The sequence below is a fragment of the Rhizobium sp. BR 249 genome, assembly GCF_047445895.1.
Lineage (GTDB): Bacteria > Pseudomonadota > Alphaproteobacteria > Rhizobiales > Rhizobiaceae > Rhizobium.
In genome coordinates this window covers 169,295-225,399 of the sequence record NZ_JARWKX010000003.1, presented here as the reverse complement: position 1 = coordinate 225,399, position 56,105 = coordinate 169,295, and the positions used below count along the sequence as shown (strand labels likewise).

The following is a 56,105-nucleotide window of genomic DNA, read 5'->3' as shown; positions in this document are numbered from 1 at the left end:
AGCGATTCCGCGCGTGTCAGGGCGAATGTGGTGCTCTACTTCTCGATCTCGACCGTCTTCAGCGTCATCAGCTATTATGTCGGCGGTCTGTTCGTGCCCGCCGTCTTCGCGCTCACGGTCGTCACCCTGCCGAGCTATGCGGTCGGGCTCTACGGCGGCTCGAAACTCTTCGGGCTTGCGGAAGAACGGACTTTCCGCATCGCCTGCTACGTCCTGATCGGCGCCGCCGCGATCGTCGGCATGCCGTTGCTCGACGGCCTGCTACGCTGAAGCGGCTAGCTCAATCGTGTTCCGCGATCACCGTCTCGCGCGGATATTCGCCGTAAAAGCCCCGCCAGTTGGCAACAGCGAAGCCGAAAACGACAAGTGCGCCGGCCTGGTGCAGCAGGCCCCAGTGAAGCGGCACCTGCATCAGCAGCGTGGCGATGCCGATCGCCGCCTGTAGCGTCACCAGCGCGAAGAGCAGGACAGCGCGGCGAGCATGGGTGGTCCATGATGCCGCGCGCAGTGCAATCACCATATTGATGAGCGTCAGTGCGAAGAGTGTGTAGGCGCCGACGCGATGGATGAACTGCACCGTTTTCGGGTTCTCGAAGGCATTGATCCAGAAGGGTTGCTGTATCAGCAGATCGGAGGGGATGACGGCGCCGTCCATCAGCGGCCAGGTGTTGTAGGAAAAGCCGGCGTCGAGCCCAGCCACAAGAGCGCCGAGATAGATCTGGAACAGCGAGAAAATGGCGATCGTGGCGGCAAAGCCGCGCGAGCTTCGCGCCGGCATCGGATCGTTGGAATGTCTGGAGAGGCCGCGCATGATCCACATGCAGGAGGCGAAGATCAGGCAAGCCATGACGAGATGGGTCGCCAGCCGATATTGACTGACGTCGGTGCGGACGGAAAGCCCTGACGATACCATCCACCAGCCAATGAAGCCCTGCAGGCCGCCGAGCGCCAGGATGCCCAGGAGCGGCCAGCGCAGGCGCTTCTCGATCCGCCCTGTCAGCCAGAAATAGATCAGCGGCAGGGCGAAGATCACGCCGATGCCGCGGGCGATCAGCCGGTGCGCCCATTCCCACCAGAAGATGCCCTTGAATTCCTCGACGGTCATCGAGCTGTTCAACTGCTGAAATTCGGGAATGCGCTGGTAGAGGCGGAACTCCTCCTCCCATTCGGCAACCGACAGCGGCGGGATGACGCCGTGGATCGGCTTCCATTCGGTGATCGACAGGCCGGAATTGGTGAGCCGCGTGGCGCCTCCGACGAGCACGAGACAGAAAAGCGCCAAGAGCACGAAGCCGAGCCAGAGGCGCACGGCGCGGCGGTCGCGGTCCTGCTTTCGCATTTCGCTGCGGATCGCCTGTTCCGTGATGAGGTTCGCGACGGCCATGATGTCTCCTTCTATCCGGGTGTTGATTTGCCCCACCGGCTCATGCAAAACAAGCCCCGAACCTTTGCGGCATGCCGTCGCGCCGGTCGATGCGTCCAATCCAAGAGATAACCGATGCCCATCCGCCTCCGCAAATTCATCGGCACGATCCTCATCATCGTGCTCGTGCTCGGCTATGCGCTGCTGGCCAATACGATCGCGGTGGCAACGCTCGGCAACGCGCCCTGGTGGGGACACCTCCTCTATTTCTTCCTGACCGGTCTGCTTTGGGTCTTGCCTGCGATGGTGATCATCAAATGGATGGCCGGCCCCCGCCAGCGGTAAGATCACCCAGCGCGTCGCACCAAACTTGATCATGCGCAGCACTTTGACCCCCTGTTTTATGCATGTCGTTATCTCGGAACCGCTGCACAGTTCCGAGCGACATGCATTAACGGCGGAATAACCGTGATCAGCGGAAAACCTCGCCCACCACCTCCAGTTAAACCAAATATACGTCAGGCACCCCTACCTTCCGCTCAGCATTCTTGACCGGAGACCACCCGTGCAGACGCAAAAGCTCGATGTCGATGAACAGGCGTCAGACGACGCAGCGCTGGCCGAGACAGCCCTTTCGAACCTGCGCCAGCTGAGCATGAAACTCGCCATGGCCGAAATCGACATCAGCGTTTTCGAGGCAATGCAGCCGCTGGAGGACGACTGGCGAACTCTGGAGCGCGATAATCTCCAGTCGCTGCATCAGAGCTACGACTGGTGCGCCGCCTGGACAAGCGCCTTTCAGAGGCCGCTGGCGATCCTCAAAGGCACCCATGCCGGCCAGGCCGCTTTCATTCTGCCAGTCGAGATCGTCAAGTCCCGCGGGCTTTCCGTCGCGAAGTTCATCGCCGCCGATCACAGCAACATCAATACCGGTCTGTTTTCCGAAAGCTTTGCAGACAGCGGCGGCAGCATCGACGCCGACAAGTTCGCCGGCCAGCTCCAGCAGGCGCTGAAGGGCCGGGCCGATCTGCTGCTGCTGCAGAACATTCCGCTGGAATGGCGCGGGCGGCAGACGCCGCTGACGGGACTGCCGATGGTGCAGAACCAGAACCACGCCTACCAGCTGCCGCTGCTTTCCACCTTCGAGGAAACGCTGAAACAGCTCAACGCCAAGAGCCGGCGCAAGAAATTCCGCGTTCAGTCGAAACGTCTCGAGGCTGCGGGCGGCTTCGAATACGTCATTCCCGAAACGTCGGAAGAGCAGCATCGCCTGCTCAATACGTTCTTCCGCCTGAAGAGCGCCCGCTTTGCCAGCCTCGGCCTGCCCGACGTCTTCGCCGACAAGGAGACGCAGGCCTTTCTGCACGGCCTCATCGACAAGCGAGATGACGCCAGCCAGTATTTCGGACTGCAGATGCATGCGCTGCGGCTCAAAGGCGAAAACGAAGGCCGTATCGCCGCGATTTCGGGTATCTCGCGCAAGGGCGATCACATCATCTGCCAGTTCGGCGCGATCGACGAAGAGCTTGTGCCGGATACGAGCCCCGGCGAATTCCTCTATTGGCAGACCATCTCGGGACTGCATGGCAAGGGCGTGGCGCTGTTCGATTTCGGCCTCGGCGATCAGACCTACAAACGTTCCTGGGCGCCGGTCGAGACAGCGCATTACGACGTAGTGCTGCCGGTCTCGCCGCTCGGCGTCGCCGCCGGCGCCGCGCATCGGCTCGTCACCCGCGGCAAGGCGCATATCAAGGCGCGGCCCAAGCTCTATAAGTTCGCCCAGGGCATAAGGGCGCGGATCAGCTGACGCTCAGGCGGCCCGGCCGAATGCCTGCTCCGACCCATCCCCGCCCGACATCAGCACGACACGCTCATAGCCTGCCGCCTGGAATTCCGTCATCAGCGTCACGAAGATGGTCTCCTCGACCTCCGGCAGAGAGAGGATGATCTCGACGTCGCGGCTGCGCGTCAGCCGTGAAACGCCGGCGACATCGGCCGCACCGCACTCGACGACGACAAGGTCATAGGCGGCAGCGAGCGCATCGAGGAGCAGCGAAAGCCGGTCGACGCCACACATGGCGCGGCGCACATCGCTCTGGCCCTGCGGGATCAGATGCGCGTCGGAAAAACGGTCGCCATGAATCGTGTCGCCAAAGGCGGCCTCGCCGCAAAGCAGATCCGTGACGCCAAGGGCCACCCGGTCCTCTGCCATCAGTTCTGTGGGATAACCGGAACCGGTCATGTCGATCAGAATGACGCGGCGTCCGGCATCGGCAAGCATGCGGGTCAGCGAAACCGTCGCCACCGAACCATTGTCGCCGGTCGGAGATATCGCAATCGCCAGCGGCGCGCGGCTGTCCGTAAGATAGTCCGCAACGGAGGCAATGGAGAATTCATTGTCGTCCTCCAATGCCTGTTCGGCAGCCTCCACGTCCTCGACTTCGTCATCCTCATCCGCGACGACGGCAAGCATGCTCGGCTGGACAGGTTTTCTGGCGGCGGCAACGACCGGAGCGGCCTGCGGCACGTCGTCCTCGACGGCCGCTTCGTCTTCCGACTCCTTCGGCGCGGTATCGACGGCTCGGAGCGCCCGGCCGCTGAAGAGTTCGGCCAGCATGATGACGATCGCGCTCACGATCAACGTCGCGACAGCGGCGACGACGACGATCGGCACGACCTTCGGGAAATAGGGATCGACCGGTTCGATCGCCTTGGAAACGATGCGGGCATCGGCAGGGCTCGAATTGCTGTCGGCGCGGGAAGCCGCCTCGCGGTAGCGAACCAGATAGGTTTCGAGCAACTGGCGCTGTGCATTTGCCTCACGCTCCAGCGCGTTGAGGCCAACCTCGTCTTCGCCGGCACGGGCGCTGTTGGCCTGTACCGCGTCCTTCTGGCGCTCCAGCTCGCTCGCGCGCAGATCGGCAACCTTCGCTTCGTTTTCGATGCTCGCCAGGATCTTTTGCGTCTCCTGGCGGATTTGGCCGCGGATATCGGAGAGCTGGGCGCGCAGGCTTTTCAGCCGCGGATGGTTGTTGAGAAGGCTCGTCTGCAGGTCGGAGATCTGCGACTGCAGGCCGGATTCGGTCCCCTTCAGCCGCTGGATAGCCTGTGAGGACATGATGTCAGGCAGCGTGTCGGAAGCCTCGCCCGAAGACAGCGCATTGCGCACCGCCTGCGCCCTCGCCTCGGCATTGGCCTTGTCTCCACGCACGCGGGTCAGCTCGGCGGAGATATCGTTCAATTGCTGTGCCGGAAAGGTGGTCGTGCCGTTCGTCTGCAAGAGCCCGTAAGTGGTGCGATATTCGGCAACCTTCTGCTCGGCCTCGCTGACCTTCCGGCGCAGGTTTTCGATTTCCGGCTCCAGCCAGCGCGTCGCCTCCGAATTGGAATCGAGCTTGGCGCCGCTCTGGATCGAGAGGTAGACCTTCGCCATGGCGTTCGGGATGGCGGCGGCGAGCTTCGGATCCTTCGAGGTGAAGGTGATGCCGATGACGCGTGAACCCGGCACCTGATAGACTTGCAGCCGTTCGATGAAGGCGTCGATGACGCGCTCTTCCGGCGGGTTTTCCAGCGGGTTCTTCTTCAGGTGCAGTTTCACCAGGATACTGCTCATGGCAGAGCCATTGGCGGCGTCGTCGAATTCCGGCAGGTTATAGAGCTTCAGGTCGTTGATGACCCGCTTGAGGAGATCGGCCGATTGCAGGAGCTGCACCTGGCTGGCGATATTCAACTCGTCCATCAGCGGGCCGGCACTCGCGTCATTGGCCTGCTGGGTGCTGGCGAAGGCCGGCGCGCGGGGTTCGATGAGGAGCCGTGTTTCGCTGCGATATTGCGGCGACATCAGCTTGGCGCCGGCGAAGGCGGCACCTGCCGCCGCCAGAGTAATCGCCAAAACCCTGAGGCGGCGCGCCCAAACAGCGCGGACCAGCTGGCCGAGGTCGATGTCCACATCCTGATCACGCACTACGCCGGACATGCTCTTACTCCACAACAAACGAGCCGCAAGCGTAAACGACCATGGTAACTCAACGGTTAATGGCGATCCTGCCAAGAAATGAGCGAGGTCGGCGAAGGAAACCGGGAAATTGCATGCGCCCTTTACCGGGCATTAACCCTAACGGATCGATAACGGCTTCACCAAGTTCATTTTCTGTGAGCACAAGCGGATGTCTGTCGCCCCGCCCAAGATCCTTTTGGCCCTGAGCCTTGCAGCCATGACGGCAGCATTGGGCGGCTGCACGACGTATAAGCCGGCGCCGAAGGCCTTTAACGAGGCGACGATCCAGCCCTATACGCTCGACAGCGGCGACCGTCTGCGCATCACCGTCTTCGATCAGCAGAGCCTGACCAATACCTATACGGTGGATCAGGCCGGCTATATCGCCTTCCCCCTCATCGGCCAGGTCCCTGCCCGCGGCCGGACCCTGCAGCAACTCTCCGGGCAGATCGCCCAGAAACTGCAGCAGGGCTATCTTCGCGACCCCGACGTCACCATCGACGTCGATCGCTACCGATCGATCTTCATCATGGGCGAAGTCGGCCAGCCCGGCCAGTATGCCTATGTTCCCGGTATGACGGTGCAGAACGCCATCGCGGTTGCCGGCGGTTTCTCCAGCCGCGCCAACCAGAGCATGGTCGACGTCACCCGCAAGATCAACGGAGAGGTGCTGACCGGCCGCATCAACATATCCGGTCCGATCATCGCCGGCGACACGATCTACGTCCGCGAACGGCTCTTCTGAGCGATGGCAACAGAGAAGCCGCTCCGCATCCTCCACTGCTTCAGGTCGCCGGTCGGCGGGATCTTCCGCCATGTCCGCGATCTCGTCGAAGAGCACAGCAAGGCCGGTCATGAAATCGGCATCCTCTGCGACAGCTCGACCGGCGGCGAACATGAGGACAGCCTTTTCGACGATATCCGTCCCTATCTGTCGCTCGGCCTGACACGCGTGCCGATCCGGCGCTCCGTCAGCCCGTCCGATATTGCGACGATGTGGGATACGTACAAGAAAATCAAAAGTTTGCGGCCGGATGTGCTGCACGGACACGGCGCCAAAGGCGGCGTGCTCGCGCGACTTGCCGGCTCAGCTCTGCGGGTGAACAGGTATCGCGTAGCCCGCCTCTATACCGCGCACGGCGGAAGCCTGCATTATTCGCGCTCCTCGTTCACAGGACAGTTCGTCCTCAGGATGGAGCGCTTGCAGGAATATTTCACCGATGCGCTGGTCTTCATCTGCGAATACGAGCGCGACACCTATGCCCGCAAGGTGGGCAAGCCGCGAACGAAGACGAAACTGATCTACAACGGCATCGGAGAGCGTGAATTCGAGCCGATCCACACCCGGTCGGATGCCGTCCATTTCATCTATGTCGGGATGCTTCGGGACCTCAAGGGTCCCGATCTGTTTGTCGATGCCTTCGCCAAGACCGAGCGGCTGCTCGGCAGGCCGCTTTCAGCGCTGATGATCGGCGACGGGCCCGACCGCGACCGCTACCGCGAAATGATGGTCGAGCGCGGCCTCGGTAAACGTATCGGCATGCTGCCGGCGATGCGCATCCACGAAGCTTTCGCCATGGCGCAGAACCTCGTCGTCCCCTCGCGCGCCGAAGCCATGCCCTATATCGTGCTCGAAGGGCTCGGCGCCGGCAAGACGATCATCGCAAGCCGCGTCGGCGGCATTCCCGAGGTGCTCGGCAAGGACAGCCCTGCCCTTGTGGAGCCCGGCAATTCCGCCGATCTTGCCCGCGTCATGGCGGAAGCGCTGAGCACACCCAGCTGGCACGCCCAAACAATGCCCTCGCGCGACGCAGTAAAGGCCGTGTTTTCCTCGGCGGTGATGGCGCAGGATGTCCTGAAATTGTACCATGAGCTCGTCGATCCCACTGCCGGGCAAGCAATGTCCGCCGCCTCGTAAATATTTCTTAGGGGCTTTCTGGTATTTCGCTTGCTGACAACGAGCGACAAAACCCCATGAACAAACTGGAAAAAAGCGACCAATTCGACGTAGAAGCGCTGCGCAAGCAAGTTTCCGACGTCGAGGCGCGCAGCGACGCGGCCGAGGAGAAATCCTCCGGGCCGATCGAGATCAATCCCTATGCCCGGCAGATCGCCGAACAATTCCGCGACGGCCCGCAATCGCCCGTCATCATCATCGGGCAATTGCGGCTCCTGGAATTCCTGGCGCTCTTCGCCATTGCCCTGATCGCTCACTATTTCTGGCCGGGCGACGGCAGCGATACCCCGCTGATGCGCGCCGGCATGGCGGCGATCACTTCTGCCTTGACGGTCGTCGGGCTGCAGCTTGCCGACACCTACACCATTCCCGCACTTCGAGCCAAGCTCAGGCTGATGCCGCGCATCCTCGCCTCGTGGACGATCGCGCTTATCCTGACCGTCGGCTTTTTCGCGCTCGTCCGCGGAACGACTTGGGCGATGGTCGAGGCCTGTATCCCCTGGTTCGTGGTGGGCGCGCTTTTCCTGGCGGCCGAGCGTTTCCTCGTCGCCTACGGCATCCGCAACTGGGCGCGCAACGGCATCATGGAGCGGCGCGCCGTCATTGTCGGCGGCGGCGAACCGGCCAAGGAACTGATCCGCATCCTCGAACAGCAGGCCGACAACGACATCCGCATCTGCGGCATCTTCGACGACCGCGGCGAAAAGCGTTCGCCGATCATGGTCGCCGGTTATCCGAAACTCGGCACCGTGGCCGAACTCGTCGAATTCGTGCGGCTGACGCGCATCGACATGCTGATTATCGCCCTGCCGCTTTCGGCCGAGGCGCGTATCTTCGATCTCCTGAAGAAGCTCTGGGTCCTGCCGGTCGATATCCGCCTCGCTGCCCATGCCAACCGGCTGCGTTTCAGGCCGCGCGCCTATTCTCATGTCGGCTCGGTGCCGATGCTCGACATTTTCAAGAAGCCGATCCGCGACTGGGATTCCGTCGCCAAGCGCGGCTTCGACATCTTCTTCACCATAGTCGCGCTTGCGCTGCTCTGGCCGCTGATGCTCGTCACCGCCATCGCCATCAAGGCGACCTCGGAGGGCCCTGTCTTCTTCATGCAGAAGCGCCATGGCTTCAACAACGAAGTCATCAACGTCTTCAAGTTCCGCTCGATGTACACCAACATGAGCGACCCCACAGGCAGGGCCGCCGTGACCAAGGGCGATCCGCGCGTCACCCGCGTCGGCCGTTTCATCCGCAAGACCTCGATCGACGAGCTGCCGCAGCTTTTCAACGTGCTGAAGGGCGACCTCTCCCTCGTCGGCCCGCGTCCGCATGCCGTTCTCGCCCAGGCGCGCGACCGCGCCTTCGCCGATGTCGTCGAGGGCTATTTCGCCCGCCACCGCGTCAAACCGGGTGTCACCGGCTGGGCGCAGATCAACGGCTGGCGTGGCGAAGTGGACAATGACGAGAAGATCAAGTTCCGCACGGCCTACGATCTCTATTACATCGAGAACTGGTCGCTCTGGTTCGATCTGAAGATCCTGTTCCTGACGCCGATCCGGCTGCTCAACACGGAAAATGCCTATTGAGCGCGATCGAGGCGACATATCAGCGTGTCGCCCAGCCGCAGCGGGTGACGCTGCGCCTGATCGGCTCGGCCTTCGTCGCCTTCGGCGTCTTCCTCTCAGGCTTCGTCATCGATGAGCCGGCGCCTTATGAACTCTGGATGGCGGGGCTGATCGGCCTCTGGTTCATCCTCGGCCTGAAGATTTCGCGGGGCGTCGCGCCGTTGCTTGCCCTGCTCCTCACCTTCAATATCGGCGGCATGCTGTCGCTGACACAGATGAAGGATCTCGCGACCGGACCGATGTATATCGCGGTCTCGACCTTTCTGGCCCTGACGGCCGTCTTCTATGCGGCGATCATCGAGGACAGCCACAAGCGGCTGCCGCTGATCTTCAACGCCTGGGCCTTCGCCGCCGTCGCCACTTCAGCGCTCGGCGTGCTCGGCTATTTTCACGCCTTTCCGGGTTCAGAGGTCTTCACGCTCTACGACCGCGCCAAAGGCGCCTTCCAGGATCCGAACGTCTTCGGCCCCTTCCTGGTGCCGCCGTCACTCCATCTCATCCATGGAATCCTCGTCGGCGACCTGAAGAAATCGCCGTTGAAGGCCGTGGCCCTGCTGGTGATTGCGCTCGGTATCTTCCTCTCCTTTTCCCGCGCCGCCTGGGGTCTCTTTGCCCTTGGCGTACTGCTCTTGATTTTCATCATGCTGCTGAAGGAGCGCAGCGGCGCCTTCCGCTTGAGAGTGCTGATCCTGTCGCTGGCGGCGATCATCATGCTGGTCGCATCGCTGCTGGTGGCGCTGCAGATCCCGAAGGTCGCAAACCTGTTTTCGGCACGCGCCCAGCTAGTGCAGCAATATGACGGCGAGCATCTCGGCCGCTTCGAGCGCCACAGGATCGGCTTCACCATGATGATGGAGCGCCCGCTCGGCATCGGCCCGCTCGTGTTCGGCACGATGTTTCCCGAGGACGAGCACAATATCTGGCTGAAATCGCTGACCACCTATGGATGGCTCGGCTTCGTCAGCTATGTCGGCATGCTGCTCTGGACACTCACGATCGGCTTCCGCAACCTGCTGCTCGATCGGCCCTGGCAACCCTTCCTCATGATCGCCTGGATCTCCGTTCTCGGCCACGCGGCAATCGGCAACGTGATCGACATCGACCACTGGCGCCATGTCTACCTGCTGTTCGGCACGGTCTGGGGCTGCGTAGCGCTGGAAGCGCGCCACAAGCGCCGCCGAAATCTCGCCGGAGCGGCTTGAAGCCTTGCCGCCGATGGCTTGGGCTTCCTATTTCGTCGTCCCTGCCGTCAGGCCGGCGATGAACCGGCGCTGGAAAATGAGATAGGTCAGGATGAGCGGGGCAATGACGATCACCGCGCCGGCGGTCAGAACCGGCGTGTTGACGGTGTAGCGCCCCTGGAAAAACAGCATGCCGAGAGGCAGCGTCCGATAGGCGTCGTCGTTGACCAGAATGAAGGGGATCAGAAACTCGTTCCAGGTCCAGATGAACAGGAACAGCGCCAGTGTCGACATTGCCGGCACCATGAGGGGGACGACGATCTTGCGAAGGATGTAAAAGCGCCCGGCGCCATCGAGAACCGCCGCCTCGAGGATTTCCTCCGGCAGTTGCTGCATCGCGCTGGCGAGGAAAATCGTCGAGAATGGGATCGACATCGCGATCTGCGGCACGATCACGGCCGCATAGGTATTGATCCATCCGAGATACCGCATTTCATAATAGAGCGGGATGATGAAGGCTTCGGCCGGCACCATCATGCCAAGCGTCAGGATGGCGAACAGCGTACGTCGAAGCGGGAAAGACAAATAAGCGAAGGCGAAGCCCGTCAGCAGGCCGAGAAAGACGCTCGCGGCGACGACGGGTATGACGACGATGATCGAATTCCAGAAGTAGATGTTGAAATGCCCTGCATTCCAAGCATCGAGGTAATTCTCGAAATGCGGATATGCCGGCAAGGCGAACGCACCTTTCAGGACGTCGGCCTTGCTCTTTATCGACGTCAGAAGCAGAAGCAGGAACGGCGTGATCGTGACGAATGCGAGAAGCCAGAGGAGAATGCGAAGAGGGAGCGTGGTCGCGGGGATATTGGACGAACGGCTCATCACGCCACCCCTTTGTTCTGCGAGCCGACAAACCGGTGAATTATATAGTTGATGATGAATGTCAGGGCCGCGCCGACAATGGCGATGGCCGCCGCCGCGCCGAACCGATTGAGCTCGAAGCCGAGCTGATACATGTAGATGTTCGGCACGAGCGTCGCATTGGCGGGGCCGCCGCGGGTCATGGTGAAGATCAGGTCGAAGCTCTTGATCGACGCGATGACGGTCAGAAGCAAAACCACCCTTATCTCAGGCAATAGAAGCGGCAGCGTTATCCAGAAGAAGGTCTTTCGCGCCGAAGCGCCATCGACCTTGGCGGCGTCGAAAAGCGACGGGTCGATGCGCTGAATTCCCGTGAGGAAGATGACCATGCAGAAGCCGAAGAAATACCAGGTCGCGACGATCCCGACTGCGGGAAGCACAAAGTCGAAATCTCCCAGCCATGGGAGCGCGAACTTGCCCAGGCCTACCGCTCTCAGGAATTGATTGAAGGGGCCGAAGGCAGGATTGTAGAGCCATGCCCAGATGATGCCCAACACGGCAGTCGGCATGATATAAGGCAGGAACAGGAACGTACGCAGGGCAAGCTGTTCGCGTTGCTTCAGATTCCAGACGCAGGCGGCAAGAGCTATGCCGAGCACGAGCGGCAGGACACAATAGAAAATCATGAGCTCGGCATTGTTGCGCAAGGCAATATAAAAACGATCGTCGGAAAAGAGATCGACGTAATTGCCGAGGCCAACCCACTTGGGCATGGTCAGGCCGTCCCAGCTGGTCAGGCTCAATCCCAAAGCCGCGACAATCGGGCCGAAGACGAAAGCCGCGTAAAGCAGCAATCCCGGCAACAAATAGATCCAATTGGTATGTTCGGAACCATCAAGTGGGGAGCGCTTCATCCGGTACTCCATGAAGCCAAAACTATCGTCGTTGCGCCGCAAGCCTGAGATCGCGGCGCTGATTTTCTAACTGAGATCGACAAGACGCAGGCCACGGGCGCGGGCGGCCGCAACCTGCGTCTGCGCCATTTTATTTCTGACCCTTCAGATACGCCTGATAATCCTTGTCCATGGCGTCGACGAAGGCTTCGGGCGTGATCTTGCCGGACAGAAGAAGCGGCGTGTTGTCGTCGATTGTCTTCAGCATCGTCGGGCTCGACCAATCGGGATAATGGCCGAGAGCGTCGTTGGCGTTGAGCGCCTTCCACATCTCGATGCCGGCGGTGAGCAGCGGCGTAAGCTTCGGCTTTGCATCCGCCGCCAGCGATGTTGCCGGAAGATAGCCAGCATTGGCCCAGGTTTCGGCAGCCTTTTCCGAAACCATATAGTCGATATATTCGCCGGCCAGATCCTGAGTCGCCTTTTCCTTGGCAAGGCTCGTTATCGCCCAGGCGAGGTCCACGCCGCCGACGCTCAGGGGCTTGGAAATACCTTTCGGGGCAGGAATGGCCATGAAGCCGATATCCTGATTGTGCTGCATATCACCGAAATACCAGGTCCCGGAGATCAGGAAGGCGCCTTGCCCTGATATGAAAAGCTGGACGGCGTCATCACCCGAGATGCCCTCGAAACCGGGGTAGAAATAGCCGCCCTGCGCCCACTTCTGCACGAGTTTGGCGGATTCTATGTTGCCCTTGGTGTTCCAGGAGCCGCCCTTGCCGTAAATCAGATCGTCAAGTTCGGCACGATTGCTCGCATCGATATGCGCCTGATCGATGGCGCCGATCATGTGCAGGGCCAGATGCTGCTTTGCCGAGCCCATCATGAAGGGCGCAACACCCTTTTCCTTCAGCTTGTCGAGAGCGGCCAAGAGCTCCTCGAAGGTTTGCGGCAGCGCTATGCCCGCATCATCGAGGATCTTCTTGTTGTAGTAGAGACCGACGATTTCGGCGAGGCCCGATATGCCGTAGGTCTTGCCCACGCCGAATTTTGGTCCGTCCCAGCGGTCTCGGGCAAGCACGGAATCCGATTGCCGCTTATCCCAGCTGTATTTCTTGATGTAGTCGTCGACAGGAAGGAGCAGGCCTTCCTTCACCATGGCGCCCATGTCGCCGGCGCCCTGGTTGACCTTGGTGACGACGGGGCCATCCCCTGCCGAAACAGCAAGCTTCAGCGTCAACTTCATGTCGTCGAAGGTCCGGGCGGTGCGTTTGATGGTGACGCCGGGATGAGCAGCTTCGAACTCCTTGTTCAGCTGCTCGATGACCGCGCTCTGGCCTTCATAGGTCTGATCGTCCCATACAGGCAGATCGGCAGCGCGCGCAGCGGAAAGGCCGAGGCTGACAAGCGCCGCGCCGGCAAGCGCGACAGCTGCTCTCAATTGGCATGCGGACAGTATGTTGATCGATTTCACGCTTCTTTTCATCTGTTCCACCATTTATTTGGTTTATTCTCCACTCCCCGTTCAGTCTCTGCGCCAAGCACCGGCCGAACGTTTTCTTCCCCCAGAGCTTTGCCGGACCGACGAATCTGAGGTAATCCTCAATGCATGAGCCTCCCTCGCAACTTGGAATGACAAGACGCCACGCAGGAGGTGGCAACGTGATGGACAGCAACTGCTTCCTTCGCCCGGCGGTTGACGCGGATAGCGAAGCCCTTTTCGAAATCTGCCTCAAAACCGCAGATGGGGGCAATGATGCCAGCGCATTTTACAGCGATCCGCATCTGCCCGGCTATATCTGGTCGGTGCCCTATCTCAAATTCGCCAAGGACTTTGCTTTTGTCCTGGTTCTCGACGACCGCCCGGTTGGCTATGTCGTCGGCGTGCCGGATACTGCCCGGTTCGACAAGGACCTCGAAGCAAACTGGTGGCCGCTTGTTCGCCGGCAGATCGCCGGCCTCACACCCGCCCGTCCGCGCGACGCCGACGTGATAGAGCGGATTCATGCGCCGCGCAGCGGGACGCCGTGGCTTCAGGACGATTACCCCGCGCATCTCCATATCAACATCCTGCCCGGGCTTCAGGCGAGCGGCTGGGGACGCAGGATGATCAATACCGAGCTCGAGGCGCTGAAAAAGCATGGGGTCAGCGCCGTGCATCTCGGTGTCGATCCGAAAAACGAGCGCGCCAGAGGCTTCTACCGCCATATTGGTTTCTCTGAGCTGGAACAGGACGGCGCCGTGGCCTTCGCAATGCGGATCGATGACCGATCCGGGCAAAGCGCCTCCTGATTTCCCTGAGTCAGGAAAACTCTTTATCTCTTTGTTTCTGCTTAATTTCGGGCACAGAACCGCCGCGCGCCTTTGCTGCGACTGCTCTATAACCAATGATGCCGCAATGCTCATGAGATGGCTCCGCAGTTGGCGGCGTGTATCCCTTGGCCAACCATGCTATAGGCCGTCCTCCATTTGTCAAGGACATAGACAAATCGTCGGTTTAATGTACTCTGATACAGCCGGAAGACGAGGTTTATGCGCCAGATCTTTCGCTCTTATCGATAATTCGACTTGATATCGTCCTGATTAAGTATGCGCTCCGAACTAATTGGAACGGGCTATCTTGATGGCAATGACATCTTCGGTCGTACAGACTCCCATCGCGCGAAAAATTTCAACCAATGCCGTGATCCGAACCGTCCTGGCAAACGGGCCGATTTCCCGCGCCGACATTGCCAAGCTGACAGGCCTGTCGAAGCAGACGATTTCCGATGTCGTGCGCGACCTCCAGGATGATGGATGGCTGAAACCCGTTGGACAAACAGATGGTCGCCCGGGCCGGAATGCCATCACCTACGAAATCAACGCGAGGGCCGGGCTGGCCGCCTCCATCGACCTGGGGGATACGAGGATCGCCGCAGTGATCTGCGATCTTTTGGGAAACGTGGTCACCGAAATCAACGTGCTTACCGACCCGCGCGGCGGCACGCATCTCATCAATCAATTCAGCGATCTCCTCGCCGAGCTCGCGCTTGCCGCCGGGACCACCACCGATAGGCTCCGCCTCGTCGTCCTAGGCAGCCCCGGCGTGCTCGATCCAGCCACCGGGCATATCAACGTGGCGCCGAATATCCCGGGCATCGATGCGATCGATCTGCGGCAACTCTTCAGCGACAGAATGGGTATGGCCGTGATCGTCGAAAATGATGTCAACCTCGCCGCGCAAGGAGAGAAGTGGCGGGGACACGGCGTTGAAAGCAGCAATTTCGCTTTCGTTGCGCTCGGAACGGGGATCGGCATGGGTATCATCGCCAACGGAGCTCTGTTGCGCGGGGCACGGGGCGCGGCCGGCGAAATTGCCTATCTTCCGATCGGCGGAGATGCCTTCGATCCTGGCGGGTTTACGCTTGGAACCTTTGAGTGCGCCGTCGGCAGCGAAGCGATGCTGCGCCGCTACACCGGTTTCGGCGGGCGTAACGCCTCGACCGTGACCGATCTCTTCGCCGCGTTCAACGCGGGAGAAACAAGCGCAGTTGCGGCAATTGAAGAGACGGCAAGGCTGGCGGCGGTCGCCATTGCTGCCATCGGCGCAACTCTCGATCCTGAAATGGTGATCATCGGCGGCAGCATCGGCGCCAGGCCGGAGCTCGTAGACGCCATCCGGCGTTTCCTGCCGCGTTGTACGCCCTACCCGCCGCGCATCGAGATCAGCCGCTTCGGGAACCGGGCCTCCCTCATGGGAGGCGTGGGAATCGCGGTCGAGCGCATGCATGACGATCTCTTTGGCGTAAAATTGAGAGACGTCTGAAGAGGCATGGAGAGGCAGCGGCATCAGCCAGCGTGCAGCGACCTGTGAGTTCGCCGATCAACCGCCGCACCACTTGAGAAGTGTGGGAAATGCGCTAGATTTTCCATCATGATAACGGCAACGCAGATACGCGGCGCACGCGCCATGATCGGGATGAGCCTCGAAGAGCTCGCCGCCGCAAGCGGCCTGACGCCCGAGACCGTGGCGGCGCTGGAAAAGGGCGAATGGATGGGCGAGCCGCATGCGTTGCTCGACGTGCGCGCAACGCTCGAAGCGCACGGCATCATCTTTCTCTCCAGCGGCAATCAGGACGAAGGCGGCCCCGGCATCCGGTTGCGTGCACGCACATCGAGCGACGACGGCATCCGGCCGGAAAACCTCAACGCCGCCAACGACGACTGACGGAACCCAACGATCAGAGATAGGTCTTTGCGAGGTCGGCAAGCTTGCCGCCGTCCCTCACGCCCTGCCTGTAGAGCTGGATGATCACCGCGCCGATCCGCTCGGCCTCCGGCGCCGTCCTGTTGAGACCGCGCTCTTCGCAGACCTTGTCGAGCACCTGCGAAAGGAGATCGAGATCTTCCGAGAAAAGCGGTAAATCATGGGGGTGAATTGACGATCGCAACATCACGCCGCAGTTCCCTCCGAGGGCAAACGCATCCAACGCTTGCACCGCCAGCCGCCCTCCGCAACCGACGATGAGAGCATTATGCGCGACGGCTTGAACTTTAGCAACTGCGCAGATTTCGGTGGAACAATATTTTGTCCCATGCGTTAGCGCCGCGTTTAAAAGCATGAAGCAGCGGATGCAGACGCAAGCGAAAAACGCTTTCCCTCCCCTGCCCCGAGCGGCACTTTGCGACGAGTTTAGCCGCTGCGACCGCCGCCAGCGGCGACGAGTTGAGGATGAATGGAGCCTTCCATGATCACCTTGGCGGTGACCTCGATCACCCGCTCTTCGGCGAGTTCGGCAAGGGCCAACGCCACATCGCCCTCCGACCATCCGGCTTTGACGGCCTCTTCCGACAGAGCCTGAAACGCGCTGGCGAGGGCCTGCCTGCAAGTTAGATTCTGCTTCATATCCGCCATGCGCTCGCACTAGGCTATCTGGGACAGGGATAATGTTAATCTACACCTATTCGTAGGAATGCGAAGAGGTTTCAGCCACTCATTCAATCCAAAATTAAGTTATTCAGTCAAGAACGGCGTACAGCCTTAACAAAAGACGACAAATACCATGTCCTCGAACTAGAGGAGCCCCAAAAAGAACTACTGGATTTGCTTGCGACTGCACTCTGGGGGAGTATTTCGTCGCGTTATTTACTTTAAATGGTCGGGGCGACTGGACTTGAACCAGCGACCCCTTGACCCCCAGTCAAGTGCGCTACCGGGCTGCGCTACGCCCCGACCTGCCGAAACGGCTTGCTTCGTTTAGTTTTTCAGCGCGTGCAATGCAAGCGGAAAAAGCCTGCCTCCAAGAAAAAGAGGCACTTCGCGGCAATGGTCAGACCGCAGCCAGCATCAGCCGGCCTTCGGCGGTCTGGCGGGGCTGCCATGCCTGGTAGTTGGCGATCGAGAAATGCGGCGTTTCGAAAGGCGTGGCGTGGGTTTCGGTGATCACGGTGACATCGGCGCCGGCGGCTTCGCCGGCGAGGATGCCGGCGACCGCATCTTCGAAGACCAGGCATCTCGACGGGTCGACGCCGAGGCGGCTTGCGCCGAGCAGATAACCTTCGGGGCTGGGCTTGCCCGATTTGACCTCACCGCCGCTGACCATGACCTTCGGCATCGGGATGCCGGCAGCGGCCATGCGGCGCTTGGCGAGTTCGATCGGAGCGGAGGTGACGATCGCCCATCGGCCATCGGCGATGGCGCTCAGGAAACGAATGGCGCCCGGGATTTCGACGATGCCGGAGACATCTTCCATTTCCTCGGCGAGCAGCAGATCCGCCTCATGAGCCGGATCGACACCAGGCAGTCCAAGCCCGCGAATGACGTCGGAGGCGCGGATGCCGTGGATGGTCTTCAGGAAGACCTCCGGCTCGAAGCCGTGGCGTCTTGCCCATTCGCTCCAGACACGTTCGACGACGGCAATGGAATTCAGGAGCGTTCCATCCATATCGAAGAGGAAGGCGTCGTAAGACCTGTCGAGAATATCATGGAGAGCGGACACGGGAGTTTCCTTGCGAGCGACGAGGCCATGAGGGGCGCTCAAGCAGGCGAGTAGCGGAGAGCGGAGGCGACGTCAACGTCAGTCGTTGACGTCGGGGTGGGTCGCCTCGCGCAGATCGGCAAGGCCGCGGGCGGCATCGCGGCTGCCGGTCGCAGCGGCAGCCTGGAAGATGCGGCCCGCATCGTCGTACATTTTCAGATTGAGATAGCAATAGCCGCGCAGGACCATCAGGTCGATGCGTTCCTGCTGCAACTGGGCGCGCTGATCGAGATAGATGAGGGTTTCGCGATAACGCTTTGCGTCGAAGGCCGAAAGGGCGCGATCGGCGAGGATTGCCACCTGGAGCTCGGCGGCGCGCTGGCGGCTCTGCGGCGCCTTGGTGGCCGCGACGGCAGCGTTGCTGGAAAGACCGGCACGCAGATAGGCAAGGCTTTGGCCATAGGCTGCGTCCTCGCGAACCCTACGCGCAGGACTTTGCAATGCCGCCTCGAAGGCGGAGATCGCTTCCATCGGCCGATTGAGTTCCATCAGGCACCAGCCGCGCGACAGCGCGTCGTTCGGGCTCAGCTGCCCGGCATCGACGGTCGTCGAGCAGCCGCGCGTTTGGCGTGGACCACGCTCGACGGTCACCGTCTGCATTGCGGGCCTTGCCGCGCGAACGGCCACGTCCGGCTCCAGCTGTGGCACGGTACGGCGCTCGGCCGGAAGCGGCTCGACCGCGGCAGGGCGCTCCGGCGGCTGCGTCGACTGCCGAGGAGCCGGTTGCTGCGGAGTGACCTCAACCTTTTCCGGCGATGGCATGACGGCATTCGGCGCCAGCGAAGAGGTGTCCTCAAGATTGGTGATCCGGGCCGACCGGCCAGCCCAGGCATTCTGAATATCGCTCACGCCTTTGCGGTCGCCCAGCTGTTCGCGGGTGATGACGAGGCCGTAGGCGGAGGGTTCGTCATCGGGTTTCCAGGCAAGCGCCGTCTCGAACCAGCGGGCGGCGGTCTGGAACTGGTTGAGGGAGCGGGCGTACCAGCCGAACTGCTGCGCCGTCGGCGCGTATTTCCGGGCGATGGTTTCCGCAGCGATACGGTGCAGCACGTCTTCGGGCAGATCGGCCGGCGGCTGCAACGCCATCAGGTTGGCGGTGGCGGCCAGATAGGTCGATGTCGCATCGTCGGAATCGGCCCGCCAACGGAACATCACGTCTTCGGCCTCCTCAGGCGCCTTGCGGGCGATCAACGCCAGCGCCAGCCCCTGCGAAGCGGCGGCCGAATCCTCCTTGGCGCGGCCGGCGCGGAACCACTTCTCGGCAGCGGCATCATTGTTGCGGCGGAGCTGATACCAGCCAAGCAGCAGCGCATCGGAGGCAAGTCCCTGGGTTTCGGCGAGTTTTTCAAGACGGGCGATATAATCGGGCGCAATAGCGAGCTTCGGATCTTCATTGCCTTCAGCCACGAAGCGCCGCGCAAGGTTGTCGCGGATCGCGTCGAATTCCCTGCTGCCGTCGCTCGCAGGCTTCTCCTGCGAAAGCAGCGCCTGCATCGGCTGGTAGCCAAGCAGCGTCGAGGCCTTTTCGACCGTCGCCCGCCGCTCGGCGGGATCGGTGCAGTTCTTCAATATATAGGTATAGGCATCCTGTCCGCGCTGCGCCCTTTCCGTATGTATGAAGGCTTCGGCGACGCGCCAGAGAACGTCGACTTCGCTGCACGTCAGCAGGCTCGGCGTTGCGGCAGCGATATCGACCACCGTCGCATATTGCTTGAGGTCCGAGGCGTTGACGAGCCGGGCACGGGCTTCGACGACGCCGAGGCGGTCGAGCAAGTCGGCCGGCGGCTGCCATCCGGCATCCTCCGCCTGACGGTCGGCGATCGCCTTGCGCACCTCGGCATAGCGGCCGTCGGAATAAAGCCGCCACATGGCCTCGAGCCGCTTGTCGCCATTCTGCGGCACGGCGAGCGGATCGGCCGGAGGAACCCAGTCCGGATAGAGCGCCTGAAGCCGGGAGATTTCGGCCTGCAGGCGCACCTTGTCGCCGCGGCTGGCGAAATAGCGGAGCGCGCTTTCATCGACGGCGGGCTGCGGTTGTGCCGCGGGCTGTTGCGGCGCCGGCGTCGCCGAGACGATAGGAGGCGCAACCGGCGTCGGCTCGGCGGTCGTCTGTGGCGCAACGGGTTGCGGTGCCGCAGGCTGGGGCGTAGCCGTTTCCGCCTCGGGTACGACCGGTGCCGGCGACGGAGAGGTAATCGCCTCGATCTTATCGGCAACGTTCTGCACGTTGAATTCCGGATTGCCGGCCGGGGCTTCGGCCGGCTTGATGCGGCCCATCATCATCAGCTCCGGCGCCGGCTTGGCGTCAGGCCCAAGGCCGAACTTTTCCTGCAACGCGCCGCGATCCTTCAGCCCGGTGACGAGTGTCGCCACCACCGCTGCTGCCGAAATCGCCACGAGAGAAGACTTCACAGACACTCCGGATGCTTCTCCCCAATATAGGCCAGCCCCAGTAGTTGAAGCGTAGACGGATAATAGAGTGCGGGCGCAAATTGCAGGGCCGAAGCCGGCAGCTTGGTCCCATCGACTACACAGGCCACAACATCGTTAACAATTCGATAACCGGGGTCCGACAGCACGGCCTTCGGCCGGCCGGTGGTCAGATCGATGGTGGCGGGAAGGCCATTCTGCGACATGCCCTGCTGCAGACGGGTCAGCAGCGCCTTGTCGGCGACGCCGCCGCGCACGAGATAGAGCGGGATTCGGAGAGCGTTATAGGCGAATTCGGCATCGAAGCCCTGCGCCGGCCGGGGCTGGCCGTGCAGGCTCACCCACTCGGCCGGAAGCTTGCGCGGGCCGAACTGCATGGTACTCAACAACGATACGCCGTCTTCCGACAGTTTTTTCCAATCATCCGACGGAGCAAGCGCGGCCATCACGGGGATCGCCTCAAAGATCCAGTAGGACGGGTTGACGACGGGACCGTCGTCGCGATCGGCGGCGGTAAAGCCTTCGCTCCCCGGCATCAAAAGCGTCCGGCCGCCCGTCCGAACCACGGTTTCTGAAAGCAGCGACTGCGCCATGCGGGAAGCGGCGAGGATATAGTCGTCGCGTTTCCACGCCGTACCGGCGAGTGCCAGCGCATAGGCGATCAGCATGTCGCCGTCGGAGGCATTGTTGGTGTCGGTGACATGCGGTTTAACGTTCGGATCCCACTTCCACACGGCCAGGCCATCGTCGCGCAGCAGCAGTTCCGTACGGGTAAAATACCAGATTTGTTCGAAATCCGCGGGGCTTGCCGAGAGGTAGGCGAGCAGCATGCCGTAGCCCTGCCCTTCGCTGTGGCTGATGTTGCCGTTGCCGTTATCGACGATGCGGCCGGACGCATCGAGAAACTTCGCCTTATAGGCAGACCATGCCCCTGCATTGATCATCGCCTGCTGCGCGGCCGTGGACGAGCCCACGGGTGTAAGCGCGACCGTTGCCGCAAACATGAGCGTGGTCCATCCTCTCATTTCGACCGGCCCAGACTTTTGAGCATGCTGGACGTGGCGATGCCGATCAGCAGCACGAAGACGACCAGCAGGAAGGCATAGGAGAGAATGTTCGTCGACAGCCAATTGGCGGCGATCAGGCGGTAGTTGCGGATCGACCAGGGCGTGGACGGCACGAAATCGAAGCGAGTGACGGGCACGGTGTCGATCTTGCCTGTCTTGCCCGAATAGGCGGTGATGTGGCCTGACATCTGCGGCCAGTTCAGTTGCTCGGTCACGGCCTCGAGCCCTTCGCGCAAATCCTTCGCCGACGGCGCCGTCACCACGGTCCATGAGCCGCCCCCCGCGGGGCTGGCGCCCTGAGCGACCAGAAGCGTGGCGGCGTTGGACGGCGTAAAAATCTCCTCGGCGCCGGGAACGAACTGCAGTGAACTGCGGGAAATATCGAAATTGCGCCACAGCCATTCGCGGAAGGCGGTGATCCGGCTGCGCAATACGCCGCCGCTGACCTTGGAATTCCACTGTTCGAAGGCGGCGCCGGTATCGACGACGTCCGTTTGCGTATCGACGACGGGACGCCACGAGGCCTGGCTGGTGGTGGAGATATTCGCCTGCGTCAGCACGGTCGCCGGCATCTGCGAGATCGAGCCGATGAAGATCGCGTCGCGATCGCCGATCGTATTCGGCGAGGCGACGGTTTCAAGGGGGATCGGATGGCCGGCCATGATCGCCATCTGGCCAAGCAGCGTCGCGGCGGCCGAAAGCGTATCGGGATCGACACGGTCGATGAAGAGCGGCACAGGCTCCGTAGAGCGCCCATAGGGATAGGCGGTGCCCGCCATCGCGGCCAGGTTCGGACGCTGGCCGACACGGGCAAAATCTGGGATATGCAGCTCGGTCGTATCGAACAGGGCAAAGCGCGGATTGGCGCCGGCCGCCGTCCCCGGCGCACAGGCCGCATCGTCCTTGGTCATCAGGATCGCCTCGATCGCCACCGAATTGAGGCCGGGCTTGAAGTGACGCATCGTCATGCGGATCGGCAGATGACGGAGAATGCCGCCTGATGTCGTGGTGATCGGAACGGTGGAGGCGATGTTGTCGTTGACGTAGATATCGATATGGCTGCCCGGCAGGACGCTATCGGTATAGGCGGCGTCGAGCAGCACCTTCGCCTCGCCGTAGGCATTGGCATAAAAATCGGCCGGGACGGCAATGTTGAAGCTGGTTCGGAGCCGCCGCCCTGAAAATTCGGTGGTCTTCACGCCGAGTTGCGACAGGGCAACGCTCGTATCGGAAAAGACGAGCGGCGCATTCGGCGCGCTCCAGCGCTCGGTGGTCAGCGCATCGCGGCGAATATCCGGGGATCTGTCCGTCGGGGCGACGATGGTATCGATCGCCGAAGAAACCGCCTGCCAGGAGGGGCCGCTGATCAGGAGCACCGGCGAGCCGCTGCGCGGATCGGTGACGAAAGTGGCGAGTGCTGCGCTTGCGGCCTCGGGCGGCAGGCCGGGAAAGAGCGGCCGCAGCTCTGCCGCAGTGCCGACGAGCACGCTGAGCTTGCCTGGGCCGGCGGCCGGAAGCGAGTCGGTGGCGAAGGCGAAGACCTGGTTCGGCATGCTGCTCAGCACCGACAGGCCCTGCGCCAGCCGCAGCAGAGGCTTGGTGGTTCCCGGCTGTTCCAGAGCCGGGACAACGATGTCGAATTCCGTCTTGCCGCCGCTGTCGACGCCGATGGCGCGGATCGCGTCCGCGCTCGATAGCTGGGCGGCATCCTTGCCGGCGAAGCTCAGATAGGTTCCGGCCGGATCGATGTTCGACCACAGCTCATAGGTGGACTGAATGCTGCAATCGGTGCGGTGGCGCTGAACGGCTTCAAAGGTCACGAGGTTGGCACCCGGCTGCAGCAAACCGGAGGGAATTTCGAACGTGACCGCCGTTGACCCATCCGGCGAACCGACACGCTGTTGGCCGATCGGGCGGTTGTTCAGATAGATGGTCAGCGTCGACGCCTCGGGCGCCACCACGATCGCATTCTGATAGGCGAAGGTGAAGCTTGCCTTGGCCGCCGCCTGCTCCGGCGTCAGATAGACGGACCACGACCGGCGGTCATATTCCCCGGCGAGGCTCAGCTTCGAGAAGGGCAAGACATAGCGGCGAACATCGCCCGGGCGTGCTGGCGAAGCGGGATTTGCCGCCGCGGCGGGCTGTGGCGCCGTCTGCGGCTGAGCGGCAATCGCTGGAGGAACGGCAGCCGGAGCTGCGGGCGCGACGGAAATGGGCGGCGTGACGGGAACCGGCGCCGGGGCCGCAGGCGTCAATCTCGGGGCAGCGGAGGCGCCGGGCGGCCGCTCGCCGGACATATCGAAGGGTGCCGTCTGCGCCTGGGCGAAGGCGGAAGCATTCAGCAAAAGGAGCGACGCGGCGACGATTTTTCTCATCCGGCGTTGACCTTTGCCGTCTGCTGCTGGGCTTCCTTTTCCGGCCGCATGCTGCGGAAGAGATAGATCAAGCCGCGGCTCGTCTGGTAGAACGACAGGCCAAGGAACCAGATCGTGCCGCGGATGATGCCGGGATTGCGGCGGCGCGAGGCCTGGAACTGGGTCCACTGGTCGGAATTGGCAAACATCAGGTCGGCGATCAGGCGATGGTCGAGCGCGCTTTTCGGCACGTACTGGCAGCCGACATTGGAGATGTCGCCGGACGGCTCGATGTTGCGGACGATGAGCGGCAGGGTTTCCAGATCCGCGCCGCTATAGGGCCGGAAGCGAATTTCGCCGAGGGCGCCGACCAGCATCTCATCGAGATGCTTGTTGAAGATATGAAGCCTGGCGCCGTGGACAGAGACGTCCTCGATCGAGGCCGCGTACCATTTGCCGTTTGCGCCGAATTCGCAGCGCCGGTTGACGCGGACGCGGCGGGACAAGGCGCGCTCGCCGCGCTCGGATACGACACCAAGGGCGCAGCCTGCCATGATCAGGTTGATGATGTTCCAGCCGCCGACGACGAGCGTGACGTCGGCCTTATAGGGCTCGGCATAGATCCTGTAGATGGTGATGACGAGCGCGACGATCTGCACCGCGAAGATGACGAAGAACGGACGACTGATCTCCGACAGCCGGCTGACGGAGATCGATTCGTCCTTGGCGGTGACCTTGAAGGTCGGCTTGCGCGGATTGAGCATCACGGAGACGACGGCCGGCAGCAGATGCACGGTCTGCACGTATTCGTACAGCTCGGAAATCCATGGCCAACGGAACGACCCGTAGAGATAGTTCTGCATCATCAGGTTCACGAGCATGTAGGCCAGCGTATAGGCGAGGAACTCGCCGCCGGAGGCCGTGAAGATTTCCAGATCGAAAAACAGATAGAAGAGCGGCGCAAACAGAAAGATCGTGCGCGGGAACGGGAAGAGCCAGAAAAGCGTCGAGGACATGTAGCAAAGACGCTGCGGGATCGACAGCCCGCGCTTCAGAAGCGGGAACCGGTAGCGCAGGATCTGCATCATGCCCTGCGCCCAGCGGCTGCGCTGGCCGATGAAGCTGGCGAAGGTCGCCGGCTGCAGACCGGCGATCAGAGGCTTGTCGACATAAATGCTGTTCCAGCCGCTGCCGTGCAGCGCCAATGCAGTCTCACAATCCTCGGTGATGCTGATGCCGGAAAAGCCGTTCTGGGATTCGAGCGCCTTTCGGCTCAAAACCGCGGCCGAGCCGCAGAAGAAGGCGGCGTTCCATTTATCGAGGCCGCGCTGGATGATGCCGTAGAACATTTCGTTTTCGCTGGGCATCCTGTCGAAGGTTCGCAGGTTGCGCTCCAGCGGATCGGGATTGATGAAGAAGTGCGGGGTCTGGACGAGGAAGAGCTTCGGATCGTCTTCGAAATAGCCGACCGTCTCGAGCAGGAAATCGCGGGCCGGCGCGTGGTCCGCGTCGAAGACGGCAATGAGTTCGCCGGTCGAATGTTTCATGCCGTTGTTGAGATTGCCGGCCTTGGCGTGCTCGTTGCGGTCGCGCGTGAGATAGTGGACGTCGAGATCCTCACAGAGCTGCTTCAGCTCGGCATGGCGGGCAGCCGCCGCCTGGGCCTCCAGCAGCTTGCCGGAATTGCGCTTCTGCAGGGTACCGCCATCGTCGAGCAGCCAGACATGCAGCTTGTCGGCCGGATAATCCATGGCCTTTGCGGCGGCCAGCGTGTTGCCGAGAAGCCCGGCATCCTCGTTATAGGATGGCACGAAGACGTCGACATGGGGCAGCCGCCCGGGATTGGCGGCGCGCGAGGGGCGCGAGGGCAACGGCGTGGCGACGATGAAGAGGCTGAGCGCCAGCATCGCAACGCTGTACATTTCGGCAAGATAGAGCAGCAGACCGGGAATGAAGTTCTCCGGCTGGTTCAAAGGCGGAAGCGTGTTGGTGGTGCGCCAGTAGACATAACGCAGCACGATCGACGTGCCGAAGGCGAGCGCCACGAGGCGCCACGTCCCCTCGCCCTTCAGAATCTTGATCAGCGCCATGATGGTCACGACCGTGATGCTGGTGATGAGCTGGGTCTGCAAATTCACCGGCAGCGTGATCAGCACGATTATGCAGAGCGAAACCACGGCCCATATGATGACACTGCGGGCTTTGCGCATCGACGTTCCTTCGAAATTGCTCAACCGGGGCACCATCCGGCGCTCCGGACATGCTCATTATTTCCGGCAGGCGGCCGTCATGGCCGCATCGCCTATGCAGTCCGGCGACGGCACGGTGACGCCGATCGCCCTTGCGGATTGTTGAACTGGCGCTTCCGCCGGTATCGGCTTTGCGCTCGTCTGCGGCGCCTCGCCCGGCAGCGGCACGCGCGGACCTATGGGTGCCGGCAGCGGCGCAATATTCTGAGACGGTTGCGAAGCCGGGGCGCTGCGAACAGGGGCTGTCCGCGGCCGGCTGGCAATGGCGGGCGCCGGCTCGTAGCCGATCGGCATCGGGCTGGCGCGATAACCGCCTTCGTCGGGGTAGATCGGCTGACCGGTGCTGCCCAGCGCCGCGTCGGCGGGCGGCGGATTGCCATAGGGGTTCCAGATCTCGCCGTCGAAGGTGCCGGTAAGGGTGTAGCCGTAGATGATGCCGAGCAGCTGGCGCTCACTTGCCCTCGCATCACAAAGGCGCAGACGCAGCTGGATCATGCCGAAATTGCGCGCCTGGGTATTGGCGGATGCGCTCGAGCGGATCTGCTGCCAGGCATAGATGCACGTGTCGCCGGCGCGGCTTCGGCCGGAGGCATAGCCAAAGGGCCCGTAACTGTTCTGCAGAAAGGTCGCCGACGTTCCCATCGGCACGCCGGGAACCGAGCGGGCCACTTCACGGGCAATACCGCTCTCGTTGATCATGCTGAAACCCGCGTTGCCGGTGCCGCGATTGGCTCCGGAAGCGCCGAGGAATTGCGCCTTCAGAAAGTTCTGGCCGGGCACGGAGGATGAGGTGAACAGCGAGATCGTCTGCTCGACACCGTTGCCGCGCTTGCGTTCGACGACGCTGACGATCGACGGCCCGCCCGGCGGCGGCAAGACAAGCGCCTTTTCAGGCGCAACGGTCTCCGGTCCGGAAGGTTGGCGCACACCGCTTGTCGATGTGCAGCCGGCCATTACACCCGCCACGGCCACTAGCGATATCATTTTCCGCAAGTGCATAAATCGAGCCGCCGCAATCGTTTTTCCAGATATCCATTCGCAAGCCGAAACGCGAAGGATCTTCGAATCAACGACCAGCCGGCCGTTTACCGGACATAAGCTGCCAACATGGTTAACGAAGAGTAACGAACCGACCCTTGGCGTCACCGGATAGACTCATGCTGGACGTTGTTCGGACAATTCAACCGTATGATGCGTGAATTGATTCGCCAACAACTTAATCGTTCTCTTCTACCCTTTGTCGGTGCGGGAATGGTCGGAATACGAGCGTCTAAAGCGCGTCGCGATCTTTCAGATTCGCTCTTCGCGCTTTAGGTCTTTGTTCTACGCATGTCGTTAACGCAAAACCGCTGCACACTTTTGCGCGACATGCTCTATCCGACCCAAATTTCGGGGCAATCCGTCACGACGCCGATACGCAGAGCGAAAAAGCTGAAGTGGGAACCATGCCGCATGGCCGGCGTTGCCTTGATGTCTAGGGTAGGAAAAGGAGAACCCTCATGCGCAAGACCATGCTGGCTGCGGCCGCCATGCTGACCATCTGCTCCTCCGCTTTTGCACAGAGCAGCGTCATCGTCACCGATCCGGCACCGACGAGCTCAACTGTCGTCCTGCCCGGTGAGGTGCGCACTTATGTGATGGAGCAAGACACGCCGTCCGTCGTCTATGACGGTGACGTCGTGGTCGGCACGACGTTGCCCGATACGGTTGAAATCCATACCGTGCCCAATATCGACGGCTACGCCTATACCGTCGTCAACGACCGGCGCGTCATCGTCGAGCCGCAGACGCATCGCGTGATCCAGGTTCTGGAATAACGCGATCGGAAGGCTGCGGACGTGCGGCCTCACGTCCGCTCGTCTTCCGTTCTTGCCGGCACATTCAAGATATCCCTGATCTTATGGGCCAGCTGCTCCAGGCTGAAAGGCTTGGCGAGCAGGGAAACTCCATGATCGAGCACGCCATTGTGGACGATGGCGTTGCGGGTGTAGCCCGTCGTATAGAGGATCCGGATCGTCGGCCATCTTTCCTGGACGACGTCGGCAAGCTGGCGCCCGCTCATCTCAGGCATGACGATGTCGGTGAAGACCAAATCCACCGCCGCATTTTCCTCGAGAAGGAGAAGCGCCTCAGTGCCGCTCGCCGCCTGCAATACGCTATAACCCAGCTCATGCAGGCTGTCTGCGGTCATGGTGCGGACGTGTTCATCGTCCTCCACCACCAGAATCGTGTCTTTGGCGCTGCCTTGAGGGATCGGATGAGCGCCGACGCTTGACCGGGCATCGGCCACGCCGACATGCCGGGGAAGATAGATCTTCACCGTCGTGCCTCTGTCGATCTCGGAATAGATCTTGATGTGACCCCTGCTCTGCTTGATATAGCCATATACCTGGCTGAGGCCGAGGCCGGTCCCTTTGCCGGGTCCCTTGGTCGTGTAGAAGGGGTCGAAGGCGCGCTCGATCACATCAGGCGACATGCCGGTGCCGGTGTCGGTGATGCTGACCATCACGTATTGGCCGGCGTCGACCTCCGAATGCATGCGCGCATATCGCTCGTCGAGTTCGGCGTTGGCTGTCTCGATGGTCAGATGACCGCCGCCCGGCATGGCGTCGCGGGCGTTGACGGCAAGGTTCAGCATGGCGTTCTCAAGCTGGCTGAGATCGGCAAAACTCGGCCAAAGACCGCCGGCAAGCACTGTCTCGATGCGGATATGCTCGCCGAGCGTTCGCCGCAGCAGCTCCGACATGCCGCCGACCAGCTTGTTGACATCGATCACCTCCGGGGCGAGCGGCTGCTGGCGCGAGAAAGCGAGAAGACGCGCGGTCAGCACCGCTGCCCGCTGCGCACCGTCTCGGGCATTCTGGAGGGAGTTCAGCAGGCGCGGATCTTCGTTTCCGGTCATGCGCCGCTGGGCGAGATCGAGATTGCCGACGATGATCGCCAGCATGTTGTTGAAATCATGGGCGACGCCGCCCGTCAGCTGACCGATCGTCTCCATCTTCTGCAGCTGGCGCACCTGCGCTTGAGCGGCGGCATTCTCTTCCATTTCATGCCTGAGTTCGCCAGTGCGCTGAGCCACCGTCTCTTCCAGGCGTTCGTTGAAGCTGTTGAGTTCGTCGCGAAGGCGGCTCTGCCTCGCATGGGCGACGATGATCATCTCCATCAGGCCGACGATGATCACGGCATTGATGAAATAGGTGGAAAGACCGACCCATTGTCCGGCAGTGACCGGCCAGAAGGCATCGTGCGGCTCGACGAAGAACTGCTGGACGATGAAACCGGCGAGCATGGCCGCGACAAGGCCCGGGCCCGCGCCGCCGATGAAGCTCGCGAACAATATCGCCGGAAGGAAGCTCAGGAAAGGAAAACCGGAGAGATAATCGCTGGCGGCAAGCCTCAGAAGAAACGTCAGCCCAACCGCGGCAAAAGCCAGCGGATATGTAAATGCCGGCCTTTGACGCAACCAGTCCGTGGCACTCAGCAAATCCATCCCAGACCTCTTCCCTCCGCTTCGACACGGCATTCCAGCTTTTGCACATCGAATTTCACCCGGCAATATGCAGTTTCTCGCACTGCCGGACACGACGTCTTGACGAGCCGCCCAAGCGGTCCACATAAATCCCCATCCCCTGCAAGGGAAATGGGTGGGCGGGAATCATGAAAGACATATTCATCGTCGAGGACGATGCTCTGATCGCCATGTTGCTCGAGGATATGCTCGGCGATCTCGGCTACCGGGTCTGCGCGAGCGCCCCCGATCTCGAACGGGCGCTGGCAACCGCCAGGGATTCGGAGTTCGACGCCGCCATCCTCGACGTCTCCCTTGCCGGCCACAGCTCGCTGCCGGTCGCAAAACTGCTCGACGAACGCGGCAAGCCCTATCTCTATGCAACGGGATATGGCAGCGCTCCGGAGGGCAGCAGCGCAGGCACGCTTCCCATACTGCGCAAACCCTTCCAGCTCAGCGAGCTCGAAGAGGCGATGAAACGGCTGACCGAAGTTTGAATTGTCCGATCAGCGCACCTGATCGAGCAGACGCTTGCATTCCAGGAGATCGTAAAGCGCCTCCTGCAGCAGCGCCCGGTCTTCCTTGCCGACGCTCGATTTGCCGATCGAAACTTCCGGCTGGTCATCCTCTCCGGCGACGAAGTTGAAGAAGCGGCGGGTGATCGGCGGCTTGGCGCGTCCGACGATCTGGTCCTCCTCGGCCATGCCGACACGAGGTTCGCCGATGCCAGCCTCCTGCACGCCTGAGGCAAGCGCCTCGACGCTGGCGAGATCGCCATGGCCGACGGCGACGACGAACTTGTTGCCATTGGTCTTCAGAAGTTTCTGCACGCCCTTGATCGTATAGCCGTGATCATAAAGGAGATGGCGGATACCCTTGAGGAGATCCACATCCTCCGGCCGATAATAGCGACGGCCGCCGCCGCGCTTCATCGGCTTTATCTGGGGAAATCGCGTCTCCCAGAAGCGCAGCACATGCTGCGGCAGATCAAGATCGTCTGCGACTTCGCTGATGGTGCGAAAGGCATCGGGGCTCTTGTCCAACGTCATACTGCTACGCGACCTCGCGGCTCGATCCAACGGCGACTCATCATATTTCAAAGGTTTGGCGCCGACAATTCAAGTCATGTCTTGACGTTGCGCACAGGCAAGGACAGCGCGAGAGGAAAAAACGTCGTCGGGAAAAGGGGACGTCGATATCAGGAAGCCGGGTTTTGCGGCTTCAGCTTGACCTTGCGGGCGATGTGCGCCTTGAGGATGCGCGTCTTCAGCACGTTCGACGCCTTGAAGGTCATGACCCGGCGGGGAGAAATCGGAACCTCCTCGCCGGTCTTCGGGTTACGGCCGATGCGCTCGTTCTTGTCGCGCACCTGGAAGGTCGCGAAGGAGGAAAGCTTGACGGTTTCGCCACGCACGATGGCGTTGCAGATTTCATCAATGACGGTTTCCACAAGTTCGGCGGATTCGGTCCGGGAAAGACCGACCTTTCGGAAAACGGATTCCGCCAGGTCTGCTCGCGTCACTGTTTTTCCGGTCATGGTTTCCCCGCCCATTACAAAATATTTTGTGAAAGCAAACGAAGAGTATTTGTCTTGCGCCTTACGGTCAAGCTCTTGTTCGCCGCCAGTTTTTTAGGATTCACGCTTACCAGCGCAGCAGAACCGCGCCCCAGGTGAAGCCGCCACCCATCGCTTCGAGCATCACGAGGTCGCCCTTCTTGATGCGGCCGTCGCCGGCGGCGGTCGCAAGCGCGAGCGGGATCGAGGCGGCCGACGTATTGCCGTGCAGATCGACTGTTACGACGACCTTCTCCGAGGCGATGTTCAGCTTCTTCGCGGACCCGTCGATGATGCGTCGGTTGGCCTGGTGCGGCACCAGCCAATCGAGGTCTTCGGCGGTGGTGCCGGTGGAATCGAAAGCAGCCTGAATGACATCGGTGATCATGCCGACGGCGTATTTGAAGACCTCGCGGCCCTCCATGCGCAGCTTGCCGACGGTTCCCGTGCTCGACGGTCCGCCATCGACATAGAGCTTGTCCTTATGCGAGCCGTCGGAGCGCAGATGCGCGGTCAGCACACCGCGATCGGCGGACGTCCCCTCGCCTTCGGCGGCTTCGAGCACGATCGCGCCGGCGCCGTCACCGAAAAGCACGCATGTCGTGCGGTCGTTCCAGTCGAGGATGCGCGAAAAAGTCTCGGCGCCGATGACGAGAACACGCTTTGCAAGGCCGCCGCGGATATAGGCGTCCGCCGTCGTGACGGCGTAGACGAAACCGGTGCAGACGGCCTGGACGTCGAAGGCGAAGCCGTGGCTCATGCCGAGACGGTTCTGGATATTGACCGAGGTCGCCGGAAAGGTGTTGTCAGGCGTCGAGGTGGCGCAGATGACCAGATCGATATCGGCGGGCGTCAGGCCGCCATTGGCAAGGGCTGCGCGTGCGGCTGCCTCGCCGAGCGAAGCCGTCGTTTCGTCATCGCCGGCGACGTAACGCTGGCGGATGCCGGTGCGCTGGACGATCCATTCGTCCGACGTATCGACGATGGCTTCCATGTCGCGATTGGTCATCACGCGCTTCGGAAGTGCGGCTCCGAACCCGCGAACCACTGAACGGATCATATTCGATTGAACCCCATAGCTCATGCCGCTTCCGGGCCTATGGGAGGCAGCCGCTTGGCATGATATTTCTTAAGATCGTTTTCTATTTTCTGATTGAGGCCGTTCTTAGCCATGTCGTAGCCGACCTCGATGGCGGCTGCGATGCCTTCGGCATTGGCCCCGCCATGGCTCTTGATGACGATGCCGTTCAGGCCGAGAAACACGCCGCCGTTGACCTTGCTCGGATCGAGCTTCTCACGCAGCATGTCGAAGGCGCTCTTGGCGAAGAGGTAGCCGATGCGGGCGAGCAGCGTGCGCGACATAGCGGCGCGCAGATATTCGGCAATCTGCTTGGCGGTGCCTTCGGCGGTCTTCAGCGCGATGTTGCCGGAAAACCCTTCGGTGACGACGACGTCGACCGTGCCTTTGCCGAGATCGTTACCCTCGACGAAGCCGGAATATTCGAGCGAATCGATATTCGCCTCGCGCAACAGCCGGCCGGCTTCCTTGACCTCTTCCTGGCCCTTCACTTCTTCCACGCCGACGTTCAGCAGGCCGATCGTCGGACGTTCGATCTCGAAAAGCGCGCGCGCCATAGCGCCGCCCATCAGGGCGAAATCCATCAGCTGCTGCGCATCGGCGCCGATCGTCGCACCGACATCGAGCACGATGCTCTCGCCTTTCAGCGTCGGCCAGATCGCCGCGATCGCCGGGCGCTCGATGTTCGCCATGGTGCGAAGACAGAACTTCGCCATCGCCATCAGCGCGCCGGTATTGCCGGCCGAAACCGCGACATCGGCATCTCCGGTCTTTACCGCCTCGATCGAACGCCACATGGTAGAGATATAGCGGCCGCGGCGCAGCGCCTGGCTCGGCTTCTCCTCCATGCTGACTGCGAGTTCGCAATCGTGAAAGACCGATTTTTCCTTGAGTTTCGGGAACTTGGCGAAAACCGGTTCGCATTGTTCCTTGAGGCCGTAGAAAACGAAGGAAATGTCCGGATGCCTTTCCAGCGCCTTGGCGGCGCCGGGGATGACAACCTGGGGACCAAAGTCGCCACCCATGAGGTCGAGAGATATTCTGATCACGCGTCCCTGATCCTTCTTTTCGCCGAGGGCGAAATTTCGGCCAAAATACCGGTTTTGGCGTCGCTTACAACTGAATTATGTCAAATGCCAGAGGTGCTTCAGTCCTTTTTCCAGTCCTTGAGGACCGCGAAAGCGGAGGGCTTTTTGTCGTTCTCGCCGTTATCCTCGATATGGCCCTGGAACTCGACGCCCTGCTTGCGCGGATAGGGATCGATCGCGAGTGCTGCGAATTCGGCAACGACCTCGCCTGCATCGATCGTGTCGCCGACGAAGGTCTCCGGCAGATCGGGACCATCGGGATCGAGCAGCATCTCGCCGGCGTCGTTGCCGGGCTGGCGGGCAAGCTTGGAGCCCTCTGGCACGAAAATCTGCTCGAAACTCTCGTCGATGGCGGCTTCGACCGGTTCCAGCGTGACGACGCAGGACTGAACGATCTTCGCCCGTACGCGACCCTTGACGCGCACGCCGTCGCGTTTCCAGCGGGCGATCTGCAGATCGGCGCTGAGATCGTCGACGGAGACGACGCTCCAGCTCTCGGCAAGCGCCTTCAATTCGCTGGCATCGGCCTCGATATGAACCTCGACGGGATTGGCCGAGATATGGCCGACCTTGACGTGATAGGAGAAGGGAACATCGTCCCGATCGTTCTTCATCGTTTCCTCCTTCAGGCAACCGGTGGGCGGGCAACCGGCGGAAGCGTTGCCGAACCGGTGGCGATCAGCTCTTCCGGAACGGCGGACAGATGGGATTCTGCGGCCATCATCCAGCCGGCGAGGCCGGACATGTCGGCCGGTGCCGAGCTTTCGGGGTAGATATTGCGCGTGAGCGCAAGAGCGAGCGCTTCGGCATCGCCGGCATCCATCGCCTTCGAATAGGCTTCGAGCCGGCCGTAGAACATGCCGGCGAGTTTCTTCATGCGTTTCGGCACGCTGTTATCGCCGATGCCGAGCTCGCGGATCGAATAGTCGATGTCCTGGAAGAAGGCGTCGACGATCTCCTGGGCGATCTCCTGGCCGCTGGTGGTGGAACCGCGTGTGCGGCGAAAAAACAGAATCATGGCGATCGACAGCATCTCGAAGCGGCCCATGACCGTGTCCGGCACATTGAGCCGCTCGTAAAGATCCGGCATGCGCGCGGCGGCGGTCAGCGCCGCATATTGCCGGTCGACGATTGCCTGATTGTTGTTTTTCTTGCGGAACAGCCCGAGGATCATTGTTTTTTCCGGAAATGCCTCATTCTTCACGCCGGCTGGCGTCCGGCCTTGTTGCATGATTTCGAAAGCTGGTTTACCGAAGCAGGCGCGAATTGCAATGCCGATCGTGGCTGGTTTCGGGACGGCGCCTTCGAGGCGTCGGTGAAACAAATTCGGGACATTCGACCCGGAATGGCCACAATGGTTTTGCAGGAGGAAGCGTGTAAGGCCCGAAATGGCTGCTATCGACACTCAAGGGAGTAGATGTCGTTGAAGAAACGGTATTTCAAGTCTGACATGAAATTCTTCAGCAGCGCGGCCATTGCCTTGATAATCGCCTCCACCTCAGCTCTTTCCGGCTGCCAGACCAGCACCGTGCTCAACGGCGGCTACGTCGTCGATCAGCAGTCGCTGAACCTGGTTCCCGAAGGTTCGAGCCGCGAGCAGGTACTGCTCTCGCTCGGCACGCCGTCGACGACGGCGACCTTCGACGGCGAAGTCTTTTATTATATCTCGCAGCGGCGCACGCGCGCCGTCGCCTTCCAGAAGCTGAAGGTCGTCGAGCAGAGCGTTCTGGCCGTCTATTTCGACAAGGACGGCGTCGTCACCCGCCGCGCCAACTATACGCTGCAGGACGGCAAGGTGTTCGACACGATCTCACGCGTCACGCCGACCGGCGGCAAGGAACTCACCTTCCTGCAACAGATGCTTTCCGGCGGCAGCGCTGCGAGTGCTGCCCGCAGCCTGTTCGGCGGCGGCGCCGGCGGCACGCCGCAAAATCCGAGCAGCCTGCGTTAAGCCAATACGCCTCATTATGAAAAACCCGCCGGATCGCTCCGGCGGGTTTTTTAGTGATCGGGTATGGCACCTAAGCGAACCGCGGTGCTTGGATGCATCAACCGGCGAGAACGGCGAGAAGCAGCAACGCGACGATGTTGGTGATCTTGATCGCCGGATTGACGGCGGGGCCGGCGGTATCCTTGTAGGGATCGCCGACGGTATCGCCGGTGACGGAGGCCTTGTGCGCATCCGAGCCCTTCATGTGACGTACGCCGTCCTTGTCGACGAAACCGTCCTCGAAGCTCTTCTTGGCATTGTCCCAGGCGCCGCCGCCTGAGGTCATCGAGATGGCGACGAAGAGGCCGTTGATGATGACCCCGAGCAGTGATGCGCCGAGGGCGGCGAAGGCCGAGGCCTTGGAGCCGGAGATGAGCAGCACGCCGAAATAGACGACGATGGGCGCCAGCACCGGCAAGAGCGATGGCACGATCATCTCGCGGATGGCGGCCTTGGTCAGAAGGTCGACGGCCTTGCCGTAATCCGGCTTTTCCGTGCCCTGCATGATGCCCGGCTTCGCCTTGAACTGACGACGCACCTCCTCGACGATCGAGCCGGCGGCGCGGCCGACGGCCGTCATGGCGATGCCGCCGAAGAGATAGGGGATCAGGCCGCCGAAAAGCAGGCCGGCGACGACATAGGGGTTCGACAGTTCGAACGAGATTTCGCCGATGTTGGCGAAATAGGGATATTGGTCGCCATGGGCCGCGAAATACCGCAGGTCGTTGGCGTAGGCGGCAAAGAGCACCAGCGCGCCGAGACCGGCGGAGCCGATCGCGTAGCCCTTGGTCACTGCCTTGGTGGTGTTGCCGACCGCGTCGAGCGCGTCGGTCGACTTGCGCACTTCCGGCGGCAGGTGCGACATTTCGGCGATGCCGCCGGCATTGTCGGTGACCGGGCCGAAGGCATCAAGCGCAACGATCATGCCGGCAAGGCCGAGCATGGCGGTGACCGCAATGCCGGTGCCGAAGAGGCCGCCGAGCTGATAGGTGGCAAGAATGCCGCCGACGATGACGATCGCCGGCAAGGCTGTCGATTCCAGCGAGACCGCCAGGCCCTGGATGACGTTGGTGCCGTGGCCGGTCACCGACGACTGGGCGATCGAAACGACGGGGCGCTTACCGGTGCCGGTGTAATATTCGGTGATGACGACGATCAGCGCGGTGACGACGAGGCCGACGAGACCGCAGATGAACAGGTTCGTGCCGGTGACGTCGGCGCCGGCGACCGTGCCGAGCGAGCCCCAGCCGACAGTCAGCGAGGTGGCGGCTCCGAGACCGATGATCGACAGCAGGCCGGTGACGATGAGGCCCTTGTAGAGCGCGCCCATGATCGAGCCGTTCGAGCCGAGCTTGACGAAGAAGGTGCCGATGATCGAGGTGATGATGCACGCGCCGCAGATCGCCAGCGGATAGATCATCGCAGACTGGAGGATCGGCGCGCCGGCAAAGAAGATCGCGGCGAGAACCATGGTAGCGACGACGGAGACCGCATAGGTCTCGAACAGGTCGGCGGCCATGCCGGCGCAGTCGCCGACATTGTCGCCGACGTTATCGGCAATCGTTGCCGGGTTGCGCGGATCGTCCTCGGGAATGCCGGCTTCCACCTTGCCGACGAGGTCGCCGCCGACGTCGGCGCCCTTGGTGAAGATGCCGCCGCCGAGACGGGCGAAGATCGAGATCAGCGAAGCGCCGAAGCCGAGCGCCACGAGCGCATCGATTACTTCGCGCGAGCCGCTCTCATGTCCGAGCCCGGCGGTCAAAATAGTATAGTAGATGGAGACGCCGAGCAGCGCGAGGCCCGCCACCAGCATGCCGGTGATGGCACCCGATTTGAAGGCGATGTCGAGGCCGGCGGAAAGGCTGGCGGAGGCCGCCTGGGCAGTGCGCACGTTGGCGCGAACGGAGACGTGCATGCCGATGAACCCGGCAACGCCTGACAGTACGGCGCCGATGAGGAAGCCGATAGCGGCCGTGGCGGAAAGAAGCAGCCATGCTGCGATGAAAACGACAACGCCGACTATGGCAATGGTCTTGTACTGGCGGGTCAGATAGGCTTGGGCGCCTTCACGGATATAACCCGCGATCTCCTGCATGCGGCTGTTGCCCTGATCGGCGGCAAGCACCGACCGGGTTGCCCAGGCGGCATAGACCACCGAGAGCAGACCGCATGCGATTACGCATAAAAGAATGGTCATTTCGCTCTTTCCTCCCATAGGCCGGAGCTCACTCCTTCTCCGGCAAATACGCCGCCGACTCGCCTTCCTCTCCACAGAAATGCCACAGCTAAGCGGTCCGGAGATTGCGTGGTCGATCACGTGGCGTCAAGACCGCAACGGGCGAAAACCATTGCGGCGTGAAGAAAGACGGAGGGAGATTGTTTGGCGGCTAAGAGCTTATTTCTTCGCCTCGCCGCGGACCTGCTTTGCGATGCGGTCGAGCACGGCGTTGACGAGCTTCGGCTCGTCGTCCTCGAAAAAGGCCTGTGCGATCTCGACATATTCGGTGACGATGACCGCCACCGGAACGTCCTTGCGGTCGGTGAGCTCGAAAACGCCGGCGCGCAGGATGGCGCGCACGGTGCTGTCGAGGCGCGACAAGGCCCAGTCATCCTGCAGGGCTGCGGCAATCAGCGGATCGAGACGGACCTGATCGCGCACGACACCAGAGACGATGGAGCGGAACCAGCCGGCATCGGCCTTCAGATAAGTCGCGCCGTCGAGTTCCTGGCCGAGGCGGTGCGCCTCGTATTCGGCCACGATTTCCAGAACGCCCGTGCCGCCGACATCCATCTGATAAAGCGCCTGAACGGCAGCCAGGCGGGCAGCGCCCCGCTGGTTCGCAGTCTTGACCGGCCGTTCCGTCTTGTCGTCGTTCATTCGTTATGCACCCAGTTTCTGCTTCAGCTCGATCATCGTCAGAGCCGCGCGAGCGGCAAAGCCGCCCTTGTCCTTTTCCGAGCGGCGTGCGCGCGCCCAGGCCTGTTCATCGTTTTCCACGGTCAGGATGCCGTTGCCGATGGCAAGGGACTCGCTGACCGCGAGATCCATCAAAGCGCGCGAGGATTCGTTCGATACGATATCGAAGTGATAGGTCTCGCCGCGGATGACCATGCCGAGGGCGACATAGCCGTCATAATGCGTGCCGCCATTGTCGTCCCCATCGAGCGACATGGCAATCGCCGCCGGAATTTCCAGCGCGCCGGGAACGGTGACCACCTCGTAGGTAGCGCCGGCTTCCTTGAGCGCAAAGGTCGCGCCTTCGAGCAGCGCGTCGGCCATGTCGTCGTAGAAGCGGGCTTCGACGATCAAAATATGGGGAGCGGTCTCTCTCGACATGGTTCACCTTCGGTTCGTGGGACATTTTCCACTCGGCAGGCCGCGGTCAAAACACGCCTTCGGGCGAATGGCAAGCAATTTCGCCCGATGCAGCAACACGGAAAGAGGAAATATCCGCAAAGGGATAGCCGCACAATCCGTACACAACGGGACGAGCGTTGCGAGCCGGCTTTGCCGGATGCTTGGAAAACGGCAATTCGAAGGCGATTTTCATGAAGAATTTTTAATGGTTTTTCAGTGGCTTAAGCCATTGAACCGAGAGGGGCGGAGCGCCAATTCCATGTCGTGACACCGACGATCCCCTGCAACGACAGCCGACCGTCAAAGCAGATGAAAGGATATGATCATGAACCGAATTGTCACCGTCACCCTCGCCGCAGCCCTCTCCTCCATGGCATTTGCCGGCGTCAGCCGGGCCGAAAGCCTTGGGATGAACACCACCCAGGGCATCGAGCATACGCTCAGGACCTTCCAGGGCAATGATTTCAACGTCGAGCAGGTTTACAATTGGCGCAATAGCGACGACGGGACGACCGGCCCGCGCTCGGCGCCTGAGCGTTCCGACCAGGCCATTCACGGCATCCAGGCCTCGATCGACGCCAACAGGTCACTTGCCCACCGGCTCAACAACGAGGGCGTCGACGTCCGCAACATCGTCAACGCCGAACAGGCGGCCGACGGAAGCCTGACCTTCTACGTCCGCTGACGGCTTCCCGCATGGGCGGCGTCTCCTCTCCGCCCATGCCGGGATCTCAGAAAAACTCATTGAATTTTTTCCCGCTATGATGGTTTCTCTCCCTGCAACAGGAGGACATCATGGCGACGGAATCGAAAGCGGTGATCAATATCGCCGATCTCAAGCTCGACCATTGGAAACAGGGTGAGCTCTACGAAGGCGCCGACGCCTCGTTCGGCGCCCTTCTCGGCCTTGCCGGCCTCGGCATCAGCTACAACGAGGTGCCGCCGGGAAAATCGAGCTGTCCCTTCCACAATCACCATGTCGAAGACGAACTTTTCTACGTGATGTCAGGCGCCGGCGAATATCGTTTCGGCGACGAGCGCCATGCGATCAAAGCAGGCGACGTGCTCGGCGCACCGGCCGGCGGGCCGGAAACGGCGCACCAGATCATCAATTCAGGCACGGTGACGCTCGTCTATCTCGGCATTTCGACGATGGCGAAGACGGAGATCGTCGAATATCCCGATTCCGGAAAGTTCCTTGCCAAGACCAACAGGGATGGCGCCAAGCCCGGACGCTTCCGCCATATCGGGCGGCCGGAAAGCCACCTCGATTATTGGGACGGCGAACCCGGCGCCTGAGAGGGTGATTTTCAAAGGATCAGATGTGACCGACATTCCGACACTCGAAACGGAGCGGCTGACGCTTCGCCCCCACAGCCTCGGCGATTTCGAGGCGCATGCGGCGCTATGGGCGGACGAGGATGTCGTTCGCTTCATCACCGGCGCGCCGTCGACGCGCGAGCAGAGCTGGAGCCGCATGCTGCGCATTGCCGGCATGTGGCACCATATGGGCTTCGGCTTTCTCGCGATCGTGGAAAAGCAGAGCGGCCTCTTCATCGGCGAAGCCGGCTTCCTGGAAGCCCGCCGCGAGATGGAGCCCTCGATCGAGGGAACGATGGAGGTCGGCTGGGCGCTGATGCCCTCGGCGCACGGGCGCGGTTACGCCACCGAAGCGCTGGCGGCCCTGATCGGCTGGGCGGATATGCATTTTCCGGGAAAGCCGATGAGCTGCATCATCAGCCCGGAAAACGAGGCGTCGCTCAGGGTCGCAGCCAAACTCGGCTTTCGCCAGACGGCGCGCACGCAGTATAACGGCGAGATCATTCAGTTTTCGCGGTAGGGAATTCGGCCAGCCGGGCGGCATAACGCGCCATGGTATCGACTTCGAAATTGACGAAATCGCCGGCCTTGCGATTGCCCCAGGTGGTGACCTCGAGCGTATGGCGGATGAGCAGGACGTCGAAATCCGTGCCATCGACCGCGTTGACGGTCAGCGAGGTGCCGTCGAGTGCGATCGACCCCTTGGGAGCGACGAATTTCGCCAGATGTTCGGGTGCGCGCAGGCGGTAACGCGTGGCGTCGCCCTCCGATGTCACCGAGAGGATCTCAGCCTTGCCATCGACATGGCCGGATACGATATGGCCGCCGAGTTCATCGCCGATCTTCAGCGACCGTTCCAGATTGATGCGGCTGCCTTCGCGCCAGGTGCCGATCGTCGTCAGCCGCAGCGCCTCTTCCCAGGCTTCCACCTCGAACCAGCGGCCATTGCTGCCTTCCTGCGGCAGGCCGGTCACAGTGAGGCAGATGCCGGAATGGGAGATGGACGCGCCCATATCGATGGTCGAAGGATCATAAGCGGTCGCGACGCGCAGCTTGATGCCTTCCTTCAACGCCGAAACGGATTCGATCGTACCGATATCAGTGACAATTCCGGTGAACATCAATTCTCTCTTTCATATTCGTCCAGGCGATCAGCGCCGTATAGAGACGTGCCCCGATGGGCGAAACCGGATGGTATGTCGGTTGCCCGCAGGGGGGATTCAATACCGCCTTCGCCGATGACGAGAGGCGCCTGATAGAGCTGGATACGGTCGACGAGGCCTGCATCGAGGAAAAGCCGGGCAGTCTTGGCGCCACCCTCGACCAGAAGCGAGGAAATGCCGCGCGTGGCAAGCGCCGGCAGCAGGACTTCGGGATGGTAGGGATTGCAGTAGACGATTTCGACGCCGGCGGCTTCGAGGGCGGTGCGGCGGGATTGAATGTCGGCGAGGCCGGTGGGTGGGGTACCGTCCGCCTCCGAGCCGAGCGGTGAAATCTCTTCACTCGCCACCACGATGACCGGCACGTCGCGCGCTGTCGCAACCAGCTTGCTCGCCAGCGGCAAGGCCAGATTGGGATCGAGCACGATCCGAACAGGCGAATACGCCTCAAGCCCCGGTGTGCGCACCGTCAGCAGCGGATCGTCCGATATCGCCGTGCCGATGCCGACGAGGATCGCATCGGTTTCGGCACGCAGCGCCTGGACCTGGGCGCGGGCCTCTGGCCCCGTAATCGCCACCTGCCCTGCCCCCTGGCGGCCGATCATGCCGTCGGCGGAAACGGCAAGCTTGAGAGTCACATAGGGACGGTTCTTCGTCTGGCGGGTGAGATAGGCGGCAAGCGAATGCCGGCCCTCCGCCTCCAGCACGCCGGCATCTACCTCGATGCCCGCATCGCGCAGCATGGCGATGCCGCGGCCGGAGACGCGGGGATCGGGATCGGTGACGCTGATGACGACGCGGGCGACGCCATAGGCAATCAAAGCCTCGGCGCAGGGTGGCGTCTTGCCATGATGCGAGCAGGGTTCGAGCGTGACATAGGCCGTTGCGCCGCGGGCAAGCTCGCCGGCTTCCGCGAGCGCCTGCGGCTCGGCATGCGGGCGGCCGCCGAGGGCGGTCACGGCGCGGCCGACGATGGCGCCATCCTTGACGATCAAGCAGCCGACGGAAGGGTTGGTGGCGGTACGGCCGAGATGCTGACGAGACAGACGGATCGCCGCCGCCATGAAACGTTCGTCATGCGGCGTGATGCTCATGGCTCATCCGTCCAGCGGGTCGCGGGCGATCTTGGCGTTGATTTCCGAAATGACTTTCTCGAAATCCTCGGCAAGCGAGAAATCCCGATAGACCGAAGCGTAGCGCACGAAGCCGACATCGTCGAGGCTCTTCATGGCTTCGAGCACCTGAAGACCGATCTGCTCGGAGGAAATCTCGGTCTCGCCGGAGCTTTCAAGCCGGCGGACGATGCCGGAAACGGCGCGCTCGATGCGGTCCCGCTCGACGGGCCGCTTACGCAGCGCCACTTCGAAGGATCGCACCAGCTTTTCGCGGTCGAAAGGCACCTTGCGACCGGTTTTCTTGGTGACCATCAACTCGCGCAACTGCACGCGCTCGAAGGTGGTGAAACGGCCGCCGCAATCCGGACAGATGCGCCGCCGGCGGATGGACGTATTGTCCTCCGCCGGACGCGAATCCTTGACCTGGGTATCTTCCGAACCGCAATAGGGGCAGCGCATCCCTACTCCTTACCCCATGTAACCATACATGGGGAAGCGGTCCGTGAGGTTGACCACCTTGCCGCGCACGGCGGCTTCGACGGCAGCGTTGCCTTCATCCGAATTGGCGACCTTCAGGCCGTCGAGAACCTCGACGATGAGATTGCCGATTTCGCGGAATTCGGCTTCCTTGAAGCCGCGGGTCGTGCCGGCCGGCGCACCCAGGCGCACGCCCGAGGTGACGAAGGGCTTTTCCGGGTCGAAGGGAATGCCGTTCTTGTTGCAGGTGACGTAGGCGCGGCCGAGCGCTGCCTCGGCGCGCTTGCCGGTGGCGTTCTTCTTGCGCAGGTCGACGAGCATCAGGTGGTTGTCGGTGCCGCCGGAAACGACGTCGAGGCCGCCTGCGATCAGCGTTTCGGCAAGCGCACGGGCGTTCTTGACGATCTGGGCGGCGTAGTCCTTGAATTCCGGCTGCAGCGCCTCGCCGAAGGCGACGGCCTTGGCAGCGATGATGTGCATCAGCGGACCGCCCTGCAGGCCGGGGAAGACAGCCGAATTGAACTTCTTGGCCAGATCCTCTTCATTGGTGAGGATGACGCCGCCGCGCGGGCCGCGCAGCGACTTGTGGGTCGTGGTCGTCGCGACATGGCAATGCGGGAACGGCGACGGATGCTGACCACCGGCGACGAGACCGGCGATGTGGGCCATGTCGACCATCAGATAGGCGCCGACGCTGTCGGCGATCTCGCGGAAGCGCTTCCAGTCCCAGATACGGGAATAGGCGGTGCCGCCGGCGATGATCAGCTTCGGCTTGTGCTCTTCGGCCTTGCGGGCAACGTCATCCATGTCGAGCAGGTTGTCGCCTTCGCGCACGCCGTAGGAAACGACGTTGAACCACTTGCCGGACATGTTGACCGGCGAACCGTGCGTGAGATGGCCGCCCGAATTCAGGTCGAGACCCATGAAGGTGTCGCCGGGCTGGAGCAGCGCCAGGAACACGGCCTGGTTCATCTGCGAGCCGGAATTCGGCTGGACGTTGGCGAAATTAACGCCGAACAGCTTCTTGGCGCGCTCGATCGCCAGCTCCTCGGCGATATCGACGAACTGGCAGCCGCCGTAATAACGCTTGCCGGGATAACCCTCGGCATATTTGTTGGTCATGATGGAGCCCTGGGCTTCCAGCACGGCGCGGGAGACGATGTTCTCGGAAGCGATCAGTTCGATCTCGTGCCGTTGGCGACCGAGTTCCTTTCCGATCGCGCCGAAGATTTCCGGATCGACGTCCGCAAGCGAGCGATTGAAGAAGGATTCGGTGGAAGCATTGGTCATGGGCGGGCTCCTCAACTGGAATGCGCTGAGGTATTAGCCTTCCGCCGGAGCAAGGGCAATACGAAGAACGACATTTGCTGAGCAAACCGCGCGCTCCTGCCATTTTGCGACAGCATGGCACCGATGAATGGCGGCGACATGAACGCAGGGGCCCTCCCGGCATGAAAAAACCGCGCCCGAAGGCGCGGTTCTCAAAATCACGACACTGGGGTCGCCGCTTACTGAACCGGCTGTTCCATGCCGGCCGTGGTGTCGAGCGCGAGTTCGGCATTGCCGTCCATCTGATAGATGTCGTCGCGGAACTGGACGATGCCGTCGGGCATGCCCCAGGCGGAGATATAGACGAAATAGACCGGAACTTCCGTGGCGAGCTTGATCGGCGTGTTGACGCCGCTCGCGATCACCTGCTCCATCTGCTGGCGGTTCCAGCCCGGCGTCTCGCGCAGCAGCCAGGTCGACAGGTCGCGCACGTTCTGAACGCGGACGCAGCCCGACGATTCGAAACGCATGAGCTTGTTGAACAGGCCCTGCTGCGGCGTGTCGTGCATATACTCGCCGTTCTTGTTGTAGAAGTTGATCTTCGTCGAGGCCATGGCGTTGATCTTGCCCGGGTCCTGGCGGAACATCAGGTTCGGCGCTTCGCCGTTCCAGTCGACGGTCTCCGGCGAAACTTCGTTGCCCTTGCCGTCGATCAGGCGGATCGCGTTCTTTTCGAGATAGGTCGGATCCTTGCGCATCAGCGGCATGATGTCCTTCTCGACGATCGAGCGCGGCGCGGTCCAGTACGGGTTGAGGATAACCTCGTAGACCTTGGAATTGACGAGATGTGTCGGGCGGCTGAGACGGCCGACGACCGCGGTATGGCGCGTCGCAACGCTGCCGTCTTCGACGGCCTCGACATAGGCGGCCGGAATGTTGACCATCAGGTGGCGGCGGCCGAGATCTTCCGGGAAGGTCTGCAGGCGCACCAGATTGGTGTTCAGCTGCTGCAGGCGGACATCGGCCGGGATGTTCATCGCCTTCAGCGTGAATTCGCCGAGAACGCCGTCGGACGGCAGGCCGTGGCGCGCCTGGAAGCGCTTGACGGCGCCGTCGACATAGGAATCGAAGGCGTTCGACATGCCGGCCTCGCGCGGCAGGTCGCCGGTGATCGCGAGACGCTGGCGCAGCGCCTGGACGGCGGGAGAGGAAACGCCGAGCTGCAGACGCTGGTCGCCGGGATTGACTTCCGGCCAGCCGCCGGCGGCCGCGATCTGCTGATACTGCATGATCGCCTGCTGGGCGCTTGCCACCGATTGGGGACCGAGGATCGGCGTGTTGGAAACGACGGCGGTCGCCGTGCGCGAAGCAGCTTTGGCATCGAACTGGTCGTCCCAGTTGCCGCGGCGCGGCGCGTTGATCAGCGTATCGAGCGCTGACTGCGCCAATGCCGGCGCAGCCATCGCGCTGGCGCCAATCGTTGCCGCGGACGCAAGGAAAGCGCGGCGCGAGAGAGCTTCATTTCCGTTTTTCTTCGACATAGTCCCAACCACTGAATGCCGCTATAAAGGAAGCGCGGCGCTTTGCGATATCACTGCGCCGTAACGCAGATCCCTATCCATTCGTTCTCCCGGCACATCAGAAAAGCCCGCCCGCCGCATCACAAGATTGCGATACGAAAGCCTGAACGTTCCTGGTCCATTGAAAGCGCCGGTTGTCAAACACTCCGCTGCCACACCAATATGGCCAATTCGTGTTGTCAGGCCGAGGGCAGCTGCCGATGGCCGAGTTCATCACGCAACGAACCATATGACGGGGTAAATCGTGCCGGTTAATAACGGCTAAAAAACGGCTTGAATACCGGCCTTTACGCTTGGCCGCCGTGCGTTGCAAAGATGCCACGCGGGTGCAAACGGCAAAACCGGACGCGCAGGGAACGCATCCGGTTTTCAACCCTGAAAGGAGGTCGAGGGTCTTAGAGGCGATACAGGATCTGGTCGTTCCAGAAACGATCGAGCCGCTGGAGCAGCTTGTTCATCTGGGTGAACTCGTCGGTGCCGATGCCGCCGACCTTGTCGATCGAGGCGATGTGGCGTTCGTAGAGTTTGGCGACCGTTTCGGCGATGTCCTGGCCGGTTTCGGTCAGGCTGATGCGGACCGAGCGGCGGTCGATGCGCGAGCGCTGGTGGTTGATGAAGCCGAGGTCGACCAGCTTCTTGACGTTGTAGGAAACGTTGGAGCCGAGATAGTAGCCCCGCGAGCGCAGCTCGCCGGCGGTCAGCTCGGAATTGCCGATGTTGAAAAGGAGCAGCGCCTGGATGGCGTTGACATCGCTGCGGCCCTGACGGTCGAACTCGTCCTTGATGACATCGAGAAGACGGCGATGAAGACGTTCGACAAGATGAAGGGATTCCATGTAAAGATCACGGATGCCCTGATCCTGCTGGTCACGGAAGTTGGATACCGCCTGCGGCTTGATTTTCGTGTTCATTTGACTGCCTCACTGTTTTGTTTGGCGGTGTCGTTTTCTTCCCGCCTTGAGTGAGACCCTATCGAATACATATAAAATTCGACTTAAACCGCAGGCTTAATGGAGCCTTACCGGAAACCCCACGTTGTCTCAGGGTAAATCAACGCTTACCTGGCGGCGGTGCCGGCGCTTTTCCAGCCAGAGCAGAAGGCGGAAAATCCAGTAGACGACGGCGACCATGCCATGCAGCAGGATGATCAGCTGGTTGGCGCCGAAAATCTCGGGCAGCAGCCCGTGCATCACGATCTGGCCTCCGGCCGCCAGCACCCAGATGACGGGCCCCCAGGAGACGGTCAGCCAAAGCCCGAGGGAAGCGACGGGGAACAGCACGGCAAGGCTGATGCTCGCCACCTTCCACGGCAGGCTCAAAAGATCGAAGCGGCCGGTGCCGACCAGCGAATAACCGACGAGCATCGCCCAGTATTGCAGCCCGAACCAGAAGCAGGAGACGGCGACCAGCCTGAGGAAGAGAATAAAGAGAAGATCCGCCAGCGTGCGTTTCGGTATCGTCGGGGAGTCGGTTTCCATAAGCGCAAACATCTGTTCGGGGTTGCATCGTTACAAGCAGTTTTTCCGCCGCGGCCAATCGTCCGGTTTGGATTTTCCGGGCGCCATGATAATGAGCGCTCCGATAAATGGAATGGGCTGGGGATAGATATCATGCAGGACAAGACGCATCTCGTCGACGAAATCACCGGCCACCGCCGCATGCGGCGCAACCGCAAGGCGGACTGGACGCGCCGTCTCGTACAGGAAAACCGGCTGACGGTCGACGACCTGATCTGGCCGATCTTCATCGTACCGGGCTCCGGCATCGTCGATCCGATCCCGGCCATGCCGGGCGTCAACCGCATGAGCATCGACAAAGCCGTCGAAGCCGCAAAGGAAGCCGCCGGCCTCGGCATTCCGGCGCTCGCGACCTTTCCGAACATCGAGATGGAACTGCGCGACGAGACCGGTTCCAACAGCCTCGAAGCCAACAACCTGATCAACCAGGCGACGGCGGCGATCAAGAAGGCCGTGCCTAATATCGGCATCATCACCGACGTCGCGCTCGATCCCTTCACCAGCCATGGCCATGACGGCATCCTGAGAGACGGCGAGATCGTCAATGACGAGACGGTCGACCAAGTGGCGCGCGCCGCCGTGATGCAGGCCGATGCCGGCGCAGACATCATCGCGCCGTCGGAAATGATGGACGGACGCATCGGCGTGATCCGCATGGCGCTCGATGCCGCCGGCCACCAGAGCGTCGGCATCATGAGCTATGCGACGAAATTCGCTTCTGCTTTCTACGGCCCCTATCGCGAGGCGATCTCGACCGGCGGGCTGCTGAAAGGCGACAAGAAGACCTATTATATCGACCCGGCCAACGGCACCGAAGCAATCCGCGACGCCGCACTCGACGTCGAGGAAGGCGCCGACATGCTGATGGTCAAGCCCGGCCTGCCCTATCTCGACATCTGCTGGCGCATGAAGGAGGCCTTCGGCCTGCCGACCTTCGCCTATCAGGTTTCAGGCGAATACACGCAGATCAAGGCGGCGGCGATGAACGGCTGGATCGACGGCGAACGGGCGATGCTCGAAACGCTGCTGTCGTTCAAGCGGGCGGGATGCGACGGCATTCTCACCTATTTCGCGGTCGAGGTGGCGAAAATTCTCAGCAAACGGTGAGTATGAGGCGAATTATTGTATTTCGTCCCGCCGATACCATATCAGCGGCATCGCTTTTCCTGAGGAGATTGAGATGAGCTACAACCCCAACCCGCTTTATGCCGCACCGGAGGACTGGCGCGCCTATAGCGGCGTGTTGAGCCGCCGCGTCCTCGCCTTCATCCTCGATTACGTCATCGTGGCGCTGCTCTGGATTCCGGCCGCTGTCGTGCTGTTCTTCCTGTCGATCCTCACGCTCGGCCTCGGCTTCCTGCTTTACCCTGCCCTCTTCGTCATCGTCGCCGGCATTTATTTCGGCCTGACCGTGGGCGGATCGAGCCAGGCCTCGCTCGGCATGCGCGCGATGGGAATCGCGATCGTGCGCGTCGACGGCCGGCCGATGGATTTCCTGACGGCGATCGTGCATCTGGCGCTGTTCTGGATCCTCAACTCGGTGCTGACGCCGCTCATCCTGCTTGCCGGCCTGTTTATCGAGCGCAGCCGTCTCATCCACGACCTGCTGGTCGGCACCGTGACGGTGCGCACGGCCTGAGACCATCGGGCGGAGACGAAATAAAGTCTCCGCCTTCCCTTTGCCGGGTGTTGCAGGCGCTCCATATCTAAAATTAGAAGACTGAAATGAAGGGCAGGAACCGCCCCGCTGTTGACGTTTTCTATTCTTAGGTCATGCTGTCAGAAAACGGCACTGTCTCGACAAGGAAACTTCCGCGACAAATGAATACGCAGACGACGCCATCCCCGCAGTTTTATCTGACGGCTCCGGCTGCATGTCCGTATCTGCCGCATGAGATGGAGCGCAAGGTGTTCACCCATCTCGTCGGTCCGCGCGCCGCCGAGATGAACGACATCCTGACACAGGGCGGTTTCCGCCGTTCGCAGAACATCGCCTACCGCCCGGCCTGCGAATCCTGCCGGGCCTGCGTTTCCGTGCGAATCCTCGCCCAGGAATTCGAGCCGACGAAATCGATGAAGCGGGTGCTTGCCGCCAATTCCGACGTCATCGCCACCGAATTTGCGGCCCAGCCTTCCAGCGAGCAATATTCGCTCTTCCGACGCTATCTCGATTTCCGCCACCAGCAGGGCGGCATGTCCGACATGACCGTCCTCGACTATGCGATCATGGTGGAAGACACGCATGTGAACACCCGAATCGTCGAATACCGCCGGCGCGAGGAAGGCTCCGGGCTGGAAGAGCGGCCGAAGGGCGAACTGCTTGCCGCCGCGCTGACCGACACGATGAGCGACGGGCTGTCGATGGTCTATTCCTATTTCAATCCGGGGCTCGAGCGGCGTTCGCTCGGCACCTTCATGATTCTCGACCATGTCAGGCGCACGAAAGCGCTCGGCCTGCCGCATGTCTATCTCGGCTATTGGGTTCAAGGGTCGCGGAAAATGGACTACAAGACACGCTTCCAGCCGCAGGAGCATCTGACCCCGCGCGGCTGGGAACGTTTCGACCCCTCCACCATGCCCGAAAGCACCCACGACTGAATGTTACCTTCCGCTCGTTCCGATCACAGGAAGGGCTTGCTGCTGACGGCGATCGGCGGCCTGGCGCTTTCGATGGATATCCCGCTCGTCCGCCTTGGCGACGGCGACATCTGGTCGGTTCTCGGAATGCGAAGTGCGGCAACGGTTCTTGCCACGCTCGTCATCCTTGGAACGATTCGCCTTGCTTCCGGCAAATGGCCGGTCCTGGTTCCGGGGCGACCGGGCCTGCTCGCCGGTCTGCTCTACGGCATCTCCTCCCTCACCTTCGTGCTGGCCGTCTTCAATACGACCACAGCCAATGTCGTCTTCATCGTCGCCTTCAACCCGATGTTCGGGGCGCTTCTTTCCTGGATTTTCCTCAAGGAGAAGCCGCAGGCCGCAACGCTGATCGCCATGCTGTTCATGATATCAGGCGTCGGACTGATCGTCAGCGAAGGGCTTTCCAGCGGCCATTTTTTTGGCGACGCCATGGCGCTTCTCAGCGCCCTCATTCTTGCCGCGGCCATCACGGTCGGGCGCGCCTCGCGCCAGGAAATGGGCTTCGTGCCGCTGCTCGCCGCCATTCTGCCGGCCGCGCTCGGTCTCGCGCAAGCGCTGCCCTCCGGCTTTTCCATCGCCCATCCCGGCTGGATCCTCTTCAACGGCGCCATCATGATGCCCGTTGCCTTCTGGTGCCTTGCGACCGGGCCGCGCTATCTCTCCGCGCCCGAGGTCGGCATGTTCTATCTCCTGGAAACGGTGCTCGCGCCGATCTGGGTCTGGCTGATCTTTGCCGAAACGCCGGCGACGATGACACTCCTCGGCGGCGGCATCCTGGTGGCCGCGATCGCCGGACATTGCTTCTGGATGGTGCGAGGAAAGAGCATCAGGCAACAGGCATGACGCGACGTTGTCGCCTGCCCGGCGCCATGTTATAATGGCGTTATCACAGAGGATAGAGCGATGAACGTCACGATCCGCAAGATCGGAAACTCCGAGGGTGTCATCATTCCCAAAGAGGTGCTGGATCGCCTTGGATTAAAAGCAGGCGACTCGCTGGAATTGCAAATGGAAAACGGCGGCATCAATTTGAAACCGGCCGATGAGGATTTGTCCCGTCAGCTTGAGGCGGCGCGCTATTTCATGGACAAATATAAGGTTGCCCTGAAGAAGCTGGCCGAATAATGGCCTTGAAATTCCTGACAAGGCCATTGGTGGAGAGCCTGCAGACGATGCAGATCGAGCGATTCGGCGGGCTTGCCGGACTGCGTGACGAAGGCGCGCTGGAATCCGCTCTCGGCCGGCCGATGCATAAAGCCCATTACGGCTGCGAAGACGTCATAGAACTCGCCGCCGCCTATCTTTTCGGCCTTGCCCGCAACCACGCATTCGTCGACGGCAACAAGCGCATCGCGATCGTCACCGCCGGCGTATTCCTTCTCGAAAATGGCTACGAGATAGAAACCACCGACGCCAATCTCTACGCTTTCGTCCTTGCCGTCGCCGCCGGCGAGATCGACGAGGAAGGCGCGACCCGCTTCCTTCGGGATTTCAGCGTTCCGCTCAACCCGTAGCCTTCAACTGCTGCTGTTCCAACTCCCTGCCGAGCCCTTCGATGACATGCGCCCAGCCCCGCCGGGTCTTTTCCTCGTGTTCGGCCCACTCGGCGCACATTTCATGGGTCAGCGTCAGGCGGCTGCCGCCGCCGAGAGGCTCGATGTCGATCTCGACACGGTCGCAATTGTGGTCGTGGTCTTCGACCGAGAAGCTGAAGACCATGTGCCGAGGGCGCTTCAATTCCAGAAAGACACCCTGATGGAAAGCATCTCCCGTCGGGCGGCGATCGACGATGAAGAAACGGCCGCCGACATGCGGATCAATCTCGGCACGGATGACATGACCGTCATCGGTCGCAAACAGGAAGCGCCGGGCGATTTCGGGGTTGAGCCAGGCGTCATAGACGACAGCGGGCGGCGCCTTGTAGGTGTGGCTGACATGCAGTTTTATGGTGCTGGCGGGCATCTTTTTTCCTCCGGTAAGGGCACGCGCGCCTTCCCCAGGCGCACGAGCCACAGCCGTTCCGTCCGCCCACGCAACCGGCCTTCTCTTATTTTTGGTAACAGCAATGAGATAGAGAAGTTCCCGCATCCGCCAAGAGCCGGGCGCGGAATTTACTTCTGCAGCAAATCAAAGCGTTACAGCCCGCACCTAAATTGAGCGCGGCGCTGTAAAAGCTCAGCCCGCGAATTTACCGCTGCGCGGGAAGCCCTTCGGCACAGTGCGGCCGGCGGTGGCGCGGTCGGCAAGCCATTCGGCGAGCTCGTCCTTGTTCTTCGTGAAGGTGCGGCCGGCGCTGTCTTCCCAGACGAGGCCATCCGATATTGCGAAGCATCGGACGTCGGAAATGCCGCCATCCTTGTAACGCTGCAGGCGCACACCCTTGCCGCGTGACATTTCCGGCACCTGCACCAGCGGGAAGACCAGCAGCTTGCGGTTTTCGCCGACTACGGCGACATGATCGCCGCTGACGGGCACGAGCAGTTGCGTTTCCTCGGGCAGCGCGACGTTCATGATCTGCTTGCCCTTGCGCGTATTGGCGACCAGCTCGGCTTCGGGAACGACGAAGCCGTTGCCGGCCGTGGAAACGATCAGTTGCTTGCGCGAGGGGTCGTGGACGAAAGCGGTCAACACCGCCTGGTCGTTGTCCATGTCGACCATGATGCGCAGCGGCTCGCCATGGCCGCGGCCACCCGGCAGCTTGTCGCCGCCGAGCGTGAAGGCCTTGCCGCCTGTGGTGACGATCAGGATCTTGTCCGTCGTCTGCGCCGGGAAGGCCACCTTCAGGCCGTCGCCTTCCTTGAAGGTCAGCGTCGCCGTATCGGCGATGTGGCCCTTCAGCGCGCGGATCCAGCCCTTTTCGGAAATGACGACGGTGATCGGTTCCTTCTCGATCATCGCCTGCTGGATCGCTTCCTCGTCGGCTTCGGGCGCATCGGCGAACTGGGTACGGCGGCGGCCAACCTCGGTCGCCTTGGCGAATTTCTTCTTTACCTCGCCAATTTCCCAGGCAACCGTCTGCCACTGCTTGTCGTCGGAGGCGAGCAACGCCTCGATCTCGCCCTTTTCCTTTGTGAGCTCGTCGAATTCCTTGCGGATCTCGAATTCTTCCAGCTTGCGCAGGGCGCGCAGCCGCATGTTGAGGATCGCCTCGACCTGATTGTCGGTCAGATCCCATCGCGCCATCATGACGGGCTTCGGCTCGTCTTCCTCGCGGATGATGCGGATCACCTCGTCGATGTTGAGGTAGGCGATCAGAAGACCGCCGAGGATCTCGAGACGCCTGTCGATCGCCGCCAGGCGGAATCGCGAGCGGCGCTGCAGCACCTCGCGGCGATGATCCAGCCACTCCTTCAGCACTTCGTTCAGCGCCATGACCCTGGGAATGCGGCCCATGGACAGGACGTTCATGTTCAGCGGGAAGCGGCTTTCGAGTTCCGTCAGCTTGAACATCGATTCCATCAGGATCGTCGGATCGACGGTGCGGCTCTTCGGCACCAGGACGATGCGGATGTCCTCGGCCGATTCATCGCGGATGTCTTCCAACAGCGGCAGCTTACGGGCGATCAGCAGTTCGGCAATCTTCTCGATCAGGCGTGATTTCTGTACCTGGAAGGGAATTTCGGTGACGACGATCTGGTAGCCGCCGCGGCCGAGATCCTCGGTCTGCCACTTCGCCCGCACGCGAAAGCCGCCGCGGCCGGTGCGGTAGCTCTCGATGATGCTGTCGCGGTTGTCGATGATGATGCCGCCGGTGGGGAAATCCGGGCCGGGAATGAATTCGACGAGCTTTTCGACGGTGGCATCCGGATGTTTGATCAGATGCAGGGCGGCGTCGCAAAGCTCATGGACATTGTGCGACGGGATCGATGTCGCCATGCCGACGGCGATGCCGGACGAACCGTTGGCAAGCAGGTTCGGGAAGGCGCCGGGAAGGACGACCGGTTCGGAATTCGACTCATCGTAGGTGTCACGGAAATCGACGGCATCCTGGTCGATGCCTTCGAGCAGCAGTTCGGAAACCGCCGTCATCTTCGATTCGGTGTAACGCATGGCGGCGGGGCTATCGCCGTCGATATTGCCGAAATTGCCCTGGCCATTGACCAGCGTATAGCGCTGCGAGAAATCCTGGGCGAGACGGGCAAGCGCGTCGTAGATCGACTGGTCGCCGTGTGGATGGTAGTTACCCATCACTTCGCCGACGATCTTGGCGCATTTCCTGAAGGCCGCGGTCGGCCGCAGGCCCATGTCGTGCATCGCATAGACGATACGGCGGTGGACGGGTTTCAGCCCGTCGCGCACGTCAGGCAGGGCGCGATGCATGATGGTCGACAGCGCATAGGCGAGGTAACGCTGCTCGAGCGCCGCCTTGAGGTCGACCGGTTGAATATTGTCGTCGTCTCCGCCCGAGGGCGGCAAAATCTCTTGTCCCATGGGTCCTGACTAGCTCAGAAGAGCCCGGCGGGCAAGGAATCCGGCCCATTGCAGCTGTGGATGAAGTCTTCCGGCCGACATCAAAGGATGAGACAAGCTCATCGCGGCAATTTGGATTTCGTTTGCCCTTCCCTTCAACAAAAAATTAGTGGGCCGCAATATAAAGCAGGCCCAATCCGTAGTAGCGTAACTGCAGATTTCCAAACCGCCACACGCCACAAGAGGAATCACCCCATGAATTTTTACCGGACAACGCGGCTGATGCTGTCGGGCGCAGCCTTTTTCTCGCTCACCGGCTCGGCTTTCGCTCTCGACGGCGCCGATCTGCTGAAGAAGCTCAATGCTGCCTATGAAGCACAGGGCGGAACGATCTCGGCTGATGGCGTCGATATCGACGGCACGACCGTTGTCTTGAAGAATGTCAGCGTAAAACCGACCGGCGGCGAGAGCCTTGCCATCGGCGAAGTCACCCTTTCCGGCGTCGAGGAAGACGAGGATGGCGGCTACTACATCGAAGAAGCCGCCTTCCCCGACATCAACACGACGAAAGAAGGCGTCACGGTGACCGCGCAGGAATTGACGCTCGGCGGCATTTCCGTTCCGGCGACGCCGGGCGGCGACTCGCTCGACACCATGATGCTCTATGAAACCGCCCATACCGGGCCGCTGAAGGTGGTCAAGGATGGTGCGGAAGTCTTCTCCGTGCTCCAGAGCGACATGAATCTGACGCTGCGCGAAGATGAATCCGGCTTCGATTTCGACGGCGCCTTCAAGAGCATGAAGGCCGATCTCAGCAAGGCCGAAGATCCGCAGAGCAAGGATGCGATCGAGAAGCTCGCCCTGCAGCACATCCAGGGCGACATCACCATGAAGGGCGCCTGGGAACTCGCGCCGGGCACGATCGACATTTCGGAATTCGCCTTCGACTTCACCAACGTCGGCAAGCTGAACCTTGGCTTCAAAATCTCGGGCTACACGATGGCCTTCATCAAGTCGATGCAGGATGCGATGAAGGAATCCGAAGCCAACCCGAACAAGGAACAGTCGCAGCAGGCGCTCGGCCTCGCCATGCTCGGTCTGATGCAGCAACTGTCTTTCGAGGGCGCAAAGGTGCGCTTCGAAGATGCCTCTATCACCAAGCGCGCGCTCGACTATGCCGGTTCGCAGCAGAATATGTCCGGCAAGCAGATGGCGGATTCGCTGAAGGCGATGACGCCGATCATGCTGGCCCAGCTGAATATCCCGGAGCTGCAGAATGCCGTTTCGGCCGCCGTCAACACCTTCCTCGACGACCCGAAGAGCCTGACGGTCAGCGCCGCGCCTGAAAAGCCGGTGCCCTTCCCGACGATCGTCGGCGCCGCTATGGGCGCTCCGAACACGCTGCCGCAGGTGCTCGGCGTCAAGGTTACGGCCAACGACTGATCGGCCTTTTTCACGGATAAGGGGCTCGGCAGTTCCGCTGCCGAGCCTTTTCTTTTTCAGGCACGATGGCGGGCAACTTCGGCGATGGCCAGCGCTGCGATATCGAGCAAATCCTCATATGAGGCCCCATCCCTCGCCTGCACCGACATTCCCTGGACGATAGCGGCGAGGAATCGTGCCAGTGCGCGAGCGTTGGTCCCGGCCTTGATATCGCCTTCGCGGATGCCGCGCTCGATCCTTGCTGCGAAGATGTTCAGCGACTGACGGCGCAGCGCCGCGACATGATTGGCAACGGCGTCGTTCTCGCTGGCGCAGTTCAGCACCGCTGTCGAGATCATGCAGCCTTTCGGATGCTCCGGCGCCGAAAAGATTGCGGCCGAACCCCGCAATATACGCTCGAAGACAGAGACGGTATCGATCGGCTCGACGAGCGCCGAAAACGTGTTCGCGCCCAGCGTTCGGTATTGTTGCAGCGCCTCACGATAGAGATCGGCCTTCGAGTTGAAGGCGGCATAGAGGCTTTGCGGCGTGATGCCCATGGCGGCGGTGAGATCGGCTATCGAGGCGCCCTCGTATCCGTGCGCCCAGAAGGTCTCGCGGGCCGCTGCCAGG

General features: G+C 61.6%; 57 protein-coding genes and 1 tRNA gene (2 of these 58 running past the window's edge). 23 read left to right on the top strand and 35 right to left on the bottom strand.

Going from position 1 to position 56,105, the window contains the following annotated elements; translation table 11 throughout:
• On the top strand, window positions 1-270 hold the 3' end of the coding sequence (locus QD408_RS05035; RefSeq protein ID WP_088685398.1) for a sulfite exporter TauE/SafE family protein. Its footprint begins 522 nt before the window's first position; 270 of the gene's 792 nt are visible here — the last part of the coding sequence; the start codon falls outside the window, past its left edge; its stop codon occupies window positions 268-270.
• Between the two features lie 10 nt (window positions 271-280).
• On the opposite strand, the gene QD408_RS05030 is transcribed toward QD408_RS05035, so the two are convergent.
• The gene (locus tag QD408_RS05030) at window positions 281-1,384 is read right to left on the bottom strand and encodes a COX15/CtaA family protein (RefSeq protein ID WP_414138543.1); all 1,104 of its coding nucleotides are present in this window, start codon (window positions 1,382-1,384) and stop codon (window positions 281-283) included.
• Window positions 1,385-1,498: 114 nt separating this feature from the next.
• Between QD408_RS05030 and QD408_RS05025 the strand changes: the two genes are divergently transcribed.
• On the top strand, window positions 1,499-1,708 hold the full coding sequence (locus QD408_RS05025; RefSeq protein ID WP_088685396.1) for a DUF2842 domain-containing protein: 210 nt from the start codon (window positions 1,499-1,501) through the stop codon (window positions 1,706-1,708).
• 220 nt (window positions 1,709-1,928) lie between these two features.
• The gene (locus QD408_RS05020) at window positions 1,929-3,170 is read left to right on the top strand and encodes a GNAT family N-acetyltransferase (protein ID WP_414138542.1); all 1,242 of its coding nucleotides are present in this window, start codon (window positions 1,929-1,931) and stop codon (window positions 3,168-3,170) included.
• Between the two features lie 3 nt (window positions 3,171-3,173).
• Here the strand turns inward: QD408_RS05020 and QD408_RS05015 are convergent, their stop codons facing one another.
• Complete coding sequence (locus QD408_RS05015) at window positions 3,174-5,339, bottom strand: GumC family protein (RefSeq protein WP_414138541.1); 2,166 nt, start codon at window positions 5,337-5,339, stop codon at window positions 3,174-3,176.
• Window positions 5,340-5,529: 190 nt separating this feature from the next.
• Between QD408_RS05015 and QD408_RS05010 the strand changes: the two genes are divergently transcribed.
• The 4 genes from QD408_RS05010 to QD408_RS04995 are packed head-to-tail and all read left to right on the top strand — an operon-like array spanning window position 5,530 to window position 10,138.
• A complete protein-coding gene (locus QD408_RS05010) occupies window positions 5,530-6,105 on the top strand; it encodes a polysaccharide biosynthesis/export family protein (protein WP_088685393.1) in 576 nt (191 codons plus the stop codon).
• Between the two features lie 3 nt (window positions 6,106-6,108).
• A complete protein-coding gene (locus tag QD408_RS05005; protein ID WP_414138540.1) occupies window positions 6,109-7,278 on the top strand; it encodes a glycosyltransferase in 1,170 nt (389 codons plus the stop codon).
• A 56-nt stretch (window positions 7,279-7,334) separates the two neighbouring features.
• Window positions 7,335-8,897 (top strand): undecaprenyl-phosphate glucose phosphotransferase, encoded by a 1,563-nt coding sequence (locus QD408_RS05000; protein WP_414138538.1) that lies wholly within the window; start codon window positions 7,335-7,337, stop codon window positions 8,895-8,897.
• Entirely contained in the window at window positions 8,894-10,138 is a 1,245-nt protein-coding gene (locus tag QD408_RS04995) for an O-antigen ligase family protein (RefSeq protein ID WP_414138537.1), read from the top strand. The genes QD408_RS05000 and QD408_RS04995 overlap by 4 nt, the downstream gene beginning before the upstream one ends.
• Before the next feature lie 27 nt (window positions 10,139-10,165).
• Here QD408_RS04995 and QD408_RS04990 read toward each other — a convergent pair whose 3' ends face one another.
• The 3 genes from QD408_RS04990 to QD408_RS04980 form a co-directional block, all read right to left on the bottom strand.
• Window positions 10,166-10,999 (bottom strand): carbohydrate ABC transporter permease, encoded by an 834-nt coding sequence (locus QD408_RS04990; RefSeq protein ID WP_414138536.1) that lies wholly within the window; start codon window positions 10,997-10,999, stop codon window positions 10,166-10,168.
• A complete protein-coding gene (locus QD408_RS04985) occupies window positions 10,999-11,892 on the bottom strand; it encodes a carbohydrate ABC transporter permease (protein ID WP_088685388.1) in 894 nt (297 codons plus the stop codon). The genes QD408_RS04990 and QD408_RS04985 overlap by 1 nt, the downstream gene beginning before the upstream one ends.
• Window positions 11,893-12,022: 130 nt before the next feature.
• Entirely contained in the window at window positions 12,023-13,357 is a 1,335-nt protein-coding gene (locus QD408_RS04980) for an extracellular solute-binding protein (RefSeq protein ID WP_414138535.1), read from the bottom strand.
• A 179-nt stretch (window positions 13,358-13,536) separates the two neighbouring features.
• Between QD408_RS04980 and QD408_RS04975 the strand changes: the two genes are divergently transcribed.
• The 3 genes from QD408_RS04975 to QD408_RS04965 all read left to right on the top strand — a co-directional run bounded on the left by QD408_RS04975 (window position 13,537) and on the right by QD408_RS04965 (window position 16,078).
• Window positions 13,537-14,163, top strand: coding sequence for a GNAT family N-acetyltransferase (locus QD408_RS04975; protein ID WP_414138570.1), 627 nt, complete (start codon window positions 13,537-13,539; stop codon window positions 14,161-14,163).
• A 331-nt stretch (window positions 14,164-14,494) separates the two neighbouring features.
• Window positions 14,495-15,676 carry an ROK family transcriptional regulator gene (locus tag QD408_RS04970; RefSeq protein WP_414138534.1) on the top strand — a complete coding sequence of 394 codons (1,182 nt, stop codon included), beginning with the start codon at window positions 14,495-14,497 and terminating at the stop codon, window positions 15,674-15,676.
• A gap of 108 nt (window positions 15,677-15,784) precedes the next feature.
• Window positions 15,785-16,078 (top strand): helix-turn-helix domain-containing protein, encoded by a 294-nt coding sequence (locus QD408_RS04965; protein ID WP_088685385.1) that lies wholly within the window; start codon window positions 15,785-15,787, stop codon window positions 16,076-16,078.
• A gap of 13 nt (window positions 16,079-16,091) precedes the next feature.
• On the opposite strand, the gene QD408_RS04960 is transcribed toward QD408_RS04965, so the two are convergent.
• The 9 genes from QD408_RS04960 to bcsN form a co-directional block, all read right to left on the bottom strand.
• Complete coding sequence (locus QD408_RS04960) at window positions 16,092-16,304, bottom strand: hypothetical protein (protein ID WP_088685384.1); 213 nt, start codon at window positions 16,302-16,304, stop codon at window positions 16,092-16,094.
• A gap of 239 nt (window positions 16,305-16,543) precedes the next feature.
• Window positions 16,544-16,765, bottom strand: coding sequence for a hypothetical protein (locus QD408_RS04955; RefSeq protein WP_088685383.1), 222 nt, complete (start codon window positions 16,763-16,765; stop codon window positions 16,544-16,546).
• Between the two features lie 241 nt (window positions 16,766-17,006).
• Window positions 17,007-17,083 (bottom strand) — tRNA-Pro (locus QD408_RS04950).
• 97 nt (window positions 17,084-17,180) lie between these two features.
• Window positions 17,181-17,849 (bottom strand): HAD family hydrolase, encoded by a 669-nt coding sequence (locus tag QD408_RS04945; RefSeq protein WP_088685382.1) that lies wholly within the window; start codon window positions 17,847-17,849, stop codon window positions 17,181-17,183.
• 78 nt (window positions 17,850-17,927) lie between these two features.
• On the bottom strand, window positions 17,928-20,300 hold the full coding sequence (locus QD408_RS04940) for a cellulose synthase (protein WP_414138533.1): 2,373 nt from the start codon (window positions 20,298-20,300) through the stop codon (window positions 17,928-17,930).
• Entirely contained in the window at window positions 20,297-21,343 is a 1,047-nt protein-coding gene (locus QD408_RS04935) for a glycosyl hydrolase family 8 (protein ID WP_088685380.1), read from the bottom strand. Before QD408_RS04935 ends, QD408_RS04940 begins: the two co-directional genes overlap by 4 nt.
• The gene (locus tag QD408_RS04930) at window positions 21,340-23,760 is read right to left on the bottom strand and encodes a cellulose biosynthesis cyclic di-GMP-binding regulatory protein BcsB (RefSeq protein ID WP_414138532.1); all 2,421 of its coding nucleotides are present in this window, start codon (window positions 23,758-23,760) and stop codon (window positions 21,340-21,342) included. Before QD408_RS04930 ends, QD408_RS04935 begins: the two co-directional genes overlap by 4 nt.
• Window positions 23,757-25,949: a UDP-forming cellulose synthase catalytic subunit gene (gene bcsA / locus QD408_RS04925; RefSeq protein ID WP_414138531.1), complete on the bottom strand. Its 2,193-nt coding sequence runs from the start codon at window positions 25,947-25,949 to the stop codon at window positions 23,757-23,759. Before bcsA ends, QD408_RS04930 begins: the two co-directional genes overlap by 4 nt.
• A 57-nt stretch (window positions 25,950-26,006) precedes the next feature.
• Window positions 26,007-26,987: a cellulose biosynthesis protein BcsN gene (bcsN, locus tag QD408_RS04920; protein ID WP_414138530.1), complete on the bottom strand. Its 981-nt coding sequence runs from the start codon at window positions 26,985-26,987 to the stop codon at window positions 26,007-26,009.
• 500 nt (window positions 26,988-27,487) lie between these two features.
• On the opposite strand from bcsN, the gene QD408_RS04915 reads away from it, so the two are divergent.
• The gene (locus tag QD408_RS04915) at window positions 27,488-27,805 is read left to right on the top strand and encodes a DUF1236 domain-containing protein (protein WP_088685377.1); all 318 of its coding nucleotides are present in this window, start codon (window positions 27,488-27,490) and stop codon (window positions 27,803-27,805) included.
• Window positions 27,806-27,834: 29 nt separating this feature from the next.
• On the opposite strand, the gene QD408_RS04910 is transcribed toward QD408_RS04915, so the two are convergent.
• Entirely contained in the window at window positions 27,835-29,478 is a 1,644-nt protein-coding gene (locus QD408_RS04910) for a response regulator (protein WP_414138529.1), read from the bottom strand.
• Between the two features lie 167 nt (window positions 29,479-29,645).
• Here QD408_RS04910 and QD408_RS04905 point away from each other — a divergent pair, with 167 nt between their 5' ends.
• Window positions 29,646-29,993, top strand: coding sequence for a response regulator (locus QD408_RS04905; RefSeq protein ID WP_414138528.1), 348 nt, complete (start codon window positions 29,646-29,648; stop codon window positions 29,991-29,993).
• Window positions 29,994-30,002: 9 nt separating this feature from the next.
• Here QD408_RS04905 and QD408_RS04900 read toward each other — a convergent pair whose 3' ends face one another.
• The 6 genes from QD408_RS04900 to QD408_RS04875 all read right to left on the bottom strand — a co-directional run bounded on the left by QD408_RS04900 (window position 30,003) and on the right by QD408_RS04875 (window position 34,448).
• Window positions 30,003-30,545: a MerR family transcriptional regulator gene (locus QD408_RS04900; protein WP_414138527.1), complete on the bottom strand. Its 543-nt coding sequence runs from the start codon at window positions 30,543-30,545 to the stop codon at window positions 30,003-30,005.
• Between the two features lie 149 nt (window positions 30,546-30,694).
• Complete coding sequence (locus QD408_RS04895; protein WP_088685373.1) at window positions 30,695-31,033, bottom strand: integration host factor subunit alpha; 339 nt, start codon at window positions 31,031-31,033, stop codon at window positions 30,695-30,697.
• Between the two features lie 106 nt (window positions 31,034-31,139).
• Complete coding sequence (locus tag QD408_RS04890) at window positions 31,140-32,111, bottom strand: beta-ketoacyl-ACP synthase III (RefSeq protein WP_088685516.1); 972 nt, start codon at window positions 32,109-32,111, stop codon at window positions 31,140-31,142.
• 20 nt (window positions 32,112-32,131) lie between these two features.
• Window positions 32,132-33,178, bottom strand: coding sequence for a phosphate acyltransferase PlsX (plsX, locus tag QD408_RS04885; RefSeq protein ID WP_414138526.1), 1,047 nt, complete (start codon window positions 33,176-33,178; stop codon window positions 32,132-32,134).
• Window positions 33,179-33,276: 98 nt separating this feature from the next.
• Window positions 33,277-33,831 (bottom strand): YceD family protein, encoded by a 555-nt coding sequence (locus QD408_RS04880; protein ID WP_414138525.1) that lies wholly within the window; start codon window positions 33,829-33,831, stop codon window positions 33,277-33,279.
• A gap of 11 nt (window positions 33,832-33,842) precedes the next feature.
• Window positions 33,843-34,448: a ubiquinol-cytochrome C chaperone family protein gene (locus QD408_RS04875; RefSeq protein WP_414138524.1), complete on the bottom strand. Its 606-nt coding sequence runs from the start codon at window positions 34,446-34,448 to the stop codon at window positions 33,843-33,845.
• A 186-nt stretch (window positions 34,449-34,634) separates the two neighbouring features.
• On the opposite strand from QD408_RS04875, the gene QD408_RS04870 reads away from it, so the two are divergent.
• Window positions 34,635-35,168 carry an outer membrane protein assembly factor BamE gene (locus QD408_RS04870; RefSeq protein WP_414138523.1) on the top strand — a complete coding sequence of 178 codons (534 nt, stop codon included), beginning with the start codon at window positions 34,635-34,637 and terminating at the stop codon, window positions 35,166-35,168.
• A gap of 97 nt (window positions 35,169-35,265) precedes the next feature.
• Here QD408_RS04870 and QD408_RS04865 read toward each other — a convergent pair whose 3' ends face one another.
• The 4 genes from QD408_RS04865 to QD408_RS04850 form a co-directional block, all read right to left on the bottom strand.
• Window positions 35,266-37,404: a sodium-translocating pyrophosphatase gene (locus QD408_RS04865; RefSeq protein ID WP_088682101.1), complete on the bottom strand. Its 2,139-nt coding sequence runs from the start codon at window positions 37,402-37,404 to the stop codon at window positions 35,266-35,268.
• A 198-nt stretch (window positions 37,405-37,602) separates the two neighbouring features.
• Window positions 37,603-38,085 carry a transcription antitermination factor NusB gene (gene nusB, locus QD408_RS04860; RefSeq protein WP_088677105.1) on the bottom strand — a complete coding sequence of 161 codons (483 nt, stop codon included), beginning with the start codon at window positions 38,083-38,085 and terminating at the stop codon, window positions 37,603-37,605.
• A gap of 3 nt (window positions 38,086-38,088) precedes the next feature.
• Window positions 38,089-38,544, bottom strand: coding sequence for a 6,7-dimethyl-8-ribityllumazine synthase (locus tag QD408_RS04855; protein WP_088677104.1), 456 nt, complete (start codon window positions 38,542-38,544; stop codon window positions 38,089-38,091).
• A gap of 46 nt (window positions 38,545-38,590) precedes the next feature.
• Window positions 38,591-38,758, bottom strand: a complete 168-nt coding sequence (locus tag QD408_RS04850) for a hypothetical protein (RefSeq protein WP_414138522.1) — start codon at window positions 38,756-38,758, stop codon at window positions 38,591-38,593.
• Window positions 38,759-38,890: 132 nt separating this feature from the next.
• On the opposite strand from QD408_RS04850, the gene QD408_RS04845 reads away from it, so the two are divergent.
• The 3 genes from QD408_RS04845 to QD408_RS04835 all read left to right on the top strand — a co-directional run bounded on the left by QD408_RS04845 (window position 38,891) and on the right by QD408_RS04835 (window position 40,405).
• A complete protein-coding gene (locus QD408_RS04845; protein WP_088682100.1) occupies window positions 38,891-39,250 on the top strand; it encodes a hypothetical protein in 360 nt (119 codons plus the stop codon).
• 110 nt (window positions 39,251-39,360) lie between these two features.
• The gene (locus QD408_RS04840; protein ID WP_088682088.1) at window positions 39,361-39,864 is read left to right on the top strand and encodes a cupin domain-containing protein; all 504 of its coding nucleotides are present in this window, start codon (window positions 39,361-39,363) and stop codon (window positions 39,862-39,864) included.
• 25 nt (window positions 39,865-39,889) lie between these two features.
• Window positions 39,890-40,405, top strand: coding sequence for a GNAT family N-acetyltransferase (locus tag QD408_RS04835; RefSeq protein ID WP_414138521.1), 516 nt, complete (start codon window positions 39,890-39,892; stop codon window positions 40,403-40,405).
• On the opposite strand, the gene QD408_RS04830 is transcribed toward QD408_RS04835, so the two are convergent.
• From QD408_RS04830 to QD408_RS04800, 7 genes are all read right to left on the bottom strand, one after another.
• Window positions 40,386-41,006 (bottom strand): riboflavin synthase, encoded by a 621-nt coding sequence (locus QD408_RS04830; protein ID WP_414138520.1) that lies wholly within the window; start codon window positions 41,004-41,006, stop codon window positions 40,386-40,388. The genes QD408_RS04835 and QD408_RS04830 overlap by 20 nt on opposite strands.
• Window positions 41,006-42,139, bottom strand: a complete 1,134-nt coding sequence (ribD, locus tag QD408_RS04825) for a bifunctional diaminohydroxyphosphoribosylaminopyrimidine deaminase/5-amino-6-(5-phosphoribosylamino)uracil reductase RibD (RefSeq protein WP_414138519.1) — start codon at window positions 42,137-42,139, stop codon at window positions 41,006-41,008. Before ribD ends, QD408_RS04830 begins: the two co-directional genes overlap by 1 nt.
• A gap of 3 nt (window positions 42,140-42,142) precedes the next feature.
• Window positions 42,143-42,619: a transcriptional regulator NrdR gene (nrdR, locus tag QD408_RS04820; protein WP_088677088.1), complete on the bottom strand. Its 477-nt coding sequence runs from the start codon at window positions 42,617-42,619 to the stop codon at window positions 42,143-42,145.
• A 9-nt stretch (window positions 42,620-42,628) separates the two neighbouring features.
• Entirely contained in the window at window positions 42,629-43,927 is a 1,299-nt protein-coding gene (glyA, locus tag QD408_RS04815; RefSeq protein ID WP_414138518.1) for a serine hydroxymethyltransferase, read from the bottom strand.
• Window positions 43,928-44,145: 218 nt separating this feature from the next.
• Window positions 44,146-45,447, bottom strand: coding sequence for a L,D-transpeptidase family protein (locus QD408_RS04810; RefSeq protein ID WP_088682084.1), 1,302 nt, complete (start codon window positions 45,445-45,447; stop codon window positions 44,146-44,148).
• 434 nt (window positions 45,448-45,881) lie between these two features.
• Complete coding sequence (gene ldtR / locus QD408_RS04805) at window positions 45,882-46,397, bottom strand: transcriptional regulator LdtR (protein ID WP_008522155.1); 516 nt, start codon at window positions 46,395-46,397, stop codon at window positions 45,882-45,884.
• A gap of 129 nt (window positions 46,398-46,526) precedes the next feature.
• A complete protein-coding gene (locus QD408_RS04800; protein WP_088682098.1) occupies window positions 46,527-46,964 on the bottom strand; it encodes a DUF6163 family protein in 438 nt (145 codons plus the stop codon).
• Window positions 46,965-47,096: 132 nt separating this feature from the next.
• On the opposite strand from QD408_RS04800, the gene hemB reads away from it, so the two are divergent.
• The 6 genes from hemB to QD408_RS04770 all read left to right on the top strand — a co-directional run bounded on the left by hemB (window position 47,097) and on the right by QD408_RS04770 (window position 51,154).
• Window positions 47,097-48,110, top strand: coding sequence for a porphobilinogen synthase (hemB, locus tag QD408_RS04795; RefSeq protein ID WP_088682083.1), 1,014 nt, complete (start codon window positions 47,097-47,099; stop codon window positions 48,108-48,110).
• 73 nt (window positions 48,111-48,183) lie between these two features.
• The gene (locus QD408_RS04790; protein ID WP_414138517.1) at window positions 48,184-48,642 is read left to right on the top strand and encodes an RDD family protein; all 459 of its coding nucleotides are present in this window, start codon (window positions 48,184-48,186) and stop codon (window positions 48,640-48,642) included.
• A gap of 182 nt (window positions 48,643-48,824) precedes the next feature.
• Entirely contained in the window at window positions 48,825-49,601 is a 777-nt protein-coding gene (locus tag QD408_RS04785) for an arginyltransferase (protein WP_088682081.1), read from the top strand.
• Window positions 49,602-50,483 carry a DMT family transporter gene (locus QD408_RS04780; protein ID WP_414138516.1) on the top strand — a complete coding sequence of 294 codons (882 nt, stop codon included), beginning with the start codon at window positions 49,602-49,604 and terminating at the stop codon, window positions 50,481-50,483.
• A 60-nt stretch (window positions 50,484-50,543) separates the two neighbouring features.
• Complete coding sequence (locus tag QD408_RS04775) at window positions 50,544-50,765, top strand: AbrB/MazE/SpoVT family DNA-binding domain-containing protein (RefSeq protein WP_088682079.1); 222 nt, start codon at window positions 50,544-50,546, stop codon at window positions 50,763-50,765.
• On the top strand, window positions 50,765-51,154 hold the full coding sequence (locus QD408_RS04770) for a type II toxin-antitoxin system death-on-curing family toxin (RefSeq protein ID WP_088682078.1): 390 nt from the start codon (window positions 50,765-50,767) through the stop codon (window positions 51,152-51,154). Before QD408_RS04775 ends, QD408_RS04770 begins: the two co-directional genes overlap by 1 nt.
• Here the strand turns inward: QD408_RS04770 and QD408_RS04765 are convergent.
• Window positions 51,144-51,602 (bottom strand): SRPBCC family protein, encoded by a 459-nt coding sequence (locus QD408_RS04765; RefSeq protein WP_414138515.1) that lies wholly within the window; start codon window positions 51,600-51,602, stop codon window positions 51,144-51,146. The genes QD408_RS04770 and QD408_RS04765 overlap by 11 nt on opposite strands.
• Before the next feature lie 213 nt (window positions 51,603-51,815).
• On the bottom strand, window positions 51,816-54,071 hold the full coding sequence (gene parC, locus QD408_RS04760) for a DNA topoisomerase IV subunit A (protein ID WP_088682076.1): 2,256 nt from the start codon (window positions 54,069-54,071) through the stop codon (window positions 51,816-51,818).
• Between the two features lie 234 nt (window positions 54,072-54,305).
• On the opposite strand from parC, the gene QD408_RS04755 reads away from it, so the two are divergent.
• A complete protein-coding gene (locus QD408_RS04755) occupies window positions 54,306-55,493 on the top strand; it encodes a hypothetical protein (RefSeq protein WP_414138514.1) in 1,188 nt (395 codons plus the stop codon).
• Window positions 55,494-55,549: 56 nt separating this feature from the next.
• Here the strand turns inward: QD408_RS04755 and QD408_RS04750 are convergent, their stop codons facing one another.
• Window positions 55,550-56,105, bottom strand: partial view of a TetR/AcrR family transcriptional regulator gene (locus QD408_RS04750; protein WP_414138513.1) — the 3' portion only. The gene runs 86 nt beyond the window's last position; the window shows 556 of its 642 coding nt (coding positions 87-642); its start codon lies off the right edge, out of view — the gene reads right to left on this strand; it ends in the stop codon at window positions 55,550-55,552.

Coding starts and splice junctions, on each gene's coding strand:
- bcsN (WP_414138530.1), bottom strand. CDS start 26,987: ATGCACTTGCGGAAAATGATATCGCTAGTGGCCGTGGCGGGTGTAATG.
- QD408_RS05015 (WP_414138541.1), bottom strand. CDS start 5,339: ATGTCCGGCGTAGTGCGTGATCAGGATGTGGACATCGACCTCGGCCAG.
- glyA (WP_414138518.1), bottom strand. CDS start 43,927: ATGACCAATGCTTCCACCGAATCCTTCTTCAATCGCTCGCTTGCGGAC.
- QD408_RS04810 (WP_088682084.1), bottom strand. CDS start 45,447: ATGTCGAAGAAAAACGGAAATGAAGCTCTCTCGCGCCGCGCTTTCCTT.
- QD408_RS04775 (WP_088682079.1), top strand. CDS start 50,544: ATGAACGTCACGATCCGCAAGATCGGAAACTCCGAGGGTGTCATCATT.
- nrdR (WP_088677088.1), bottom strand. CDS start 42,619: ATGCGCTGCCCCTATTGCGGTTCGGAAGATACCCAGGTCAAGGATTCG.
- QD408_RS04790 (WP_414138517.1), top strand. CDS start 48,184: ATGAGCTACAACCCCAACCCGCTTTATGCCGCACCGGAGGACTGGCGC.
- QD408_RS04970 (WP_414138534.1), top strand. CDS start 14,495: ATGGCAATGACATCTTCGGTCGTACAGACTCCCATCGCGCGAAAAATT.
- QD408_RS04780 (WP_414138516.1), top strand. CDS start 49,602: ATGTTACCTTCCGCTCGTTCCGATCACAGGAAGGGCTTGCTGCTGACG.
- QD408_RS04765 (WP_414138515.1), bottom strand. CDS start 51,602: ATGCCCGCCAGCACCATAAAACTGCATGTCAGCCACACCTACAAGGCG.
- QD408_RS04850 (WP_414138522.1), bottom strand. CDS start 38,758: ATGAAAATCGCCTTCGAATTGCCGTTTTCCAAGCATCCGGCAAAGCCG.
- QD408_RS04915 (WP_088685377.1), top strand. CDS start 27,488: ATGCGCAAGACCATGCTGGCTGCGGCCGCCATGCTGACCATCTGCTCC.
- QD408_RS04770 (WP_088682078.1), top strand. CDS start 50,765: ATGGCCTTGAAATTCCTGACAAGGCCATTGGTGGAGAGCCTGCAGACG.
- QD408_RS04785 (WP_088682081.1), top strand. CDS start 48,825: ATGAATACGCAGACGACGCCATCCCCGCAGTTTTATCTGACGGCTCCG.
- QD408_RS04985 (WP_088685388.1), bottom strand. CDS start 11,892: ATGAAGCGCTCCCCACTTGATGGTTCCGAACATACCAATTGGATCTAT.
- parC (WP_088682076.1), bottom strand. CDS start 54,071: ATGGGACAAGAGATTTTGCCGCCCTCGGGCGGAGACGACGACAATATT.
- QD408_RS05030 (WP_414138543.1), bottom strand. CDS start 1,384: ATGGCCGTCGCGAACCTCATCACGGAACAGGCGATCCGCAGCGAAATG.
- QD408_RS04855 (WP_088677104.1), bottom strand. CDS start 38,544: ATGTCGAGAGAGACCGCTCCCCATATTTTGATCGTCGAAGCCCGCTTC.
- QD408_RS04990 (WP_414138536.1), bottom strand. CDS start 10,999: ATGAGCCGTTCGTCCAATATCCCCGCGACCACGCTCCCTCTTCGCATT.
- QD408_RS04840 (WP_088682088.1), top strand. CDS start 39,361: ATGGCGACGGAATCGAAAGCGGTGATCAATATCGCCGATCTCAAGCTC.
- QD408_RS05005 (WP_414138540.1), top strand. CDS start 6,109: ATGGCAACAGAGAAGCCGCTCCGCATCCTCCACTGCTTCAGGTCGCCG.
- QD408_RS04960 (WP_088685384.1), bottom strand. CDS start 16,304: ATGTTGCGATCGTCAATTCACCCCCATGATTTACCGCTTTTCTCGGAA.
- QD408_RS04895 (WP_088685373.1), bottom strand. CDS start 31,033: ATGACCGGAAAAACAGTGACGCGAGCAGACCTGGCGGAATCCGTTTTC.
- QD408_RS04980 (WP_414138535.1), bottom strand. CDS start 13,357: ATGAAAAGAAGCGTGAAATCGATCAACATACTGTCCGCATGCCAATTG.
- QD408_RS05025 (WP_088685396.1), top strand. CDS start 1,499: ATGCCCATCCGCCTCCGCAAATTCATCGGCACGATCCTCATCATCGTG.
- QD408_RS05010 (WP_088685393.1), top strand. CDS start 5,530: ATGTCTGTCGCCCCGCCCAAGATCCTTTTGGCCCTGAGCCTTGCAGCC.
- QD408_RS04890 (WP_088685516.1), bottom strand. CDS start 32,111: ATGATCCGTTCAGTGGTTCGCGGGTTCGGAGCCGCACTTCCGAAGCGC.
- QD408_RS04955 (WP_088685383.1), bottom strand. CDS start 16,765: ATGGCGGATATGAAGCAGAATCTAACTTGCAGGCAGGCCCTCGCCAGC.
- QD408_RS04910 (WP_414138529.1), bottom strand. CDS start 29,478: ATGGATTTGCTGAGTGCCACGGACTGGTTGCGTCAAAGGCCGGCATTT.
- QD408_RS04880 (WP_414138525.1), bottom strand. CDS start 33,831: ATGAAGAACGATCGGGACGATGTTCCCTTCTCCTATCACGTCAAGGTC.
- QD408_RS04900 (WP_414138527.1), bottom strand. CDS start 30,545: ATGACGTTGGACAAGAGCCCCGATGCCTTTCGCACCATCAGCGAAGTC.
- QD408_RS04935 (WP_088685380.1), bottom strand. CDS start 21,343: ATGAGAGGATGGACCACGCTCATGTTTGCGGCAACGGTCGCGCTTACA.
- hemB (WP_088682083.1), top strand. CDS start 47,097: ATGCAGGACAAGACGCATCTCGTCGACGAAATCACCGGCCACCGCCGC.
- QD408_RS04830 (WP_414138520.1), bottom strand. CDS start 41,006: ATGTTCACCGGAATTGTCACTGATATCGGTACGATCGAATCCGTTTCG.
- QD408_RS04865 (WP_088682101.1), bottom strand. CDS start 37,404: ATGACCATTCTTTTATGCGTAATCGCATGCGGTCTGCTCTCGGTGGTC.
- QD408_RS04755 (WP_414138514.1), top strand. CDS start 54,306: ATGAATTTTTACCGGACAACGCGGCTGATGCTGTCGGGCGCAGCCTTT.
- QD408_RS05000 (WP_414138538.1), top strand. CDS start 7,335: ATGAACAAACTGGAAAAAAGCGACCAATTCGACGTAGAAGCGCTGCGC.
- QD408_RS04905 (WP_414138528.1), top strand. CDS start 29,646: ATGAAAGACATATTCATCGTCGAGGACGATGCTCTGATCGCCATGTTG.
- ldtR (WP_008522155.1), bottom strand. CDS start 46,397: ATGAACACGAAAATCAAGCCGCAGGCGGTATCCAACTTCCGTGACCAG.
- QD408_RS04870 (WP_414138523.1), top strand. CDS start 34,635: ATGTCGTTGAAGAAACGGTATTTCAAGTCTGACATGAAATTCTTCAGC.
- QD408_RS04875 (WP_414138524.1), bottom strand. CDS start 34,448: ATGCAACAAGGCCGGACGCCAGCCGGCGTGAAGAATGAGGCATTTCCG.
- nusB (WP_088677105.1), bottom strand. CDS start 38,085: ATGAACGACGACAAGACGGAACGGCCGGTCAAGACTGCGAACCAGCGG.
- QD408_RS04930 (WP_414138532.1), bottom strand. CDS start 23,760: ATGAGAAAAATCGTCGCCGCGTCGCTCCTTTTGCTGAATGCTTCCGCC.
- bcsA (WP_414138531.1), bottom strand. CDS start 25,949: ATGCGCAAAGCCCGCAGTGTCATCATATGGGCCGTGGTTTCGCTCTGC.
- QD408_RS04800 (WP_088682098.1), bottom strand. CDS start 46,964: ATGGAAACCGACTCCCCGACGATACCGAAACGCACGCTGGCGGATCTT.
- QD408_RS04965 (WP_088685385.1), top strand. CDS start 15,785: ATGATAACGGCAACGCAGATACGCGGCGCACGCGCCATGATCGGGATG.
- ribD (WP_414138519.1), bottom strand. CDS start 42,139: ATGAGCATCACGCCGCATGACGAACGTTTCATGGCGGCGGCGATCCGT.
- QD408_RS04975 (WP_414138570.1), top strand. CDS start 13,537: ATGGACAGCAACTGCTTCCTTCGCCCGGCGGTTGACGCGGATAGCGAA.
- QD408_RS04845 (WP_088682100.1), top strand. CDS start 38,891: ATGAACCGAATTGTCACCGTCACCCTCGCCGCAGCCCTCTCCTCCATG.